Raw genomic sequence first — 57,671 nt, forward strand, 5'->3', positions numbered from 1 at the left:
AAAATTTAAACTAAGAAGGTGCAGAAAATAACACTGCCAGGCCCGTCCTTTTATGTGAAAGAATTGTCTATTTTTGTGGAATGTCAAAACCACCTATCGTTATCATTGGAACGGGCGCTGCCGGATTAATAGCTGCGCAACGACTTGCTAAAAGCGGTTTTAAAGTACATGTATATGAACAAAATAAAGCGGCTGCACGCAAATTTCTAGTCGCTGGCCATGGTGGATTTAACCTTACACACAGTGAAGACATCGACACTTTTGTACAACGGTATGACAAGATTGAAATACAAAAAATTGTCAAATATTTTGATAACCAGTCGACTATAGCCTGGCTAAATAATCTAGGAATCCCTACCTTCATCGGAAGTTCCGGAAAAATATTCCCGGCTAAAGGAATAAAACCTATACAGGTACTACAAGTTATACTCAGGAAATTAGCAGATTCCGGCGTAAAAATTCACTACGGATATCGTATGATCGATTTTGATGAAGAGTCGGTTACCCTCTCCTACAAAGGGGAACGATTACAAACCCCGTATCAAAAACTAATTTTGGGTCTCGGTGGCGGGTCTTGGTCAAAAACAGGTTCGGATGCTAAATGGGTAGATCTATTTCGGGCAAAAGGTATTAAAATTAGTACACTTCAACCAGCTAACTCGGGCTTTAATACGAAAACTGATTTTTCAATACTAGCCGGTCAGGTATTAAAAAACATCCATTTAAAGTTTGCAGAACACACAAAAACAGGTGAAATCGTATTTACATCCTATGGCATAGAAGGCGCTCCTGTATATTATCTGAATCGCTTCATTCGTCAGAATCCTTTTCCGATCACCCTGTTCCTAGATTTAAAACCTAGTTACGCGTTAGAATCCGTTGAAAAGGAATTAGAAAATAAAGCACATATAGCATCCATTCTTAAAGACAAACTAAAATTATCGCAGACAGCCATCTTGTTGACAAAATTTATGGATAAGGCAACGTACACCAATCCCATCAAGTTAGCCCAGGCCATAAAAAACTTCCCCATTGAGGTCACTTCATTAAGGCCTATTGACGAAGTTATTTCTACCGCAGGGGGAGTTTCTTTTGAGGAACTATCGGATTCATTGGAACTAAAAAAATATCCTGCTGTTTTTTGTGTAGGCGAAATGTTGGATTGGGAGGCACCAACCGGAGGCTATTTGCTACAAGCATGCTTTAGTTCGGGCGCTTGGGTTGCGGATTATATTAAGCAACACAATACAGCTTCCTGAAAGTAAAAATAAAAAAAGCAGTGCATTCATACTCTATTACTTTTTATAGTATTTCATGGCTTCAGGAATGTAGCTTTGGAGCTGAGAAATCCGTCTTGCATCACTTGGGTGCGTACTCAAAAACTCGGCAGGTGCTTGTCCGGATTTGGCAGAAGACATTCTTTCCCAAAATTTTACCGCTTCATTTGGATCATATCCCGCCATTGCCATAATGATTAAACCTGCTCTATCCGCGGCCAACTCATCGTTTCTGGAAAATTTCAACATACTAAGAGGAGCACCTATACCATACAACTGATTGATAGCAGATACCGCACGGTTATTTGTTGTCGAAGAGGCAACACCTATTACCTGTGCTCCCACTTGTAAAGCAATTTGATTCGAAGCTTGGGCTACAGAATGTTTTTCAATAGCGTGAGCGATTTCATGTCCCATTACCGTAGCTAAACCGGCCTCGTTACCCGTAATAGGGATAATTCCGCTATATACGGCTACTTTCCCACCAGGCATACACCAGGCATTAACCTCATCACTCTGCACTAAATTAAACTCCCAGTTAAAATCATACTGGTCAGCAACACCTCTTTCCTGTAAAAAACGGTTGGTAGCAGAGGCAATGTTATTTCCTACTCTTTTCACCATCGTGGCATTGGATGTCCCCGTGATAACTTTTGTGTCAGACGATGATAGAAACTCCTTATAAGCCAAGGCTGCTTGATCATTCAGCTGGGATTCATTCACCAAGCTTAAATATCTTCTTCCGGTTACAGCAGAAGTAGCACAGCTCACCAATATTCCTCCTATCAGAAACATGGCAGTATAATTCAATATTCTTTTCATAATACACATTATTATATTAATCGTTCTTAGGTTACAAGTATGCAATTCTGATGCCCAAACACATTAATTAGGATTCTTTTTTTTAAATAAATATATTTTAGACTCATGCCCCTTCAATAACCGTTCAATATTCTTCTGATGCGTAATAAGAATTAACGCACAAATGGCTATACCATATAATAATACGGAAGGTACCGTGGTCTTAAAGATAAATGCGACACTTATTGGAAAAGTAAATCCCGCCAGTATAGAACTTAACGAGACATAATGCGTGACCAGCAAACAAATAATAAAAACAGAAACACAGCACAAAGCTGCCGGAGCATGAATAGCGAGCACCATCCCGAACAATGTTGCAACTCCTTTTCCTCCCCTAAAACCTGCAAATACAGGAAATAAATGCCCTAACACCGCGATAACTCCAAGAGCCAATTGAAAATTCACAAAATGAAGTGAATTGTGACTTCCTACGATCGAACTGTCCAAAAGATAGGGTAAATTAGTCGCTGTCCAACCTTTAAAAATATCTACAAACATAACAATAGCTCCGGCTTTCGGTCCCAATACCCTAAACGTATTAGTTGCCCCTGCATTGCCACTACCATACTCCCGCACATCGACGCTATAAAATGCTTGACCAAACCACACTGCAGTAGGTATTGACCCAAACAAATAAGCTAATATGACAATACCTACTAAATAAATAGAAATCATTAACGTCCTCTTATGTTATATTAGTTTGGCCTTCAGACTTAAGTCAAGGCTTTTTACTGAATGTGTTAATGCACCCACAGATACATAATCTACTCCTGCTAAGGCATAATCTTTGATCGTATCTAATGTAATACCACCAGATGCCTCTGTTGTTAACTGTCCATCAACCAATTTCACCGCTTTTTTTACATCCTCGGGTGTAAAATTATCAAACATCACCCTATCCACCCCTTTACATGCTAAAACTTGATTCAATTCTTCAAAATTCCGAACCTCTACCTCTATTGGTATATCAATTCCAAAATCCTTTTTATAAATAGTTGCATTCTGAACCGCATTGGGAATACCACCTGCATAATCTACATGATTATCTTTTATAAGTATCATATCATACAAACCAAAACGATGATTTTCGCCGCCTCCGATCTTCACAGCTTGTTTTTCCAAAAAACGCAAAAGTGGTGTGGTCTTTCGGGTATCCAAAACTTTGGTATTGGTTTCCTTCAGTAGGTCGACATAAGTAGCAGTTCGTGTTGCAATACCAGACATCCGTTGCATCACATTTAAAACTAATCTTTCGGCCTTTAAAATACTATGTATATTTCCTCGTACAATTAATATAATATCGCCATATACCACCCGAGAACCGTCTTTAATAAATACCTCTACTTGCAGAGAAGAATCTATATGATTAAATATTTCCAAAGCCACATCTACCCCTGCAATTAACCCATATTCCTTCACCAAAAGTTTTGCTTCTCCACCTTTACTCTTACCAATAGTAGATAGGGAAGTATGATCTCCCTCGCCAACATCCTCTATTAGAGCAAGTTTTACAAACTCAAGCAATTTCACTCTAAAATCTTGATCCATTTCAAACTATAAAATATTAGGCTAAGATGAAGAAAATATATTTTATTCTAAAAATTATTGCTTAAAATTATCAACAAATCACTCTATTCGCAATTCCGAAATATTGAAATTTCCATTATTATCAATCAACTTCACAAAGATGCGGTAAGATTTTTTAGCAGTTTTCAAATTATAAATTAGATATTTATTATTGGGATTTCCGGTTACCTTTTGCACATGTTTGAGTTCCGTTGTTTTATTTGTTCTAAAAAAATCAGTTAGTACCAATTCGGCCTGAAATTTAGAATAGACACTTTCTTCTTTATCTATAGATAAACTTAATGTAGAGGCAAAATGTTTAGACAAAGATTTGCTATTGCTGTTTTTTAAACCGTTATAAATATCGGCGTGAATATCTCCCACCACAAATGATTGTAGTGTCATGACCATGGTTAATATAAACATCTTCAACAAACTCATTATTATATCTAATTATCTAATAGTCGCACGAAAACTACCTTGCTATAATTAAAGTTAAAAATCATGCCATATACGTTACATGTCTGATAAAAATATAACCGCATATAGACTTATATTACAAATTTGTGTCTTTTTCTATTCGGTGTTTCGAATACAAAGCATTTTATCTAAGTTTGTATGTGGACAATTTAAATCAAAAAAAAGTTGCATTACTTATCCTGGATGGGTTAGGTTATGGAAAAAACGATAATTCAAATGCAGTAATAGCTGCAGACACTCCTTATCTAGATTATTTATTATCAACGTATCCAAATTCAACACTTGAAGCTTCAGGCGAAGCCGTAGGGTTGCCTGAAGGTCAAATGGGGAATTCTGAAGTAGGACACATGAATTTGGGCGCTGGTCGTGTTGTTTACCAAGAGTTGGGCCGCATCAACAAGGCTGCACGCGAAGGACTATTCTCCACACATCAAGCGATACAGGATGCTTTTCAATACGCAAAGGAAAATAATAAAAAAGTTCACTTTCTTGGGCTTTTATCAGATGGCGGTGTCCATGCACATATCGAACATTTAAAAGCATTATGTGATGCTGCTCAACAAGCCGGCCTGACAAATGATGAAGTATTCATCCACTCTTTTTTGGATGGAAGAGATACGGATCCTAATGGAGGCATTGACTATATAAGGAGTCTACAGGATCACTTGACTCATTCTACCGGAACAATTGCTTCTGCAATCGGCCGCTATTATGCAATGGATCGCGACAATCGATGGGAACGTGTAAAACAAGCCTATGATCTGTTGACGAAGGGGATTGGAACACCCTCTACAAATTTGGTTACCTCTATCCAAAACTCGTATGATGCAAATGTTACCGATGAGTTTATCCAACCCATAGTTATGGTAGATGCTAATGGATCTCCTCTAGCTACAATTGAAAATGGAGATGTTGTATTCTGCTATAATTTCAGGACAGATAGAGGACGCGAGATCACGATAGCGTTAACGCAGGAAGCATTTCCAACCTATGATATGCAGCCATTGGACCTATATTATGTAACGATGACTTCTTACGACGACACGTTCAAAAACGTGAAAGTCGTATTTCAAAAAGATAATCTGACAAATACATTAGGAGAAGCGCTCACGAGTCAAGGGAAAACACAGGTTCGTATTGCCGAAACTGAAAAATATCCACACGTGACTTTCTTTTTCTCAGGAGGCCGTGAAGGTGAATTCGATGGTGAACGACGTTTATTAATTCCTTCTCCAAAGGTAGCAACATACGATTTGCAACCAGAAATGAGTGCATACGGTATTGCGGAAGCCATTTGTAATGATATGGAAACCAATAAGCCTGATTTTATTTGTCTTAACTTCGCTAATCCGGATATGGTAGGACATACCGGTGTATTTGATGCTGTCGTAAAAGCGGTCGAAACTATTGACAAATGCACTCAAAAAGTTGTCAATATGGGCTTAGCTAATGGCTATTCATTTATCATACTGGCTGATCACGGTAATTCTGAATTCATGGTCAATAGCGATGGATCAGTAAATACTGCACACACGACGAATTTGGTTCCCTGTATTTTAATAGACAAAGATTACCATACTATTGCAGATGGTAAATTGGGCGATATCGCACCCACAGTTTTGCGGTTATTAGACCTACAAATACCAATCGAAATGAACGGAAATGTTTTGGTATAATCGACATACATATAGTATCTTCAAGGCAATGGGAATATTTTCTCTTTCCTGTGCTTTGTTTTCTTGTGTCTCTACAGATTCGGCAACGAAGGAACAGGTTAAATTACTTGACCTTCCCTCCTTCTTTCAGTCCGAAATTAAAAGACTAAAAGAAACAAATCCTACAATTACCAAAACGGTTAGAAAAGATAGCCTTTCCGAGGTCAAGCAGATTAAAATTGAAAACTGGGATACAGAGCTTGCTAGTTTCGTGGCAATAGATATCAATAAACCAGCTTATGACGGCTATGTGCATATCGACAGTGTAGACAATTTGGTTACTTATACCGTTACTAATCCTGATCTTGACCTTTCATGTATTCAAATACAATATAAAAATGGAAAAGTAAATGATATCATTATCGAAAGAAAGGTAAAAAACTCACTTTATAACACTACTGAATTTTTAGAATACCGAAAAAACGATAGTTACACGGTCGAAAAGAATCAGTCTGTCATAGCCGTGGGAGATAATTACTACAAAATAGAAGGTAAATTTTAGTTAAAAAGATCGATTCCATAAAAAGAATCGATCTTTTTTAATTATACCACCTCTATCCATTACTGGGATCGATCTTGTTCTTCAAGCTGCTTCAAGGCTTTTTTCTCCGATCTGATGTTCAGGTATTCTACCAATACCGAAAATGCCATTGCAAAATAAATGTATCCTTTAGGAATATGCTGATCGAACGCTTCTGCAGTTAATGATACCCCGATTAACAATAGGAAAGCCAGCGCTAACATTTTCACCGACGGATAATCATTTACAAATCTGCTGATCGATTCTGCAGAGATCAACATAATCACTACGGCAACGATAACGGCCGCGATCATTACGCCTATCTGATCAACCATACCCACCGCCGTAATAACAGAATCTAATGAAAATACGATGTCCAGAATCAGAATTTGGATGATGACACTCGTGAATGTTATTGGTTTACTTTTCCTGTTTGCTATTTCGACATGACCTTCCACTTTGTGATGAATTTCCGTTGTAGATTTATAAATCAAAAACAAACCACCGATAAATAAAATCAAATCTCTGCCCGACAATACCAAATATGGAACAATCTTTTCGTTGGTAATGTTAAAAATTTCGGCAAAATTAACCAATGGAGCAGTAAGCCCCATCACCCACTTGATAGAGAACAACAAACCGACACGCATCACTAGCGCTAATATTAAACCTAATTGACGTGCCTTCTTCTGCTGCTCTAAGGGCAGTTTAGCACTTTGAATTGATATAAATACAATATTATCTATACCTAATACGATTTCTAAAACTGTAAGTGTCAAAAAAGAAATCCATACTTGAGGATCTAGCAACCATTCCATATACTTTGTCTTGTGTTTTTATTATTGTTAAACTTAGATAAAATGCTTTATTGATAACAGAAAAATAATATTTAATCTGTTATTAAGAATAATGAACGAGAGATACGACCTGGTCACTAAACCGTGTCAACCGACCGTGACTTTGTAAAAAATCCAAACTGATCACAAAAGAATATCCTGCAATATTTCCGCCTAATTTTTCAATAAGTTTCGATGCAGCTACAACTGTGCCCCCGGTAGCTAATAGGTCATCGTGAATCAGAATATGTTGTCCTTCTTGAAATGCATCTTCATGAATTTCGATAGTAGCCTGACCGTATTCTAATTTATACGATTCAGCAATCGTTTTATGAGGTAGTTTCCCTTGTTTACGTATAGGTACAAATGGAACGTTTAAATGATTAGCCAACATCATACCAAATAAAAAGCCTCTGCTTTCGATTCCTGCTATTACATCTATTTTAACACCTTTCAGACGTCTTGCAAATTCCAACACGATGTCCTTGCATAACGTTTGATCTTTCAAAATAGGTGTGATATCTTTGAAAACTATACCTGATTGAGGGAAATCCGGAATATCGCGGATCACCTCTTTAAGCTTTTCTTCTAGCATACTATATTTTAGAATTGTAAATATGGCTCAATTTTACGGAAAAAATCTTCATTTAAAACAGGTATTTCTCTTAAATTATCCATCCCTTTATAATTTCCATGTTGTACCCGATAGTTAATAATCAAATCCGCTTCTTTGTTTGAAATGTACGGATGTTTTGCTAAATCATGTTTAGTAAGTTCATTTATAGTTAGTTTTTGAGGTACAGGAGAGTCTAAAAATATGTTCTCCTCTATCTGTCCATAGATCTCCGGTGTGATACCATATACTTCTCCGATCTGCGTGATCCGACAAAAGCCACCTAAGGCATTTCGATATTTTATGATACGGGCGGATAAAACAGACCCTATCCCTTTCAATCTTTTAAAGTCACTGGTATCTGCTTGATTTATTTCGACACTTAGGGGAGTTTCCGATTTTGAACGGTCCGATTTTGAACCAACTGCAGCAACATATTCAATTCTAGTTCTTTCCTTGTTCTGAATTTTAATATAGGGCTCTATACGCTTATAATCCTGATCCGATATCGAGTATATTTTTGCCACATCCTCCTTTACGTAAAATTTCCCTCCTTTGGATTCGTAATTTTTGATAACCGAAATTTGCTTTTCAGAAAAACCTAACCTTTCCCAGTCTTCTACCGGAAGTGCATTCGGATCGAAATCAAAATACGTAACACGCTTTTGGGGAGTTCGGGTAGACGACGGAGCAGAATAAAGCTCTTCAACAGGCGCATATTTCACTTTCTGATTTTCTTTTTTTTCATCATTAAAATATACAATTGAAGATTCAGGTATATCATTCTCACGAACAAAACTATACAGAATTGGAAACAGTACAACAAGAATAATTAATACAACGAGAACAAAAAAACCGCGTTGTTCGGCTTGGGTAAGACCAAAATACTTAAAGAATTCCTTCATAAATTAGGTTGTATATAACTAATTAGCATATAAACTATAGATTAAATTTCAAATCTTTAACTAAATTTGCAAATATATTTCTAATATCACAACATGTATTTTGTCAATGCTCCTATTTTTCTAAGATGGTACTACCCTAACGTAACATGGAATAAATCAAGACGCGAGAAAAAATTGTATTTGACATTTGATGACGGCCCAATCCCGGAAATCACCCCATGGATATTAGACACCTTACATAACTTTAACATTAAGGCTACTTTTTTCTGTGTAGGCGAAAATATTGAAAAGAACCCTGAAATATTCAATAGAATAATTGAAAGTGGACATCAGGTAGGGAATCACACGTACAACCATTTGAAAGGTTGGGATCATAGTGATAAGGCATATATCGAGAATATAATGAAATGTCAACATTTGACCAAATCTCGTTTATTTCGTCCACCTTATGCTCGCGCAAAAAAAACTCAGATATCCTTACTTCGTGAACAATTTGACCTGATCTATTGGGATGTACTTAGTGGAGATTTTGATTTGAACCTTTCTCCCCGGAACTGTCTAAAGAACGTATTGAAGTACACAAAAAATGGCTCCATAATAGTTTTTCACGACAATATTAAGGCAATTCCACGTGTGCAGTATGCACTCCCTAAAGCAATTGAGCACTTTTTAAAACAGGGGTACGCTTTTCAGACTTTATAACAATTGAATACGCACACCATACTCTTTGGTAGCAGTAGTACTAAAATAACCAAAGGCACCATTTGAAATATTTGATTTCGGATTTGAAGGTGACGCATTGCCCGGATTGGCAAATTGAATCTCATTCCAATAATCGTACACTTCCTTGCTTATACATTGTCTTCTTACCACTACCGAATCCCCTATCGCCAGCGAATTATCACTATTCGCTATTTGATGTGTAACTAACAAGCCGTCATTAAATTTGTCGCTAAATGCCGAGGAGAATCTAAATGGGCCTCCGTTTACAGAGATAGAATACCTATAGTAATTGGGATGATCCATCGGATCGTTAAATTTAAACAACACAAAATAATAAGGTTCATTAAAAATAGTTTCTTGAATCACCCCCAACGAATCGATTGCTACTAAATCCTCCAATTTAGACGTAGCTTCAAACAGCTCGTTATCAATATTGACAGATAGATTATAGGTAATATTCTTTCGAAGCGCCAGATTTTGAACAGTGTAATACCCTTGTCCCTGATAGGCGAAATTAAAAACACGACCCCTCGAATCTGAAACGGTAACCAGTGCATTTTCAATAGGTTTACTTGGAATATCAGCATTAAAAGGAACCGTTTGTGTAACTCGAATAACCTGTTCCGAAGATAACGATGTCAAATCAGCATCTATTACATACTTAGGATCGCCCACTTTTAAGTTCACATCTATGATTTCTTCACAAGCAACCATTATTACAGCAATAAATACGCTTATCAACAAATAAATACATCTTCTCATTTTCCTAAAATTTAAAATTCCATGTTACCGAAGGGATGATACCAAAAAGCGCGATTTTGTAAGCTTCTGTAACATTCGTATTTTGTTTGTTTTCTCTAAAATCTATGATATAGGCATTTTTTCGATTGTACACATTGTAAAACCCAAAAGACCAACTTGAATGAAAGCGTTTGTTTTCTTTTCGCGGCTCATAGGTGGCAGACAGATCCAATCGATGATAATCGGGCATCCGGTAGCCATTACGCTCGGTATAATAAAACAATGTACGTCCGTCCATTTGATATTTCCCGCTGGGAAAAGTGATTGCATTACCGGTATAGTACACGAATGTAGCCCCAAAAGACCATTTCTTAGAAAGTTCGTACATACTCACTACAGAAATGTCATGTGTACGATCTTGTCGTGCATTATACCAATCTCCACCATTAATCTGTTCAAATTGTCTTTCGCTTCTTGCCAAAGTATAACTTATCCAACCATGTAGTTTACCTTTTGATTTACGTAAATACCATTCCAAGCCGTATGACCGACCAATACCGTACAGTAATTCTCCTTCCAAATATTTATTAGCCTGTAAATCTGCCCCATTTCTAAAATCAATCTGATTGCCCATATATTTATAATAAGCTTCTACAGAAAACTCATAAGCGTTATTATTGAAATTCCGAAAGTAACCCAATGCGGCCTGGTCAGCATATTGCGGTTTAATGTTGATACTGCTAACTACATATTGATCCGTAGGCAAAGAAGACGTTGTATTAGTCAATTGATGTAGGTTCTGTACAATCCTATTATAAGATGCTTTAATACTATGCTCTTGACTAAGAATAACAGATAACGATAATCGAGGTTCAAGATTAAAATAATGTTTTACTATGCCTCCATCGAATGACTGTTCTCCGATGAGATCACCGTCATCATCATAATCATAAAATGTGCCCGGCCCCTGTACCATAAAGTCAGTTACACGCAATCCGTATATCATGGAAAGCCAGCTTGATGGTTTCCATTCGTGAGAAACATAAGTTGCAGCTTCTATTCCACTTCTACTTTCAATATCTATCGAATTGACAGCAGACTCCCCTCCGGCATTCAGACTAGCAGGTGAAATTTTCTGACGCAATATATTTAAACCAAAACGAAGTATATTTTTATTATCTGCATAATACGATAGATCTTCCTTGAGGTTAAAGTTCTCAATTTTAGAAGCTATGGTAAAATCACTTTCATCATTCGACACATTTACATTATACGTAAAATCACTGTAGATCAACGAGATATTACTGAATAATTTTTCATTAAAAATATGATTCCAACGTACTGTAGCAGTGGCATTTCCCCAATCAAAACTAAATAGATCTCCATATCCTAAATCATCTTTTCCAAAATATCCCGAAGCATATAAGGTATTCTTATCATTAAATCTGTAGTTTATTTTTGCATTTAAATCATAAAAGTAGAGCTTACTTTGATTTACCGTTTCATCGTTAGAAAGTTTCAAAAAAAGATCAGCATAGGTACGTCTTCCGCTAACCATGAACGAGCCTTTGTCTTTCACAATAGGACCTTCCAGTTTCAACCGGGATGCGATGAGTCCCAATCCTCCTTCTGCAGCAATTTTTTTATTGTTACCATCGACCATATTTATATCCATTACAGATGATATACGTCCGCCGTACTGTGCCGGAATTCCCCCTTTATATAATTCTACATCTTTGATAGCATCCGAATTAAAGGTCGAAAAGAAACCCAATAGATGTGCAGCATTATACACAGTGGCCTCATCCAATAAGATTAAATTTTGATCGGCTCCTCCCCCTCTCACATAAAAATTAGAGGAACCTTCCCCTCCTTTTCCAATCCCCGGAAGCAACTGAATGGTTTTTAAAATATCCCGTTCACCAAATACGACGGGAATATTTTTCACTTCTTCCATCGAAAAATTAAAAGCTCCCATCTGCGCATTTGTGACGTTATCATTTTGCCTTTTCGCAGACACGACAACCTCTTCCAGCTGATTATCCAACACAATGAGCTCAAAATTATAACGTTTATTCTCCGATACACGAATGGTTTGCTCCAGCAATTGATATCCCATAAAAGAAACTATTAATTCGGTATTAGGCCCTGAAATCTGCAGGGCATAATAACCATAGCTATTCGTACTGGTAGCATTTTGTGTTCCCTTTATTTGAACAACAGCACCTATTAATGCCTCACCTGAAGCAGCATTCCTAACATAACCACTGATGGTAGTTTTGTCTTGTGCGATTAATGAAACTGAAAAAAATAAACTAATAAGTATTACAAGAAAGTAAGGCATGAATATTAAAATTATCAACTATTTTTTTTTTAAAAAAAAGGTGACAAAGCAATCGTGATTTTACAAATCATAATGGTTTCATTTTCATCTTTTTTCGTACCTATAAAGGTAAGAATCCAATCCTAAAGGACGTTCACTTATTGTATAAAAATCAACATTATTCGGGTCAAAAGCAATCGCCTCACCTTGAGGTTCTACTTGATAAGGAATCACGACAGGATAAACTTGCAATGTTTCCATCATGCTATCCGTTGATTTCCTATTCCATTGATAAATGTGTGTTAACGTCTTGATTAATATTTGGCGACCATCGCGAGATACATCAGCAGCAGTAACAAATGTAAATGGTAGCGTTAACTTCGGGTACAGTGTTAAAACATGATCTGCTAACGGAGGAATTTTAAAATCAAATACACTCGCCCTTAGATCGCGCTTAGAAATTATATAAACCTGATTATCAACCGGGTCAACAAATACAGCTTCAGCATCTCTTTTTTTATCAGCGTACCTAACTTTTATCTCCCTAATAGAAGATTTCGCAACCATAACAACGGTCTGATCTGTTGAAAAATTTGGCTCCTCGAATAAATAAAACGACAGGATCTCTCTATCTCTTTTATTATTACCAATATCGGCCAGCAATATATAAGGCTTATCGTCAATTTTCAACCATGCGATATCTTCAATGTCTACAGCTTTAAGATTTTCAAGGTTAAATTGACACGTTACATTGCACAATGTATCTATTAAATAAATAGTAGCATCATCTCCACTATCGTTATGTATCCAAAAATGATGAGGATAGTTAGTAGAAGGGATAATCCCCGAAATCTCCCCCAATTTAGAATGCGAAATTTTCCCCAGCGCTTTTCTCTCATAGATAGAATGCTGTGCTATAGCATAATAATGTATAACAAAGCAGAGCAAAGACAAGAAAAGTTTTGTGTTAAATGTTATCATCATCTAACTTATTGTCCTTCAAATGCCGAAATAATATGTGCTCTAAATGTAGAATCTTTTTCCGACATCTCGAATGACTTGCGGTAGGTATCCACTACAGCAAATAACTCTGCTTCCGTACCAATTGAATTATCTAAAAACAGTTTAAAACTATATGTACTTTGCTTTGCTAAATTCACAGTCACCTTATTGGACGAAAAGACCAGCGGATCAATAGTTTGACTAGTCATTTTTCCCGTAGAAGGCAACTTGAAAATGGCACCTAACGCTTTAACCAGATTATCAGAGTGAGCTCCTATTGACGATAATTTAATAGCCCCTCTTACAAATCCTTTACTTCCATCAATTTTACCATCAGAAGTTACACCGGCTTCGATATCCTTCAAAATTTCAACCTGTAAACCTACTGTATCATCTTCAAAAACTGATTTTGCATTATATACCACAGAAGAATCTGTTTGCTGCTCGTCCACCAATCTTAAAAAAAATTGCTGTTTGGCTGCGTCAGCATTAATTGTAAACACTTCCAATCTGCGTTCAGACTTCTTTTGTTTGTCAGGAGATGAATTATTACAGCTTGTCAGCATTAGTGCCACTACACCTAACCCGACAATAGAGCATATACCTTTCATAATTATTTCATTTTATTGTGAAACAGTTAAATGTAAAGATTGTTTTTATTTTAACAAAGCATTATATAATATTTCGACCGGATGGTAAGACTGTTTACTCACCCCATCTTTGATCTGATGTCGACAAGATGTCCCTGCGGCAGCTATTAATACCTCTTCGCCTGATTCCCGCACCGCGGGCAATAATACCAGTTCGGCTACTTTCATCGATACATCGTAATGTTCCTTTTCATAACCGAATGACCCGGCCATTCCACAACAACCCGAAGGAATAACTTCTACCTTATAGTTGATCGGCAACGAAAGAAGCTTTTCCGTATAGCCTACCAAGTGAAAAGCCTTCTGATAACAATGTCCATGAAGTTTTATCGCACGAGACTCCGAAGTAAACTGTTCGGGATGGATATATCCCTTTTGCATTTCAGACACCAAAAATTCATCAATCATCATTGCGTTTTTAGCAAGCAATTCTGCTGCATGACGTTGATCTGGGTCTACCAATGTTAAATATTCGTCACGGAAAGTTAGTATTGCTGACGGTTCGATACCCAAGAGGGGGATATCGTCGGTAACAAGATCTTTCAATAATTCCACGTTCTTTTCAGCCAATTTTTTTGCTTCTTTAACAAATCCTTTAGAAAGAAAAGTTCTTCCACTTTCTTTATGTGGCGGAATCAACACCTGATACCCCAAAGCTGTCAACAGTTTATAAGCGATTTTGCCTATTTCCGTATCGTTGTAATCCGTAAATTCATCACAGAACAAATATACCTGACGTGGTTTCAGCATCGATGTCTGTTTTTTCACCCAATCCTTCAATGTCGTAAAATGAACTTTAGGTAATGATCGCTGTGGCGCAAATCCGACGATTCGCTTAATAACACCTGAAAAAAAGTGGCTTTGTGAAAAAAAATTATATAGTGGTGCTACATATGATCCAAGCTGCTGACTCTTTGTAAAGTTAGCAATCAACTTGGATCGAAATGGCGCACCATTCGCATCATAATAATGCTGAAGAAACTCAGCCTTCATTTTTGCTACATCCACGCTCGAAGGACACTCCGTCTTACAGCCTTTGCAACTCAGACATAAATCCATTACCTCCTTTATTTCTTCATGATCGAATCGATTCGCCTTTGTTGAATTGGTTAAAAACTGACGCAGCATATTTGCCCTGGCCCGCGTCGTATCTTTTTCATCGCGTGTAGCCATAAAAGACGGGCACATGGTTCCCCCTGAAATTTCCGATTTACGACAATCTCCTGAACCCGAACATTTTTCTGCTAGACGCAAAATGCTTTCGTCTTTCGTAAAGTCAAAATATGTTTTTATAGCACTATTGTCCGTGACAGTATCGTAACGCAACGACGTGTCCATGGGAGGCGTATTCACAATTTTATTGGCGTTGAAAACGCCTTTCGGATCAAAAATACTTTTTACATCTTTCAGTAAATCATATACTTTATCTCCTAGCACCTTACTGATAAATTCACCCCTAAGACGGCCATCTCCATGTTCACCACTTAACGATCCGTTGTATTTTAGCACCAAATCTGTTGTCTGTTCTAAAATAGAGCGAAACTTCCGCTTTCCTTCAGATGTCTTTAAATTGATAAAAGGTTCAATATGCAATTCCCCTGCTCCCGCATGCGCATAATAAGACGCATGCACGCCTTCCCTTTCCAAAAGAAGCTGCACATCGGCCACGTAATCAGGCAGATCTTCCGGTGACACCGCGCAATCTTCTATTAAGTTGACGGGTTGGTTATCACCGGGAAGATTACGGATTAACCCTAATCCGGCTTTTCTTACGTCCCACACCAAATTTGTATCACGTGCCCCCGTAACCCAAGGATAAGCATAGCCTAATCCTCGCTTCATCAGATCATCCTTAAGCGACATTGCCTTCTGCTCGATTTCATCTAAAGTATCTCCTCTAAATTCGACAATTAACAGCGCCTGCGGATCCCCTTTTATAAAAAAACGATTATATTGATAAGTCGGGTGTCCTACCGTAAAATCCAATATATACTTATCCACCAATTCAGAAGCTTCAGGCCGGTGCTGTAATGCGATTACATTCCCGTGCATACACTCCACCATGTCAGCAAAATGTACGCAAAGAAGCCCTATTTGGGTTGGTGGCAGCAGTCTAAGACTTAATTTCGCCTCGGTAACAATGCCGATAGTTCCTTCGGATCCCGCCAATATATGGCACAGATTAAAGGGTTTAGATGTATCAACCAGAAAATCCAAAGCATACCCGGTATTACGACGTGTTAATGTTTTTTTTGGATAGCCTGAATTGATTATTTCTATATTTTCTTTAGCTGTTAATAGTTCATTCAAATTACGATAAATATCTCCCTCTCTTGATTTTAATGTTAATTTATTAAAGTAATTCATTTCATCAAGCTCTTCAAATACAACTTCAGAGCCATCATTAAGAAGCACATTGGCCGATACAAGATTTTGACGCGTATCCCCCCAGACGATGGAATGTAAACCAGATGAATTGTTTCCTATCATGCCTCCTATCATTGCTCTACTAGCTGTCGAAGTTTCAGGACCAAACATCAATCCGTGAACTTTCAAAAAGGCATTCAAATCATCCCTTATCACACCCGGTTCGACCCGTACCCATTTTTCTTCCACATTGACCTCCAATATTCTATTAAAACACTTAGAAACGTCCACGATGATACCCGAACCAACTACCTGCCCAGCCAGGGAGGTTCCGGCGGTCCGTGGAATTAACGTGAGGTGATGTATTTCGGCAAATGCAATTAACCTCTGTAAATCCGTTTTATGATGCGGAATAGAAACCGCCAAAGGTAATTCCTGATATACGGAAGCATCTGTTGCGTATGCCAAGCGTATCATTTGATGTTTAGGATCGGTGGAATCAAAAAACAAATCACCCGACAAGGTTTTAGCTAAGTTTTCTAAAGATAGTTGTATTGACACGTCTTATGGTTTTAATAAACAAATCTAATTAAAGTAAGTTATTTTATGTGTATATTCGTGATAATTAAACACCAAATTAAGTCGGATTTAAAGTTAATATTGCAATAAAACGCATCCTTTCCTGCAATTTGCTCATACAAGCACGCACTATTTTATTACAACAACAACTTCCCTTAAGCAGTTAACCTAAAGAATAACATTTATTACCAATAAAAAACAATTGAATATTATTCTAATAATTACTAGTTTTGCAGAATTATGGCGAAATTAGAGTACAATCTGGATCACATCGACTTTCAAATTTTACGCATTATGCAAAATAATGCACGTACAAATAATGCAGATATTGCAAGAGAATTAGGTATGGCTCCGTCTGCTATCCTAGAACGTGTAAAAAAACTGGAGCAAAAAGAAATTATCCTTCAGTATAATGCTAAAATAAACCCCCTTGCGCTTGATCAAAATTTGCTTTCCTTTATTTTTATCAAGACATCCGATATCATTGGAGAACAAGGTGTAGCCTACCTGTTAGCAGAGATCCCCGAAGTACAAGAAGTACATGATATCGCTGGAGATGACGGATATTTAATAAAAGTCCGAACAAATGACTCTTCAGGTTTAGTAGATCTTATGCGCAATACGCTAGGAAAGATTGAAGGTATATTATCTACACGTACAACCATCGTATTAGAAACAATCAAAGAAGAACAAAAATTAGTCATTCCAACTAAAGAATAAAATGGAGGAAAAAAATCCATCTACCGGCAATATTGTTTTTGCCTATCTAGTCGTTTATATTGTTTGGGGATCTACGTTCTTTTTTATAGAAAAGGCACTCCATTCTTTCCCTACTTTCGTATTAGGCTCTATACGTTTTATTATAGCCGGCGCATTGTTAATGGGTTATTGCGGACTGAAAGGATATAGGATCATCAATCGGGCAGATATAAAACAAGCTGTGTTGGTGGGCTTTCTATTATTATTCGTAGACATGGCAGCTATCATTTGGTCCGAACAGTACATTTCCTCCGGTATTGTCGCCATACTCTCGGCCGCTACCGCAATTTGGTTTATCATATTTGACAAACCAAAATGGAAAGAAAATTTTTCCAGCCTACCTATTATGTTAGGTCTATTATTCGGTTTTGGAGGTGTCATAATGCTATTTGCAGAACAGATATTCACCCAAGGTGATGATACAGAGAAATCTCAAAATTTGATCGCTATGACCGTTCTTACCTTTGGCACAATGGCTTGGACAATCGGATCATTATTCTCGAAATACAATCAAAATAGCAAATCTGCTACTAAAAAGAAACAACCCTCGCTCAATGTGATGGTAAAGACGGCATGGCAGATGGTGACAGCGGGTGTTGCGTTTACATTAGTTGCGCTTATTGGCGGCCAATACAGCTCATTTAATGCCAGCGAAGTTCCATTGGAAAGTTGGGGATATATCGCATATCTTGTGTTGATGGGATCTATATTAGCGTTCAGCTCATATATATGGCTCTTGCAAGTAAGACCGGCTACCGAAGTGAGTACATACGCTTATGTAAACCCCATTGTAGCCCTGATATTGGTTCACTTCTTCACAAATCATAATGTAACAGCATTACAGATTGCAGGATTGGTAATCGTATTATTTTCGGTGCTGTTAATGAATTGGAATCTGTATAAAAACAATAGGGCATTCAGAGTAATCAAACACCGCAAGAAACTTAAACGCCTTAAATATATGGCCCCTAAGAGTAGTATACCACGAATTATAGAATTAGCGGATTTCAATGAAAAGGAAAAGGAAAAGAATAAAAACTAAATCTATCTTCCTAGAAGAGCTAACTCTTCCTCTTTGTACATCTTTGCTCCTTTCAGATAATTATATATGATATCTTTGGTGTTTTCGTCCGACATTTTATATAAATTGTGCATAACAAATATCTTGTCTTCTTCTATATTTGAATTATACCCCAAATAACCCGGAACATAGTATTGAATACATAATCGAATAAAGCGCAGTTCTATATTATTAGGATTATTAGCGATCTGTTTTTCCAACAACTTTTTACCGCCATTAAAATAGCTCATCTTCTTGATAGGATTGGAAGTATGTTTCGCCATAAACATATGAAACGCCGCTCCGTAGCCCTTTTCAATCGGAGTATCAGCCTCTTTTTCTAGTATTTTATGATATTTTTCGCACAAATCCTCATTTTTTACCCCCTTATTAAAGTCCCTTCTCACATCATTTAAATTCAAATCCTGCGCTTGAACATATACTGATATCAACATCATGACGACACAAACAATGGCTCTTTTTATATGTACCCATGTATATTTCATACAGATGATATTTTAGTTAGTTTAACTTTATTTTACATAAAAATAAGCCAATATTTTTAAACATCCGCATTCAACCATTATTTTCATCCGGATATTTTTTCATTCTAATGCTGATTAAGCTTGTATGAACTGATTATTCACCTCCTTTTTTTAGCGTAGCTCATGCTGGTTTTCAATTCAGGAATTTACCTGCATATTTACCATAATTCACATGCATAGTCATGTATGTTACTTCGTAAGCGCCCTTGTGTAAGGTACGCTCGGCTATTTATTAATATTTTTTATAACATTTAAACAAACTGTAAGCTAAATCTTAAACCATAACCGATGGCTATTGCCATCACAAAACTTGCAAGTGTCCCCACCAATATATACTCTGTGAATTTAGTATCCTTCGCATTGGTCAAATCTCCGAAACGGAAGATAGATTTCGCGGCCAGCAAAAAACCAATTCCGGAAAGAAAACCGACCTGAATAAACAATACGATAATTAATCTTTCCATGATACCGATCAGCATCCCTGCGTCCATTAGAGTATCTTTTCGTTTCGTATAAAAATCGTTTTCCTTATTCCATTTACTAAAAAAGACACGCAGGAAAATAGGACTTACTGTTGTCACTAAGAGAAAAACGATTAGATAAAGAAGCGATTTATCTGTAAAAAATAATTGTCCCCATTGATCCGGAACACCATACACCTGTATAATAACCGCAACTAATAACACGATATGCAAAATTTGATCTGCAATAAACAAGAACACAGGCTTATAAGGCCACATTCGCTCCCACCAAATCTTCAAACTATCTATTGCCAGATGTCCGAAGGTAATAAACAGTATACTAGGCCACCAACTTACTAAATCAGTACTGAAAAACGCAATGAGTAAAGACATGTGTGCGACCACATGTAAAAACAAATAACCCATTTTATCTTTACGCTTAGCCACCCACGACTTTGGTTGCAAAACAAAGTCTCCCAATATATGGCAAAGTAATAATTTTAAAAATACGGTTAACATTGCTTTAATAATTCATGCGTACAATATTCTATTACTTTCTTGATTTTCATAAAGCTGGCTTTATTCAGTTCAGTGCTAACCTGACTTTGATATTTTCGATGTAATATATTAGCTAATTCCTGTTGATTTGCCAATGGATTTTCGAATGTCGCAGCCACGCTTTCAGCCATATTTTCAGTCCATTTATTAGCCAATTCGGTTGATAGTTGCAACATCAGATTGATCGGCACATCCCATTCATACCAAGGAGACCGCATATTCATTAATTCCTTTTTCAATTCATCAAATGCTTCTCCTGAATTTATAAATGCTTCTCCAGTAGAATTTTTAATATGTTTATCTAAATTTTCGATGCTACCAAAACCTAGCCCAAGTCTCACATCAAGCTGGCCTAAGCTCTTAATTTTAGCTTTAATATAAAATAATATTTCGAAACTTTTCTCTAATTCGACTTCCGCCTGAAAACTATCTCCTCTAAATATATCAAAATTACAGGAATATTCCTTGAGTGAATTTTCCAGTACAGGTAGCCAGATTTTGGCATTATAATTTCTCGAATTGACGAGATCCCCGGTTACTATAGCGTAAATTCTTTTCATCTCTTATTTAATATTATTATCAAATATAACGATAACCAATAATATCATCAAAATTAATAATAATTAAGATTATCACTGATTTTAATAATATAAAACAGCAGATAAAAAAACAATTAGAATCCGAAAAATAGAAGCAGTTTCTCCATTAACAACAAAGGCACCGATGCTGCGGTGCCTTTGTTGTTAATTATTCTCATTTATCAATTTCTCACAAATATCTCCGATCAATCCCGGCCCTTCGTAAATAAAACCAGTATATAATTGAATCAAAGAAGCACCTGCATTCAATTTTTCGATAGCATCCGCTGCAGAATGGATTCCGCCAACGCCAACAATAGGAAAGGCTTTATTGGATTTTACAGAAAGATAACGGATCACTTCTGTAGCACGTTTTGTTAGCGGCCTACCACTTACCCCGCCCATTTCTGCGACCAACGTTGGGTCACTTTTCAATCCATCACGAGATATGGTTGTATTTGTCGCTATTACCCCCGCAATCTTTGTTTCCAATACGATCTCCACGATATCATCCAGCTGGCTTTCTGTCAAATCGGGAGCGATTTTCAATAAAATAGGCTTTGCTTTTTCTTTTTTATTGTTTAAATCCTGTAACGTATTCAAAATATGTTTTAGTGGTTCTTTCTCCTGCAAATCGCGCAATCCCGGTGTATTCGGTGAACTTACATTCACTACAAAATAATCTACATAGTCGTACAATGCGTGAAAACAATAGATATAATCATTTATTGCTTCTTCATTAGGTGTAATCTTATTCTTACCAATATTACCTCCTATAATTACACCATCCTTATTTTTCAAATATTTCAATCTACCAGCTGCCACATCAGCACCTTGATTGTTAAATCCCATCCTATTAATCAAGGCTTCATCCTTTACCAGACGAAACATTCGAGGCTTATCATTCCCCGGCTGCGGCTTAGGTGTTACAGTTCCTATTTCAATAAAACCAAAACCAAACTTGGCCATATCTTCAATGTACTCTGCATTTTTATCAAAACCTGCAGCCAGGCCCACCGGATTTTTAAACTTCAACCCAAAAACCTCCCTTTCCAGCCCCGGATCTTCTACCGCATATATGGCCTTCAATAAAGCTTTTGAGCCCCAAATTTTTGAAAACATTTTTAATCCTCCAGTAACGGTGTGATGCGCCTTTTCAGGGTTCATCGTGAAGAACAAAGGTTTAACTAATTTATACATATATACAAAGGTAGCCAAAGAAGAAGAAATTTCATTACTTTTGCATCCGAAATGATATCAATAAATAACTTAACATTTGAAATTGGGTCTCGGGCATTATACGATGAGGCGAACTGGCATATTAAACCGGGCGACAAAGTAGGGCTAATAGGCGCTAACGGCACCGGTAAATCAACCTTATTAAGGCTGATAGTCGGTCAATATACACCTACATCAGGCACTATATCTATGGCCAAAGACCTAAAGATCGGGTACCTCAACCAAGATTTATTGTCTTATCATTCTGACAAGAACATTTTACATGTAGCGATGGAAGCATTTGAGCGCCAAAATCAGTTACATTCCGAAATAGAAAATCTTCTTAAAAAATTAGAAACAGATTATTCGGATGATATTCTAAACAAACTAAGTGATAAGCAAATGGAATTTGAGGCCCTCGATGGATACAGTATCGAATTCCGTGCACACGAAATTTTAGCAGGTTTAGGTTTTTCGGACGAAGATCAAAAAAGACCTTTAGCTACATTTTCCGGAGGTTGGCGTATGCGTGTCATGTTGGCTAGAATACTCCTTCAAACCCCTGATATCCTTTTACTGGATGAGCCCACCAATCACATGGATTTACCCTCCATCAAATGGTTAGAAAACTACTTACAAGCTTTTGAAGGTGCTATTGTTATTGTTTCGCATGATCGGTATTTTTTAGACCGGATCATTAAGAAAACCGTAGAGTCCCGTAAAGGAAAATTAACTCTTTATGCCGGAAACTACAGCTATTACCTAGAAGAAAAGGCATTAAGAAGCGAAATTCAATCTAATCAATTCAAAAATCAACAAGCTAAGATCAAACAAGAAGAACGCTTAATCGAGCGCTTCCGTGCAAAAGCTTCCAAAGCAAAAATGGCACAGTCGCGTATCAAAGCTTTAGATAAGATGGAGCGAGTAGAAGATGTAGACGATGATAATCCTACCGTCAATTTCAGTTTCAAGTTTTCAAAGCCTTCCGGAAGACATGTGGTTACACTGGAAAATGTTTCTAAGTCATACCCTAATCTAGAAATCTTAAGAAATACTGGAGGAATAATTGAAAAGGGCGATAAAATCGCTTTAATCGGTGCCAATGGCAAAGGTAAATCCACCCTATTGCGGATAGTTGCAGGTGCTGATTCAGAATATGAAGGAAAATCAGAACATGGTCACAATGTATCTCAAACCTTCTTTGCACAGCATCAATTAGAAGCACTACACCTCGAAAACACCATTATCAGCGAATTGCAAGCCTTCGCTCCCAAACATACGGAGACAGAACTGCGTTCGATTTTAGGTTGTTTTCTATTCTCCGGTGATGATGCGTTCAAAAAGATAAAAGTACTGTCAGGAGGAGAAAAATCGAGAGTAGCATTAGCGAAAGCCTTAACAGCAGATGCGAACTTCCTCGCACTTGATGAGCCCACCAATCACTTGGATATGCAGTCCGTAAATATCCTGATTCAGGCGTTACAACAATATGAAGGCACTTTGATTGTCGTATCTCACGATCGCTATTTCCTGGATAATGTAGCCAATAAAATTTGGTTTATTGAAGATAAAGAAATCAAAGAATATCCAGGCACATACCAGGAATATGAAGAATGGAACGCGAAACGTGATATCAAACCTTCCAACAATAAGACAGAGAAAAAGGTAGTTAAAGAAGAACCCAAGAAAGAAAAAATTGCCCCCTCTGAGGATAACACAAAGCTTCTGCAAAAGAAAAACAGAGAACTTGCTACACTAGAAAGCCAAATCACCTTGAAGGATCACGAGGTAAAGGATTTGGAAATATTATTAGCAAAAGAAGAAATCTATTCAGATGCTATAAAATTGCAGGAAAACACACGGAAATACAACTCTACTAAAGCCGAATACGATCAACTTCAAGAAAAGTGGGAACAACTTGCTGAAGAAATAATGGACTTGGAAACTTAAATCGGCAAAACAAATAAGCGGCTTAAAAAAGCATCAAGCCGCTTATTTGTTAAACTATTGGTTTATCCTCTATTTTCCTTACAAATAAATTGTAGTTTTCATGTTTTTCGACATAAATTGGCTCTCCAGCCTCGATAAAACCATCTAATGCAACAGCGTCATACCATATACCATCAATATCAATTTTACCTGATGGGCGCAACACAGTTTTAGCCACACCACTCTTATTAATCAAATTGATCTTAGGTACAGAAGAGGTGTACCCCGACTCGGCAGTTTGCTCATCCTCCAACACCAAACGTTTGAACACGGACGACCGCAGGATATTTTTACCAAAAATAACCAATAATGCTATAGAAAATAGCATAGCACTTACAACAATAAAAAATGAATTCACTAATAGTCCGGGTTTAGAAAGTTTAAAATCCAAGAAATCATTGGCCAACATCGAAAAGGCCAATCCACATAACACAAACACAGCACCAAGTACACCAGCTATTCCAAATCCGGGAATAACAAATATTTCCAGCACCAGCAGCAATACACCTATTACAAATAATACTATCTCCCAATTGTCCGCCAATCCCTGTAAATACAGCGGTGCAAAAAACAGGGATGCACAAAGAAGCGACAGTACTAATGCAAAACCAATTCCCGGTGTTTGCAATTCGAAATAAATCCCTCCTATTATCCCCATAATAAGCAATCCACTAATCATCGGATTAATTAAAAATCCAATAATCCGATCTATAAATGTCAATTCGTGGGTGGTTACCTGCGGTAATGAAATGGATAAATCCGTAAAAATTTCGTTCATATCTTTTACCTGTGCTTTGGCTAGATTAGCTTTTACAGCCTCTGACGCTGTAAACGTTAAAACCTGCCCATCCTCCTTCCATTGCGGTAAAGAAATATTCGGGTCAACGAAAGCTTCTGCCATTTTAGGATCCCTCCCCTTAGCCTCAGCTGTAGCCCGCATCAGTCCCCTCATATAGGATTGATATTTTTCCGGCATAATTTCCCCTTGCTGATTGACCACGCTGGCCGCACCCAAAGAAGCGCCCCTGTGCATATAAATATAATCAGCAGCCAATGATATCAAAGTACCCGCAGACGCCGCATTATTATTTACAAATACGATCGTTTTCATATCTGCATTTAACAACAGCGTGCGGATAGAATCGGCGAAATTAACCGCTCCGCCGAAAGTATTCATCTCAACCAAAAAATAGTCCGCTTTTTCCTGCTTCGCCTGTTCATACGAATTTTTAATAATGCGCCATGAATTCGGCCCCACATCTTCTTTTAAATCTGTTTTGTAGATCTTCTGCGCAAAAGAAACATTTACACTTAAACCAACAAAAAGAAGAATCAACAAAAAGGTTTTCGTAAATTTGTTTAGCATAGTTTGTCTTTACAATAATGACTAAATATACGATTAATAAAGCATTCGAAAAATCTTTTCCGTATCCAATATGGAAAATAGAGGTAGACTGCACCAAAAAATGTATCGCCATAGAATATCGGAACCCAGATAATACCCTACCTACATTTGCTGTTTTTGATTTCACGGGCCAAGATTTACTCCATTCATTTATAGAACAAGAAAAAGAATGGACGCTGGAAGCCGTACAGGGTGATTATCTGATATTAAAACAATTTGGTAATACCACCCCTATTAAAGAAGGTATCAAAATCGTCCATATCCCCTCAAAAGACATCATTTATACAGGTATGGAATATATATTACAGGACGTATTTGAGGGCTATATAAAAGCTGTACATCGTACCATCCCATCCGGCTTAGACTTTTACATCAATATACAGACCGGAGAAATCCAGAATCGGATCATTACACCACTTGACTATCCCTTAATCCACGTACACTATCCGCTTCCTTATACTGGAAAATTACCACAATTTATGCAAAGCCTTCCCGTTGAAGACGCAATTTGGCTACAACCCATAAAAGACAATTTTATTTGGGCATATCATACCAGAGTGCATAATTCTTATAGTCTACATTTATGTCTTTCGTCTCGAACCGAAATTTTTGACACAAAAATTATTTTAAAGAATCTAGCAAGATTAATCCCTCAACCTTACTTTCAAGTCGAAGACTATATTTTCTTTTTATCAAATACTAAACAAGAAATTGCAGCGTATTTAGTATAATTGCATGATATGAAACCTTCATGAGCTACCACTCAAAAAAAGGAGCTGAGCGAGTCCATTGATGCTATAAAAAAAACAAACGATAGATCAATAACCGAGCTTGAAAACTCACGAAGTAACTACAAAGCACTCATGAACTTAGCGTAGCGATCTCATAAATGCTTTCAAAGGTAGACACGAATAAACAATGCAACAAAAACAAACACTAATGAATAACCGAGCTTACGAGCTCACGAAGTAATTTATTTGAATGAAAAAAGACAAAACACTTAAAACGTTTCATAAAATAACATTTTTACTCTTATTTAGTACGGTTAGTTCCACTCAAATTCAAGCAGAAGAGTATTCTTATAGCTATTCTTTACCTCCTGATTCCATTGGCACAGAAATCATTAATGGACAGCGCTATATCATTCATAAACTTAACCCCAAAGATACCTACTACCAGTTAGGACGGCAGTATAACGTAGTTGTAAAGGATATCATGGATGCTAATAACAAAAAGAATCTCCGTATAGGAGATACCGTAAAAATACCTCGTGGCCAAGCTGCTTCTCCAAACCCGCCCTCAGCGGCTGTTATACCTTCATCCGACCAGAAAGAAAACAATAACGATCTTAAGCAGGTATTGGTCAGTCCACAAGATATCTTGACAGAATACAAAGTAGGAAAGAGCGAAACACTATACACTATTGCAAGAAGATTTGGCACAAATGTCGATGATATTAAAAGAATAAACGGCCTTAGGTCCGATAGTCTGCGTGAAGGACAACTGTTAAAAATACCTGATGGAGATTTACCTGAGCCTATTGTCGAAAAACCAATAGAGGTTCCTATTATTATAGAACAACACCAACCCATCGACGACTCCGATTTCAAGCCAAACAAATACGGTATCCGCGAGAAAAAGGAAAAAGGCATCGGCGTATGGATGGAAAATTTAGAATCAGATGGCCAGAGTAATCTTGCATTGCACAAAACCGCACCAATCGGTACCGTTCTAAAAATCACGAATCCCATGACGCGAAGCGTTACCTTTGCAAAGGTGGTCGGTAAATTTGCAGACAATGCAGATACTCAGGATGCCATTGTCGTATTATCCAAATCAGCCGCGTCTTTTATTGGCGCATTAGATAGAAAATTTCAAATAGAAATTACATACGGCCTCCCACTAGAGTAAAATTCAGATAATTCATGTACAAACCTTATGTAATTGGTATTGCCGGTAGTAGTGGATCCGGCAAAACTTTCTTCTTAAAGAGCTTTTTGAATCATTTTGCAACGGATGAGATCACCTTGATCTCCCAAGATGACTATTACATTCCAGCCAATACAAAAACAAAGGAAGAAAACCGCTTATACAATTTTGACTTACCCACATCCATAGATCGGGAAGCATTCTTTCAAAACATAAAAGATCTTTTTGATGGAAAAACTGTCTTTAAGGAAGAGTACACCTTTAATAATTCCAATATCAAACCCAAGATGTTGGAAATAAAACCAGCACCTATTTTAATTGTTGAAGGACTGTTTATCTTCCACTATACCGAAATTAACGAATTATTGGATTATCGGATTTTTATAGATGCGGAAGAATCCGTAGCCTTAGCACGTCGCCTAAAAAGAGATCTCATTGAAAGAGGCTATGACAAAGATGATGTCATGTACAAATGGACCGAACATGTTGTTCCCTCCTACAATCAATATTTACTCCCTTACAGGGAAATATGCGACAAAGTATTAGTAAATAATACAGAAGATCCTATATTAATTCATCAGGCTACAAATATAATTTCTGACGATCTGAAAGAAAAGTTACAATTATTATAATTTAAATTAATTCTAAATAACTAACTTTGCAGCATGAGTTTGCTACACGAGATAGAATCTACTATTTGTCAGGTCGATATTACTGAATCATCGAAAGGTCTTAATCCCTTCGGTGATTTTTCATGTTGCATTTTGAAAAAATGCTGTAAAAAATACAAGAAAGGAAAACGTTGCAAAAAATGTCCTAACCGCTAGTACAGGATTTTATTCTTCTACATAATTCAAATCCTTATCAAAACTCTCTTTGAGCCGTGTTAATGCAAATATTGCTATAGCCGAAAGCAGTAAAATCATGACGACCGCTGCGACCACAATTCCCCATAAGCTCACCAAATACCCATATAATATAGTTGAAGGAATCAATGCCCCCCGCACAAAATTAGGTGCAGTAGTCGCAACTGTAGCGCGCAGATTGGTTCCAAACTGTTCCGCAGAAATCGTTACAAAAGTTGCCCAATACCCTACCCCCAGCCCCATAAAGAAAGCTAACCACATAAATTTTTCCTCCGTAATACCCGTGCTATTCAGGTACCACAAAGAAGAAAGAATAATAAGCATCTGACAAATAAATACAACCTTCTTTCTCGATTTAAGCCACTGTGCTAATAAGCCTGCAAAAAAATCACCGAGTGAAATCCCTAAATAGGTAAACATGACTCCTTTTCCTGCGCTGAGCACAGTCTCTGCTCCCAAAGCTTTCCCAATTTCAGGTGCCTGAGTTACCAATACCCCCACGACAAACCATATCGGCAATCCAATACACAAACAGTAAATGTAACGTAAGAAACGTTCCCTATTCGAAAATAACATTCCTAAACTTCCCTTCACCACCTCGTGATTACTCACCTGTTTAAAAAGACTAGATTCGAAAGTCCCCACCCTTAGCAAAAGCAGAACCAACCCCATGCCTCCACCCACAAAGTAAGCGGTTCGCCAATTGTACCATTCCGAAACATAATACGCCAATATAGCGCCTAATACTCCTACCCCTGCCACGATCATCGTGCCGTATCCCCTCTTCCGCCTGTCCATACTTTCACTAACTAAGGTGATACCAGCCCCCAGCTCTCCCGCCAAACCGATTCCCGCTACAAACCGAATAATGCCATACGAAGTTACATCCTGTACAAATCCATTGTAAATATTAGCTAAGGAGTACAGCAGAATAGATCCGAATAACACCCGAAGTCTGCCAAATTTATCCCCGATGATGCCCCAGACTACGCCACCGATCAGCAGACCGCCCATTTGCATATTCAGCACAAACTCCCCTTTAGAGCGCATCAACTCATCTGGCACACCAATATCCTGAAAGGATTTGATCCGTACAATAGAGAAAATAATTAAGTCATAGATATCCACAAAATATCCCAGCGCGGCTACAAATACCAGAAGCCCTACATTTTTAGGTTGTTTATTATTCATCATGAGATTAAAGGCATGAATTTAGGATAGAATTTTAATTAATGCAAAGCTTCTCCTCAAAAAACTTTTGAAAGTTGTACTTTTGTAGCATGAAATTTTCGCCCAAATCACTTAAATGGATATTAAGAACCTATCCCCCTTTCCTGTTCCAAAGAATATGGATCAAGAAAGTGGAAGAAGGCTTTCGCGGCATAGATGTCAAGATTTACAAAAGTTTTTTAAATATCAACTCCAATCGCACCGTCTTTGGCGGTACCATATTTTCTGCCTTAGATCCACTGTATCCCATTCTATTGGATCAGATTTTTCAGGCAAACGGTCTCAAAAAGACCGTAGCATGGTTAAAATCTGCGAAAATAGAATATCGAAAACCCGGAAAAATGAACCTTGGATTTTCGATCCGCCTGTTAGATAGTGATATAAAAGAAGCATTTACCACGATCCGAAATTGTGGCAAAGTGGTCAAAACATTTAAAACAAATGTTTACGATACCGATGGTACGTTAATCGCAATATCATATAATGAGATATACATCAGGGATTTAACATTTCAAATTCCAAAACGAAATGTGTATCAACCTCAGCTGGAAGACAATTAATATTGAGGTGCACGTAATTCCATGAAAAAAAAACGTAGTATCCACACACAAATTAGAATCAAATAGAATATATATATGAAAAAGTTATTTTATATTACTCTCGGAGCAAGTTTAGCACTAGCATCATGTCAGCAAAAATCTACAAAAAATGAAATAGCTGATAATAAATTAACCGAAGAAGCAATCGCTATTCATGATGAAATCATGCCTCAGATTGCCGAATTTGACCGAAATACCGTAAAGATTGATTCCCTGTTGGCTAATCTGTCCGATATCAAAAGGACACATTCAGGAATCGATACCACTACATTGAAGAATGAATTAACCATATTAAAGCGCAATCTTGAAGATGCAACAGATAATATGATGACCTGGATGAAAGATTATAAGCCAGACAGCGCAGACATAGACTATCAGAAAGCAGAAATTGTGAAGATCCGTGAAATGAAACAGCAATTTGAAGATGTATCAGCCGAAAGTACTAAAAAACTATCTGTAATCAAATAGAAAGCCATGCGTAAATTATTCTTTGCCGGAATGATAGCTTGCATCGCGTTCACCGCATGCCAGTCAACTTCCACGACCCTTCCTATTATCGGACAGCGAGATGCTGTACAAAAGGAAATTGATGGCAAGATCGTGACAGACACCATCTACCACAGGATCCCGGCATTCTCTTTTCTTAATCAGGACAGTGTACTGATCAGTGATAAAAATTTTGATCAAAAAATATATGTCGCTAATTTCTTTTTTACACATTGTCCGAGCATTTGTCCTACTATGCAACGCAATTTGCTAAAAGCATACGAGAAATATAAAAACGATGAGCGAATTTCATTTTTGTCGCACAGCATCGATTTTAAATATGACCAACCCCATGTATTGAAAGAATACGCGACAAATCTGGGTGTGAATAATGAGCAATGGCAGTTTGTAACAGGTAGCAAAGCAGCTATCTACAGCTTAGCCGATCAATATTTCGTATATACAAAAGAAGATTCTACCGTAGCAGGTGGATACGACCACTCCGGATACCTGGTACTTGTAGATCATGATAAGCATATACGTGGTGCATACGACGGGACTAATAAAGAACAAGTGTCGCAATTACTAAAAGACATTGATATCCTTTTAAAGGAGTATGAATAATCGGTACACCATCATTTTGACATCCATTGGCGTGTTGATAATGCTTCTTCTGCATATATCCTCATGCCAATCGAATGTCAGTATCCAAACTGCCCAATATGCCGTCAATGGACAAAAGCTTTACCTGAGCCATTGTCAAAATTGCCATGGTTCCAAAGGTGAAGGACTTGCACAGCTCTACCCTCCTCTCACCGACAACGAATATTTCAAACAGAACCGGGCAAAACTAAGTTGTATTATACGGTATGGAATGAAGGAAAGTATTATCATCCACGGAAAAACATACAAAAATCAAATGCCTGCAAATCCACAATTAACCGAACTGGATATTGCTTACATTCTTACTTACATCACGACTAACTTTGGCACGAGTGATAGTATATATCGCCACGAAGAAGTAAAAGAAGCTTTAAAAGCCTGCGGTATATAAAATAAATTTTCCGTAAAAATACATCAAAGATTAATAGCAGGCAAAACGGTTGTAAATAAAGACTTTACAGCCGTTTTATGATTTTTTGGTAATGAGGTAAAAAGCAAGGTTTGGCAAAAGTAAGGTTACTAAAACGTTACTTTTATAAATTGGAAACAATCTTTTTAAAATACTGTATTTCAGTTTTTTGCATAGTTTTTCATATTGTTCCGTAGCTCACATAGGTTTAATTTTATCATTAAGAATTGTGAGTATGGAAACGACAAAAAATCAACATTTAAGGTACTATTCTATCTTAAAAAGAACGCCCAAAAGAAAAACGGAAAAGTTACGGTTATGTGCAGGATTACCATAAACGGCAAACAGTCTGCATTCAGTACCAAACTGGATATTTCCGCATCGAATTGGGATTTGAAGTACGGCAGGGTTTTAGGTAAAAGCCGAGAAGCCCAAGACACAAACAGCAAACTTGACAAAATTCGTTCGGGTATTGAGGGAATGCTATTCCAAAATTCTGAAGAACGAGGGGGCTGTAAACAGTGCTAAACTTAAAAATGCCGTTCTTGGGATGGAAAGCGAAGAACTGGAACGCTTCACAATTAGATAGAAGCCTGTCGGCAAATATGTTTAACCAATGGTGGAACAACGGAAATAAACCCGAATTAAAAACACAGGACAGCCCAGTGTCCAATACGAACGTAATAGACAGCCAACCGACAAAAGACTTTTTTGAGTTTATCTCGCAACAAGATTCGCAAAGTTCTGATTTAGGATTGTTCAGCCTGTTGCCCGATGCACAAAGCGAGGACTATGAAGAAGAACAGTTTGCTAAGAAGATGAAGAAAAAGAAAAAAGGGAGAAAACTGTGAAAAACCATAATTGACTTAGATTAAATTTCATATATGCTTATATGAATTAGAAAAAGTATATTCTTCCACCTAGAAATCTGAGCATATTATTTTCTTATCTTTACCCAATACGATTAAAATGGTTATACATCAAGGAAATGGATAAACTTATACATACTTTCTCAATAAAAACATTAGCAGATTTTTTCAAAAAAGCTATTTCTTCTTTTAAAATTGAAACAGAAGATATTAACCATTATATAGAAGGTAAAGATTTTAGTCAATTCTCAGAACTGACTAGAATTGGAAATGTAGAGTTCAAAAATTCTGACGAATTAATTGTTTTTGCCTGTAAGTATAATGGAATATTGTCAGAGCGTTCTTCTAAGAAAAAGCAATTTGAGATCGCAAAATTAGTTTTAAAGGAAGATTTTAAAGATGGAGCTATTTTCGTTTTTTATGATGATACCGGAAAATTCAGGTTTTCATTTATCAGAAGAAATTGGGACGGAAAAGCAGATAAAAAATATTCTCCTTGGAAACGTTTTACTTACTTTATAACTCCAGAAGACACCAATAAAACTTTTAGGCAAAGAATTGGAAATTGTACATTTAAAGATCTTGATAGTATTCAGGAAGCATTTTCGGTTGAAAAACTTACCAAGGAATTCTACAATGATTTGTTTAAATGGTATCAATGGACACTTACAACCGAAGTAGGTATTACATTTCCGAATGATACTGCTACTTCAGACGATGACCGTGTAAAGTTGGAAGAGCAAATGATTCGTTTGATTACCCGATTGTTATTTGTTTGGTTTATCAAACAGAAACATTTGGTACCAGATGAATTATTTAAAACGGACAAGTTATCAGAAATCCTAAAAGACTTTGATCCTAATAACACTTCTGATGGAAGTTATTACAACGCTATTTTACAAAACCTGTTCTTTGCTACTTTAAACAAGGCGATAATTGAAAGAGAGTTTGCAAAAACAAAAAATAGGGATATTAAAACTAGGTATCGTTATGCAGAAATGTTTACAATTTCCGAAGAAGAAGTTTTAAATTTATTTCGTCCTATCCCGTTTTTGAACGGCGGTCTTTTTGAATGTCTGGATAAAGAAGTAGGAACAGATGGCATAAAATATCATTTAGATGGCTTTAGCAGAAAAGCTGATAAGAGAAATGGTAATTTTACGGATCGGGCATTTATTCCGAATGCTGTTTTCTTTGACCAAGAGAAAGGCTTAATTCCAATTTTGGAAAAATATAATTTCACAGTCGAGGAAAATGTCCCGAATGAGGTTCAGGTAGCTTTAGACCCTGAATTATTAGGAAACGTTTTTGAAAACCTGTTAGGAGCCTTTAATCCTGAGACACAGGAATCTGCTCGTAAACAATCCGGTAGTTTTTATACACCAAAAGAGATTGTAGCGTATATGGTGGATGAATCATTAATAGCCTATTTGAATAATGCATTACCTGATTTGGATGAAGAATTAATCCATCAACTATTTGAACAAGATACATTACCCGAATTTTTAGAAAATAATCACCCTTTATGTGATAAAATAGCCAAAGAACTACGAGCTGTGAAAATCCTTGACCCAGCTTGTGGTTCCGGAGCATTTCCTATGGGAATACTGAATCGAATGGTAGAGATCTTAGAAAAGTTGGATGCTAAGAATAAAGCTTCACACCACGACTTGAAATTACATTTGATTGAAGAGTGTATTTACGGTGTGGATATACAAACGATTGCTGCACAAATCAGCAAATTACGCTTCTTCATTTCCTTAATTGTAGAACAAGAAACAATGGATCTATCTAAGCCTGAAGAAAATTATGGTGTATTAACCTTGCCAAACTTAGAAACTAAATTTGTGGCAGCTAATACATTGATTGGATTGGAAAGTGAAAACAATGGGTTATTGGATTTGACAGATGCTCAACTTAAGGCTTTACAGAAAAAGCTATTGGATACTAGACAAAAGCACTTTTATGCAAAATCAGCTTCCGAAAAAATTAAGTTGAGAAAACAAGATGATGAGTTGAGAAATGAAATTGTCCAATATCTCTATGAAAATTCTACAAAGCCTGATGAAACGAAAATAAATAACAGTCTTCAACAGATTGAGAAGCTGCAAACTCAACGTAAAGCTTATGAAAGCGAAAATTGGGTTGAAGATTTCCAAAAAGTGATACAAACCTCAATGTTTGATAATCAATCTGCACAACAGACTTCTATTTTTAAGGTTGATTTGAATGAAAAACCGAGAGTCGAAATTGATAGACTAATTAAAGCTTTACAATCAGAGATATCTAAAGAAAAAAATAAGGCTAAAAAAATAGGATTCGAGGACACAATAGAAAAAATTGCCAAATGGAATCCATACGATCAAAATGCAAGTTCGCCTTTCTTTGATCCGGAATGGATGTTTGGATTGGAAGAGGGTTTCGATTTAGTAATTGGAAATCCACCATATGTACAATTACAAAAAGAAAGTGGCAGGTTGGCTAAATTGTATCAACATTGCGAATATAAAACCTTCGCTAAAACGGGAGATATCTATTCACTGTTTTATGAACGTGGTTGGCAATTATTAAAAAACAATGGATTCCTATGCTATATCACATCTAATAAATGGATGCGTGCAGGATACGGAGAAAGCACTCGTGAATTCTTTGCAACCCATACAAATCCTATTTTATTAATTGACTTTGCAGGACAAAAGATATTTGAGTCCGCTACGGTCGATACTAATATTCTCTTGTTTTCTAAGGATAAAAATAGACAACAGACAAGAGCCTGTGTGATTAAAGAAAAGGTGTTAAATAATTTGAGCGTTTATTTTAGACAAAATGCTACAGTTTGTAATTTTTCAAAGAGGGAAAGTTGGGTAGTTCTAAGTGAAATTGAACAAAGAATAAAAGCTAAAATTGAAGCCGTTGGGGTGCCACTAAAAGACTGGGATATTAATATTTATCGTGGGATATTGACTGGCTATAATGAGGCTTTCATTATTGACGGAAAGAAGAAAGATGAGTTAATCGCAGAAGATCCAAAATCTGCCGAAATCATACGACCTATTTTACGCGGCAGGGACATAAAAAGATATGGTTATGATTTTGCTGATCTGTGGTTAATTAATACTCACAATGGTGTCAAAGAAAAGGATATAAAACGCATAGAAATAGATAATTACCCATCTATTAAAAAACACTTGAATCAATATTATCCGCAATTAGAAAAACGGGCGGATAAAGGAGATACTTTATACAATTTACGCAACTGTGCTTATATGGAGGATTTCTTTATACAAAAAATTATGTATCCAAATATGACTAAGTTCTTGCCGTTTTATTTAGATGACAAAGGTTTTGTACAGAATGACAAGTCGTTTATGATAACAGGAGAAAATATAGCTTATCTGACAGCTTTTTTGAACTCATCACTTTTTAAATATTGTTTCATCGATAATTTTCCTGAATTACAGGGAGGCACAAGGGAATTAAGAAAAATATTTTTGGATAAGATTCCAGTCCTTCAAGTTTCGCAAAACATCAATTTAGAATATGAAAAATTAGTTTTGAAATTACAAGAATTAAAAAACAAACAATTATCTACGAGAGAAATTGAGATTGAGATTGATAAACGAATTTTTGAATTATATTCTTTGACTGAAGAAGAAAAAAATACTATTGGGTTTGTTGAGATTCAATAAAATAACATTCTTCATCATTAAGGTCATATAAATTATAAACTTTTCGGTCAATTTCTGAAACTAATTTATAAGAAACATCATTGCCATTATCCAATATAGTATCTATAATTTCATTAATTAATTTCTCAGTGTTTGAGTTCGGAATAGGTATTTTTAGAGGTTCAATCGCCTGAACGCTTATCAGAAGATCTCCTGTTCCTGTTTGAGGAGAATCTTTCATCAAGTATTTACCCATTTTGGAGTTTAATACAGCAACTAAATATTTGATATATTTTCCTGTAGCAAAACACGTACTATCTAAAGCCATTATTCCCGTATCGTCGTAGGAAAAACGTAAAATAGAACCAACACGTTTCCATACTATTTTCTGTTTAGAAAAATCCTCCCAATAACTTATCGAATCTTGTGTTTCAAACCATTGATTATTAGTTTTTTTTCTTGCTCCTATATCTCCTGTTTGTCTTAATCTATCATATCCAAAACTCATAAGGTGTTGCTTTACAGCAGGGTACTTTTCAATATCTATTTTTAAGCTTGGGAACGTTGTAATAAGGTGTAAATCCGCAAATTCGTGAGAATATCGCTTAATATCGCGTCCTCTTAATAACGGTCGTATAATTTCTTCACTTTTAGGATCTTCAGCTATCAATTGTTTTCTTTTAGAATCATCTATTATAAAGGCTTCATTGAAACCTGTTTTTATACCATAATTTATACGAATATCCCAATCCTTTAATGGAGTACCAAATTGCTCTATTTTCTCTTTAATCTGTTTTTCAATAGGAGACAGCACAACCCAACTTTTAGAGTTTTTAAACTCTGAAAGATTAGCATTTTGTCTAAAATAAACGCTGATCTTACTGCTACATTTATTGGATAGGTTTAATTTAGACAGCTTACGTATAATTTAAACCAAAACTGAATAATAATTTAAACAATTTAAAATGATTTACGGATACATTAGAGTAAGTACAGACAAGCAAACGGTAGAAAACCAACGTTATGAGATTAATAATTTTTGTGAAAGACAAGAAATCTTGGTGAATAAATGGATAGAGGAAACGATTTCAGGTGCCAAGAACGTGGATGATCGGAAATTGGGTAAACTCCTCAAGAAAATGAAAAAAGGCGATATTCTTATTTGCTCAGAGCTTTCCCGCTTGGGGAGAAACTTACTCATGATTATGGGCGTACTAAATGAATGTATGAATCGAGATATCCAGGTATGGACAATAAAAGATAATTATCGTCTGGGAAGTGACATCAATTCTAAAGTATTGGCTTTTGCTTTTGGTTTATCAGCTGAGATAGAACGAAACTTAATTTCACAGCGTACGAAAGAGGCGTTGGCAAGAAAACGAGCGGAAGGAGTTGTTCTCGGTCGGCCGGTTGGAAGTAAATCATCCAAAACAAAGTTAACTGGTCAAGAAAAGAAAATACAAGAGTTACTCGACAAAAAAGTGTCTTATTCTGCTATCGGCAGAATTCTGGGGGTACATCGTCTAACCGTATCGTCATTTGCTCTGAATCAAAAATTAAAATCATAATCTTATTTTTGTCGCAAATTTTTACTATTTTTACGACAAAATAATCAATATAAAGTTTGGAAAGTGTTGATAATAAAATAATTGCAAAGATTAAAAAAGCCAAGAGGGGTTCGCTATTCTTTATCGAAGATTTTCTTAATTTGGGTACTTCTAAAGCCGTATCCAAAGCATTGGAACGATTGGTAGAAAAAGAAGATTTGTCGCGGGTGTCTCGTGGTATCTACTCCCGATTAAGAATAGATCCTATATTAGGGGCTATTTCTCCGACTACAGAAGAAATAGCCGAAGCAGTTCGTCGAAGAGATAAAGCAAGGATTATTCCTACCGGTATATTAGCACTAAATGCATTGGGTCTATCTCCACAGGTTCCGATGAATTTGGTCTACCTTACAGATGGAGCTGCACGTACTATACAAATAGGAAAGCGTAAAATTGTATTCAAGAAAACAAGTCCTCGAAATCTCGCAGCAATTGGGTCGATAAGTAGTTTAGCAATTCAGGCACTTCGTGAAATAGGTAAAGACAATGTAACAGAAGATGAAATAAATAGTATCCTTCGACAATTAGAAAAAGAAGACCCTTACCGCTTACAACACGATATAAAATTAGCCCCGGAATGGATTAGAATTATTATGCGTCAGGCTTTAAAAACAAACAGAAATGATTAATTGGCTCACCATACCAACAGAAACTCAAATCAACGCCTATAATCAAGTCGCTGAACATATTGGGATTCCTCCTTCTGTGGCAGAAAAAGACTGGTGGGTAGTACGTACCTTGGAAATTGTTTTTAAAACAAGTGCTGCTGAACATCTTGTGTTCAAAGGAGGAACATCATTGAGTAAATCTTGGAATCTTATTCATCGGTTTTCAGAAGATATTGACTTAGCCATTGACCGAAAGTTTTTAGGGTTTGGTGGTGTATTGTCAAAGAATAAACGAACTCAGTTAAGAAAGGCTGCGAATAAATATACCTCTGAACATTTTTACGCAGAAATACAGGATAAATTTGCAACATACGGATTTAAGAATCTGGAATTTAACCTTGTAGAAGCTAAAGACAGTGATCAGGATCCTCGGATTATTGAAATTTATTATCCTAATGTTATACAGAGCTTGGGCTACGTTCAGCCTCGAATACAGATAGAAATTGGTTGTCGTTCATTAATAGAACCTTATACCTTGCGACCTGTAACTTCTTTTTTAGATAATTTGTATGCTGACAGGGATTTCTCAGCATCGCCTGTGGTAATCCCAACAGTCAATCCTGAACGAACCTTCTTAGAAAAGCTTTTTCTTTTACATGAGGAGTTTCATAAACCTTTAGAAAAGATAAGGGTCGATCGGTTGAGTCGTCATCTGTATGATATAGATCAATTATCAAAAAGCAAATACTTAATGGCTGTTGAAGACGATGAGTTGTATAAAACAATTGTAGAACACCGATTTAACTTTACAAAAGTAGCAGGTATAGATTACAATCTGTTATCGCCAAAAACACTTGACTTTATTCCAGTCAGTGAGGTGCTAGAGGCTTGGGAGCGTGATTACAAAAAGATGAGAGAAGAAATGATCTATCAACCGGATGCTCCAACATTTGACGAAATTGTAGAACAACTAAAAGTTATCAAGAATAAAATCAACCAACAGGATTGGAATTTGGGAAAAACATATCCTAATCCTTAGTAATCGCAGAATAAAAAACATTTAAAATGCCAAATAATTTTATCACCAATAATAAACAGCAAAAGACACTAAAAGGAAGGTTAAACACTTTAATCTCTATTAGCGACGAACTGAAATTCTTAGTAGGATTTTTTTACTTCAACGGTTGGGCGGAGATTTATCAAAGTTTACAGAAAAAGCCTGAACAAAAATTAAAAATACTGGTCGGATTACAAGTATTTCAACACGCGGGAAGCATTATCGAATATGCTGAAAACTTGGAAGAAGGGTTCTCAAATGATGAGGTATTTCAAAATTATCTTGTTTCATTAGGATTTGCATTGAATAATGAAGAAATGGATACAGAAGAATTTTACAATCAGGTAGGCTTCTTTGTTCAGATGATCGAAGAAGGCAGGCTGGAAATACGTAAAACGGAAAATCCAAATCACGCAAAATTATATCTCTTCCATTTAAACGAAGATCAGGCAGAAAAACAAGGTATGCCCGGACAATTTATAACCGGAAGTAGTAACCTGACCCGTTCCGGCTTACATAATCAGGAAGAGTTTAATGTGGAAATTAAAGATTATGGTTACGCTGATGCCATTCAATATTTTGACGAATTGTGGGAACGGGCAACCCCCATCACTGATCATTTGGAAAACCGTAAGATACTGATTGACTTTATCAAAAATAAAACACAAGTTGCTACGATAACACCTTTTGAAGCTTATTGTCTGGTTATAAAAACGTATCTCGATCTGCAAAATCAGGAAAATGAAGAAGTGGATTTAGATGCGCTATTGGATAAGATGGAGTTTAAAAAATTCAGTTACCAGTCAGATGCGGTGAATCAAGCCATCCAAATGATCAAAGAACATAATGGTTGTATTATCGCTGATGTGGTAGGTTTAGGAAAATCGGTTATTGCGTCAATGATTGCCCGACAGATGAACAAACGGGGTATTATCATTTGTCCTCCCGGATTAATGGGGGATGCCGAAAAGAAAGACAGCGGTTGGTGGGAATATTTAGAAAAGTTCGGATTGCATAACTGGCAGGTTTACAGTCGGGGAAAAATAGATCAAATTGCTGATAATATTGAAGGAAGAGACTTTGAAGTGATTATCGTAGATGAAGCACACTATTTTCGCAATCAGGATACGGCTGACTACGAAGCATTATCAATGATTTGCCGTGGCAAAAAAGTGATTCTTTTGTCGGCTACGCCATTCAATAATTCTCCAGCAGATATTTTTTCTTTACTAAAGCTATTTATTGTTCCTGGGAAATCAACCATTTCTTTGGAGGACAATCTGGCAGGGAAGTTCAGTCGTCTGAACTACGAGTATAAGCAGTTGTCTTTTATATTTAAACATTGGAACTCTGCTGACGATAAGAAAAGAAAGATGGCAGAGAATTATTACACAACAATGGTTGATGAAAATTTACCAATAGATATTAAAAAAGTAAAAGCCCAAACACAACGTCTTTCAAACGATATCAAACGTATTATAAGCCCTGTAGTAATTCGCAGAAACCGTCTGGATCTGAAGCAGGATTATGTATATGCCAAAGAAGTGGGGGAGCTCTCTGAGGTTAAACTGTTAAAAGAAGGATTTTATTATCTGGATGCGCAACAAGATGAATTTTATGACAATATCATCAGTAAGTACTTTGCAGAAAACGGGTTATTTACTGGTGCGATTTATCAGCCATTTAGTTACGAAAAAATATTGAGTGATAAGCTGGATGAATTTGGGAACCGACAATACAACCAACAGAAAAACTTATATGATTTTATGCGTCGTATTTTGGTGAAACGGTTCGAGTCTTCGTTTGGTTCTTTTGAAAAATCCATAGAACGGTTTTTACAGGTACATTTATTAGTAAAAGATTTTATTGATAAGACAGGAAAATTTATTTTAGATCGTTCTTTTATTGATCGAATCAAGGATTTTGAAATTGAATATATTGAAGCCAATTTAGAGAAATATGCTGCTGGCGATCTCAAACGAAAAACTCCTAAAAATAATGAAGTTTATGACATTGACATCTTCCAAAGAAGACAGGAATTTTTAGATGATATAGATTCGGATATTCAATTGTTTGAGGCTATTCAAAAACGATTAAAAGACTTAAAGTTAGTCGAGAAAGATCCTAAACAGGAAGAAATTATTAAAAAAATAAAAAATCTTTTAGTAAACGAACCGGACAGAAAGATTATCCTATTCTCAGAATATGTAGATACCATTCATCATCTCGAAAAACGGTTTAGAAAAGAATTTGGAAATGATGTTTTGATATGTGATGGTAAAGTATCAAAAGAATTAGCCAAAAATCTAAACAGCGATTTCAATGCACAGTATAAAGGTTCAAAAACTAATCATTTTAAAATATTGCTAACCTCAGATAAGCTGTCCGAAGGATTCAATTTGAACAGGGCTGGAGCTATTATCAATTATGATATTCCCTGGAATCCCACACGTGTTATTCAGCGTGTAGGTCGTATTAATCGTATTGGGTCTAAAGTGTATGATGAATTATTTATTTTGAATTTCTTCCCTTCATTAAAGGGGGCTGATATTGTAAAATCAAGAGAAATCGCGCAGCAAAAAATGTTTTTAATTCATAATGCTCTGGGAGAAGATGCTAAAATATTTGATGAAGATGAAGAGCCTACAGCTGCTGCTTTGGGATCAAAAATCAACATTAATCCGCAAGAAGAAGGAGAAGTAAATACAATTACCAAAATCAGAAATCTATATGCAGATCTACAAAAGAAGCACCCTGAGATCATCGATAAAATTAGTCAGCTTCCACCTCGCGTGAAAACTGCTAAAAAACATTCCGAATACGAATTAAATGTATTACGACGTAAAGGATTGAGTTTGTTTGCTCAGACTGTAGGAAAAGAAGAAAACAGAACAATCAGAGAGATTGATTTTGAAGATCTTCTACAAAAAATAGCTTGTGTGATTGACGAACCGACTTTAAAGCTTTCATCTGTTTTCTGGAGCTTGTATGAAGAGGTAAAAGAATTCAAACCAAAATATAAAATGGGTAGAAGCGAGATATCTCTGGAACAAAAAGCAGAGGCAAACCTCAAGAAATCACTTAGAATTTTAAAAGATTTGAATTTCGAAAATCTGAACTTTATACAAATGTTGATAAAGGATTTGCGTCATTATCACACGCTTTCCACTAAAAGTATTAGACGTATAGGTGCTCAGGAATTATCCGATGATAAAAAATCTATTCGGTACTTCTTAGAAGAAATCACATATCTAAAACAGCATCTTGGCGAAAGCTATTTGGATGATATTGAATCCAGAACAAAAGGCAGAAATAAAGAAGTAATCATAGCCATTGAGAATAATGATTTGAGAGAATTAATGTAAAAAGCGAGGAATAGTACTAATCTGTCCTAAAAGAACATGTTATAAATGAGTTTGGAAATATTAAACAACAGAACAAATAACACTCACGAAAACGAACAGTTCCGTAGAGTTGTTGAAATAATTGAAATAGCTTTTAATAAGTTGGGATATAATGGTGTACTAATTGATAATCCTTTTAATGAATCTTATTCTCGTTTTCGTGCCGATGCTATATTATACTATAACAATGGTCTAATACTTATTGATTTTAAAGATTACAAAGGAATAATCAAATTACCACCAAATGAAAATGAATTTCATTCAGCAAAGTGGCATAACGAAAGTCTAAAAGACAGAAGTAGATTGGAAATAAAAGCAGGTGCAAATTTTATCAATCCATTTAGACAATTAGTTTCTTATCGCAATGCTTTTAGAGAACTGGTAGAGAAAATAAATATTTGGACGGAATAAATCCAGCAAGAATTTGTATTGCAAATATTTTTTCGGGACCAATTGAAGTTCATAATGAGGTTCCAAGAAACTTACCCTATTACAAACTTATTCAAGAATCAGAATTAGGTAATTTCATTTATGATTTTGCGAGTGAGAATACATATAAGGAAGACATTGCAAAAGTTTTGAAAAGCATTTTCCCCGCTGAAAGATGGGTTAAAAACATAGAAATTTCCATACCTGAAACAACGATTAAAAAAGAAATAATTGAAATTGATAACGATGTAGAGAAAAATATAGTTGATTTTCTTAAGGAAGAGGAAGGTGGAATTCTTGTTTTAGAATCTATGAATTCTGATGATAGAGATGTGTGGTTACGATTTATAGCTAACGAATCTGTAAATCACAATATTCCTCAAATTGAAACATGGTCGCACTCTGCACGAATTAGTAAAAAAATTCAAACACGGAGTAATATGGTTTGGTACGGTACAAGTGAACAAAATCACACAAAAGGATTTTTCTCAAAAATTGAAATTCTGGAAAAAACATCTGAAGATATGGCTAATGAGATTAGTAAACTTTAAAATAAAAATTTCATTGTTCCATCGGATCACAGTATCCGGCCTACCAAGTGCATATTTAAATAGATTCCTATAGGATTTATCTTTGCTTACATGAATTTATTAGAAAGTAAGCGCGAGAAAATGCTCTCGTTAGTCGCCCAATGGGGAGAGAGTGGTCAAAGCCAAAAGGATTTTTGTTCTTTCCACGGAATCAAGGTCTGTACGCTGGGTTATTGGATCAAAAAGAGTTCAGAACAGGGTGAACAAGGTGGATTTACGGAAATCCGCTCCACCATGGTTGAATCAGGAAAGATCGAAGTCATTTATCCCAATGGGGTCCGCATCAGTACAGATGGTGATCTATCATTGGTCGCCAAACTTATTCATATTTATTAGTGTTTGCGCTCGGATCATCGCATCGGTTCTATCTTTTTAACGGCCATTGCGATATGAGAAAATCATTTGACGGGCTTTGTGGTTTAATCAGTTCGAACATGCAGCGCCAAGCTACCAGTGGCGAGGTGTTTGTATTTCTGAACCGTAGCCGTACGCATATGAAGCTGCTGCATTGGGAAAAAGGAGGCTTCGTGCTGTATTATAAACGACTGGAAAGTGGAACTTTTTTACCGCCCAATGTAAAAGATGGAGAGTTTTCTTGGAGTGACCTGGTGCTCATGGTCGAAGGCATACAGGTGGTAAAAAGCATTCGCAAAAAGCGTTTTTTATTACCATAAAACAGGCTTTTCAGTTGCTGTAAACCTGATTTATTCGTACTTTTAGGGTATGGGAACAGCACTGGAAAATCTATCAAAAGAAGACCTTTTAAAGGTTATTTCCAGTCGTGACCAGAAGATAGATTACTTAGAATCGCAACTTGCGATGTACAAACGTATGCAGTTTGGACAGAAGCGCGAACGTTTCGAAGGCGATTCCAACCAGATAGCTCTTCCCTTTGAAGCAGAGCCTGCTGAAGTGGAACAGCAACAGGAAGAAACCAAAGAAAAGATTGAGTACGTACGTAAACGTCCCAACCATAAAGGACGGGCTAAACTTCCGGCACATCTTCCCGTAGAGGAAATCGAAATCCACCCAGAAGGCGATTTGTCGGAAATGGTATGCATCGGTAAAGAAATTACCGAAGAACTAGAATGTGAACCGGCTAAGTTCTATATCAAACGCTACATCCGTTATAAATATGCGGCTAAAAATGGAGACGGAGTATCCATCGCCGAGCTTCCTGAACGGGTAATCGATAAAGGAATCCCGGGAGCAGGTCTACTGGCCATGATCCTGACCGGTAAGTACATGGATCACCTCCCTCTGTACCGTCAGAAGCAGATCTTCGCCAGGGAAAACATACAGATCCCATCCTCAACAATCGAAGGATGGACCAAGCAGGCATTGGAAAAATTGGAACCATTGTATGAACAACTCATTTTCGATACCAAAGCCAAGGGGTATCTTCAGGTTGATGAAACGCCAATAAAAGTATTGGATAGCGATAAAAAGGGCGCCGCCCATCAAGGTTATTATTGGGCCTATCATGCTCCGCTGGACGGAACCGTACTGTTTGATTATAGTCCCACACGTGGTGGCATCGCCGCTGTACCTATGCTTGGAGATTTCAAAGGATATCTCCAGACGGATGGGTACGCCGTGTACGAGAAGTACGGAAAGAAGAAAGAGGTGACACACCTGGCCTGTTGGGCGCATGCTCGCCGTGAGTTTGAAAAAGCATTGGATAACGACAAACGAAGAGCTGAAAAAGCATTGCTATTGATCCAACAATTGTATGCAACCGAAAGGAAAGCCAAAGAAGAAAACCTTTCTCCCCAGCAAATCAAAGAACTTAGACTAGCTGAATCACTGCCCGCAATCAACGAGTTGGGGAAATGGATCTTCGAAGAAATAAAGAATACTCTGCCCAAAAGCCAGATTGGGAAAGCGATGGCCTATGCGTATGCACGTTGGGACGCTTTATCAGCTTATTTATACGATGGAAACCTTTTTATTGATAATAATCTTGTCGAGAATGCGATAAGACCCATAGCCCTGGGAAGGAAAAACTATCTCTTTGCGGGGAGCCACGAAGCGGCGCAACGGTCGGCTATGGTCTATTCTTTCTTCGCCATTTGTAAGAAGCATGAAATCAATCCTTTTCAATGGCTGAAATATACATTGCAAAATATCATGTCAATAAACCATAAAAACTTAAAGGAGCTATATCCTCAGAACTATAAACAAATCATCGGGCAATCAAACATGTAGTTCGTAGGGCGGATACGGATCACAAACAGACATGAAAGTTCTTGATGGCCTTTGAAAACATACACTTTAAAATAAAAAAAAAGGTTTTCAAACGGGGAGAATGAAAACCTTTACTAACCAATTATAAACCTAAATTATGATGCCACAAAGGTAAGTGTAAAAAATACACCTGTCAAGCTTTTTTAAAAACTTAACAATTTCTTAACATAAAACGTTTTATCTGTCATCTCGTTCTAGCCGCTTAACACGCGAATACTGAAGTTACCTCCATTGTTCATTTCTTTTTTTTAACCGCTCTTGTAGCTTTCCGAATAGCTCTTTCGTTTTTGATTATAGAAGTAAAACAAAATTGACAACAGATGAAACTATTAAATTTTAAATTCCTTGTTACAATTGTATTCGGCACAGTACTAATGAGCAGCTGTCTAAAGGACAAAGATTATGAACCGGTACCACATGCTGTATTGACCATGGTAAACGGATATACAGAAAACATCGGCTTAGCATATTATGCAGATAACAACCGTATTCCGATACCGTTTGGATTTTTACAATATAAGGGAATAGAAAGGTATAGAAATTTGTTCGTAGGCAATCGACGTATTCGCATTATAGATGAAATGCAGAAAACAATTATCGACACGAATTATACCTTTAAAGACGGTACGTCTTATACTTCCTTTGTATTTGGGGATGCTGCGGCAACCAAACACATCATTACAGAAGATCAGTCGGTCGATGATTTGGGAAATAATACGGCTGTACGTTTTTTACACCTTTCGAATATTGCAGATGAGGTATCCGTATATATAGGATCTGACAGCGAACCGGTTTTTATTGATCGAGTAACCGAAAGCGCAACATCGCCAGTGGAAAATCATTTATTTATCGCCAACGCTAGCGGTAAACAGAACATTGTCGTAAAAAATGCAGCCGGAACGCCCCTGATTGAGCGGGAGTACGACTTCAAACCCGGACGATACGTATCCATTACCTTGATAGGTGAACCAAGCAACACCGACACGCCATTATATCTTGGTATTGCAGAGCAATATTAGCCCCACTTACAGGGAGACATAACGGCACTGCAACCGTTGACGAAAAAATTGGAATACGCCATGAAACAACGTATCAAAAGCCTTATAGAATCACTATAAGGCTTTTGATTTGTTACTTATCTAATGTCTAGCATCTATACGCTAATATCCAAAAATTATGTACTTTCGTAACTTAAATTTAACAATAAGTGAATGGAGCTAACTAAACTTGAAATCAAGGGATTTAAAAGCTTTGGCGATAAGATTACGATAAATTTTAATGAAGGTGTCACGGCAATTGTAGGGCCTAACGGGTGTGGCAAGTCAAACGTAGTAGATGCAATACGCTGGGTACTGGGTGAGCAAAGTACCAAAATGCTACGTTCAGAGAAAATGGAGAACATCATTTTTAACGGAACTAAAAATCGTAAACCGGCTAACCTTGCCGAAGTATCGCTTACATTCAATAACAACAAAAACATTCTTCCTACAGAATTTACAACCGTAACCATTACCCGAAAACTCTACCGCAATGGAGATAGCGAATATCGGCTCAATGATGTAAAATGCCGTTTAAAGGATATTACCGATTTGTTTTTAGACACCGGTATTGGCGCAGATACCTATTCGATTATTGAATTAAAAATGATCGATGAAATCATTGCCAATAAAGACAATTCACGACGTAATCTTTTTGAAGAAGCCTCAGGTATCTCTAAATATAAAGTACGTAAAAAACAGACGCTAAATAAGTTAAAAGACACAGAAGCTGACTTGTCACGTGTAGATGACTTGCTGTATGAAATAACAAAAAATCTCAAATCACTGGAGAACCAGGCAAAAAAGGCGGATAAATACTTTAAGTTAAAAGACGAATATAAAGAAGCCAGCATTGGGCTTGCCTATTACCGCTTGGATAGTTTTAGTTCTGATCTACAATCCCTATCCGAAAAAGAAAAGAACCTGCAGCAGTCGCTTCAGGATACGTTGGAAAAAATAGATGCGAAAGAGAATACACTAAGAAAAGATAGGGAAGATATTCTTGCAAAAGAGAAAGCCTTATCTGCTCAACAAAAAGCGACGAACGAATACATCAACAAAATCCGTTCGTACGAATCGGAAAAGAAGGTAAAAAACGAGAGACTACACCATCTGCAGGAGAAAGATGCACGTATCAGCACAGAGCTTAATTTGGACAAACAACAATTAAGTCATGTGGAATATACCTTAAAAAGACTCCATGAAGAGCTTTACGAAGAACAGGCTAAATTAGATGTTTATCAAGGCGATATCGCCAAAAACAAAACAGAGGTCGAAGAATTAAGAGGACAACAGCATTCTTCAAAAGCCCAACTCGACAAATTTGTACAGGATAATTTAGAAATCCAAAACAGGATTTATAGCCTGGAAAAAGATATCGCGGTTTTAAATATTCAAAAAGAAGCCTTAGAGCAAGAATCTTTACGCAATATCACCGATACCTCTTCCAAAGAAGCTGAATTAAATCAGTTTAATCAAGCTGTTGAAGAACTTCAATCCAAAGTGGAAGCACAACAGGAACAATTTGAAACTGTAGTACAAGCTGAAAATGAGTTAAACCTTAAAATCCAACAGGCGGAACATCAGCTCGGCCTTGCCAAATTAGAACTAAATAAAGAATCGCGCCTAGTCGATGCAAAACAAAATGAGTACAATCTCACCAAGTCGCTAGTAGATAATTTAGAAGGTTTTCCGGAATCCATTAAATTTTTACGCAAGAATGCCGGTTGGCATAAGCCTTATCCGTTATTTTCAGATATTCTATTCTGTAAAGAGGAATACCGCGTTGCCATTGAAAATTACCTGGAATCGGTGATGAACCATTATGTGGTCGACACCCAGACGGACGCTATACAAGCGATTAATTTATTAAGTGATTCTTCACGTGGACGAGCTAATTTCTTCGTGTTGGAATCTGTACTGTCCGAGCAGGAAATCCACCCCGTTCTTTATCAAGAAAATCTTATCCCTGCCATGCAGGTCATCAAAGTAGATGAAAAATACAAACCACTTTGCTTGGCTTTGCTCAAAAATGTCTATTTATTAGAATCTGATGAAGCTAAATCCATAGAACTTGAACTACCAGACAGCAATGTTATTATTTTGCACCACGAAGGTAAGTTCAGTAAGAACAAATTAGGGATCAGTGGCGGTTCTGTCGGTTTGTTCGAAGGTAAACGTATTGGTAGGGCTAAAAACCTGGAAAATCTAGCTAAAGAAATCAAAACCTTAAACCTACGCATCGCAGAGCTTCAAAAAATTGAAACAGAACATACTGAACAATTGGCTTCATGGCGTTTGGAATCTCAAAAAGATCTCATCGATGAATTGCGGTTGCAATTAAACAGACTACAAAATGAGTGGACATCGGTAAAAACAAAACAGGAACAATACCAAGCCTTTATTTCCAATAGCCAGACCCGCAAACAGGATATCGAACATAAAACACGTGTCATTATAGAGGAACTCGCACAAGCAGAACCAGAACTAAAAACGCTACGAGCAGAAAGTGATGAAAGACGAAAAAAATTGAATGATCTCCAGTCCACTTTTCATGAACTGAACGAATTGCTCACTGAGAAATCCAATATATACAATCAAGAAAATATACGTTTACATCAACAGCAAAATAAAGTTTCAGGCATCCAAAAAGATCTGGAATACCGGGAAAGTCAACAAGAGGCACTGGAAACCCGGGTAGCCAAGAATACAGCTGAACTAGAGCAGGTGAAAATCGGCATGCAGGACGCATTGAAATTTACGGACACCAATGACGATGATCTTCGGGATTTATATGAGCAAAAAGAACTGTTGGAAAAGGCCCTCCATGAAATGGAAGAAGAGTTCTATTCGTCACGTAAAGTGATTCATGACCTGGAAGAGGATCTAACCCAACTCCGCAAATCCAAAGATCAATACGACCTTTTGATAACAGAATTTAAAGACAAAAAAACGAATTTACAGATTGATCTCAATTCTTTAAAAGAGCGATTATCCGTAGAATTTAACATTGATATCAAAACCCTTATGGAGGGAGAAATGCCAGAGATAACCGCTTCGCAAGAAGAGTTAACTGAGGTATGTTCCCGTTTAAAAAAACAGCTTAATGAGTATGGGTCTATTAATCCAATGGCAAAAGAAGCTTACGATGAAATAACTGAGCGCTATAATTTCATTAATAAGGAGAAAAATGATCTTTTGGAAGCTAAATCGACACTGATGGCAACCATACAGGAAATAGATGGCAATGCTAACGATAAGTTTATGAGTGCATTTACAACTGTTCGCGAAAATTTTATTCATGTATTCCGCTCCCTATTTAACGAAGAAGACAGTTGCGACTTAATTTTAAGCGACCCTAAAAACCCTCTGGAATCAGATATTGATATTATCGCCAGACCAAAAGGAAAACGTCCGTTATCTATCAACCAGTTATCAGGTGGTGAAAAGACACTTACTTCCACAGCCCTGTTGTTTTCGCTTTACTTATTGAAGCCCGCACCATTCTGTATATTTGATGAAGTAGACGCACCTTTAGACGATACCAATATTGACAAATTCAACAATATCATTCGTGAATTTGCCAATCAATCGCAATTTATCGTCGTATCGCACAATAAACGCACGATAGCTAGTACAGATATCATTTACGGAGTTACCATGGTAGAACAAGGTATTTCCAGGGTAGTGCCTGTGGATCTACGCGATGTTGCTTAATGCAAAAATACAATAGGCTGCACGGGTACAGCCTATTGTATTTTACAAAAGACCTTCATCCCGAAAACTGTAATACCCACTATCGGTAAAGATGACATGATCATTTACCCTGATATCCATAATTTTAGATGCCTCATTAATTTTTGTCGTGAGCTGCTTATCTGCCTGACTGGGTTCCAATGTTCCTGAAGGATGGTTATGGATGAGAATAATGGAGTTTGCCTTATATTGCAGCGCATACCGTAAGACTATCCGTACATCAACTGGCGTAAAATCATTTCCTCCCCGACCAATCAATTGCCGTTCTAACACCTTACAGGCTGTATTGAGGTACAATACCCAAAATTCTTCATGAGGCAGATCCTGTACTTGATATTTAAAATAATCATAGACTCGCTTACTACTGTTTAACGTAGGTTTATCCTCCTGCCCTTCTTCCCTTCTCCGTCTGCCTAACTCCAATGCGGCAACAATGGAAATGGCTTTTGCATCACCAATCCCCTTATAGTGGCAAAAATCGGCAACCTCCATGTGCGAAAGATGATTGAGACTATTTTTAGCATCATTGAGAATACGTCTGCATAGCTCGACAGCGGTCTCTTGCCGTGACCCCGAACCAATAAGAATCGCCAATAGTTCGGCATTCGTCAATGCCCTTCTTCCTTGTTCTATTAACTTCTCACGTGGACGATCCGATTGATCCCACTCTCGGATAACAAGTTTATTCATAAAATACAGTTTAAAATTAAATAACTGGTTTCCTTAAATTTAGGAATATAATCTGGCATTAACAAACTTTAATAGGTAAAGAACGTACATCACATCCTTATTTTTAAAGGAAAAGCTTATCTTTGTAAATTAAATCAACAATTTATTTAGAAATGAGTAAAGCAATTATCAAGACCGAAAAAGGCGATATGACTGTGCAATTTTACACAGAAGATGCTCCAAATACAGTAGCAAACTTTATTAAATTAGCTAAATCAGGTTATTATGATGGGTTGACTTTTCACCGTGTCATTCCCGATTTCGTTATCCAAGGTGGCTGTCCGAACTCTCGTGAAGGTGCCGCAGGCATGCCTGGTACAGGTGGTCCCGGTTACAAAATTGACTGTGAATTGACAGGAGAAAATCAATACCATGATAGAGGAGTATTATCAATGGCACACGCTGGTCGCAATACAGGTGGTTCTCAATTTTTTGTATGCCATAGCCGTAATAATACTGCTCACTTAGACAGAAATCATACCTGCTTTGGTAAAGTTATCGAAAATGTAGATGTAGTAGACGATATCCGTCAAGGTGATCGTATTTTATCCATTGAAGTGATTGAAGACTAATCAATAAAACCTTCGTGATTTACCTCAACATCAACAGCCATGAAGGTTCTTGATGGCTATTGGGAACAGACACTTTCAGAAAAAAATATGAATTTAAGAGCATTAGTATCCGTAACAGGAAAACCAGGTTTATATAAATTAATGGGCCAAAACAAAGGAGGCTTTATCTTAGAATCTCTCGATAAAGCTAAAATCAAATCTGTTGTGAATTTGAACACAACAAAAATGGCTACATTAGAAGATATCACAATCTATGGAGAGGAAGAAGAAATCCGTCTTTTAGATGTATTTGAAAAAATCAAAGCAAATGACGGAAACACCCCCGATGCGAAAGCTAATGGAAATGCTTTGCGTGAGTTTTTCCGTGAAGTAGCACCGGGACATGATGAATCGAGAGTATATACCTCGGATATCAAAAAAATCATCAATTGGTACAATATCATCAAAGAATTTCCTCTATTTGAAGAAGAGGCACCTGCCCCTTTGCAATAGACCTTGATACAGTATCAATATCAATAAATAAGGGTTTAGACGATATCTAAACCCTTATTTATTTCATGTTAATTTATAAATTCATTCTTAAACACAGGAGGAGTCCAACTTGCCCTCTTCTTACTAAAATATCGCTTCATTTCCTCTTCTTTGGAATACGAAAACATCCACTCATAGATTTTATCTTGATGAAATAGCCGTTCTACGCTCCCGTGCGTCCTACCTTCTGTAATAGCTTGCAATTGCGCATTTGCCTTAACAAAGCAGACAACCAACAACAAGAACATGAATTGGAATTTTACCATATAACGACGAAAGTAAGAAAATTTTCAGAAACAATTTATGGATGTTATGGATGATTTTAGTTAAGTTAGTATATGAACCCGACAATTAAAATAGAATATTGCCCCAAATGCGGATGGATGCTCAGAGCTGCTTATATGGCACAAGAGCTTTTAACCACTTTTACCGACGACGTATATGGAATACTGCTAATCCCAAGTGAAGTAAGCGGTAGATATCAGATTTCAATTGATGATACCTTAATTTTTGATCGTAAAAGGGAAGGTCGATTTCCGGAAATAAAGGAGTTAAAACAATTGATAAGAGACAAGGTAAATCCACAGAAGGATTTAGGACATTCCGATAAGAAAGGCTAAATAAATTCCGTATTTTTAACTTTCCAAAGTTCTATCGAACAATAAGCATGAAGATATTACACACAGCAGACTGGCATTTGGGCAAACGTTTAGATTTTTTTTCACGGATTGAAGAACAAAAAGAGGTTATTCAGGAAATTTGTGAGATAGCTGACATCGAAGATGTGGATATGGTTGTTGTCGCGGGAGATTTATTTGATGCCTTCAATCCTCCCGTAGAAGCCACAGAGTTGCTATATCAGTCTTTAAAAAGGCTGACCAATAATGGCAGACGCCCTGTAATCGCGATAGCCGGCAACCATGATTCGCCCGATCGGATTGATTCACCCGATCCATTGGCCAGAGCTTGTGGTATTATTTTTATCGGCTATCCGAATGCCGTAGTCAAACCTTTTCAACTGGAAAGCGGATTTGAGATTACCAGATCGGATGCCGGATTTATGGAGATAAAACTACCTCACCTACCCTATCCTATTCGTATTCTTAGCACGGCTTATGCCAATGAATTACGTCTTAAACAATACTTAGGATTAGGAGACAAAGCCGAAAGCCTGAATGAGTTATTGCACAAAAGCTGGCAAACACTAGCCGATGAATATTGTGATTCGGCAGGAGTCAATATACTCACAGCGCATTTATATATGTTGAAACGTGGAGGAGAAATTTTAGAAGAACCTGAAGGTGAAAAACCAATAAAAATAGGAAATGCAGATATCGTATATTCCGATCAGATACCACACCAAGTGCAATATACGGCGCTAGGTCATTTACACCGTCATCAAAATATTGGGGGTCATACTGCTCCTGTCGTGTACCCCAGTTCACCGTTACCCTATTCCTTCTCTGAGGCCGGGCAGGAAAAGAAAGTCGTTATCGTACATATCGAACCAGATACCGCCGCGCGATACGAAACTAAATCATTGACGAAAGGCCGAAAACTGTACCGAAAACGGTTTGAGCGCGTGGACGAGGCGGTAGAATGGTTACATGCCAACCCCTATACTTTGATTGAATTGACCTTAGTAAGTGACACTTTTATCTCTTCCCCTGATCTCAAGCGAATTCATGAATCCCACGATGGCATTATTCATATTATTCCTGTCGTCAAACAACAAGAACTAACAAATAATCAAAAAGTATCTGTGAATCTGGACCAGGATATGGACGATCTGTTTAGGGATTATTTTAAAAGTAAATATGGACAGGAGCCAAATACAGAAATCCTGAACTTATTTAAAGAGGTCGTGACAAATACGAAAGAAATAGAAGAATAATTATGTTACCATTATACTTAAGCATCGAAGGGTTATATTCCTACCAGGAAAAACAGGAGGTTGATTTCACCAAGCTTACGGAGGCAGGGCTGTTTGGTATTTTTGGCGCTGTCGGTTCGGGAAAATCTTCTATTTTAGAAGCGATTAGCTTTGCATTGTATGGCGATACCGAACGGTTAAATAAAGCCGACAAAAGAGCCTACAACATGCTCAATCTAAAGTCCAATGGGGCCACGATTGTTTTTGATTTCATCAATTTTGAACAGCGAAAATTCCGCTTTGTAGCACAGTGGAAACGCAGAAAACGCTTTGAAGACATTACGGCAATCGAAAGACTTGCTTACGAATGGAAAGAAAACCAATGGATTCCTATGGAATCTGCTGACGGCACTTTGGTAACTAACCTCTCCTATCCCAACTTTCGACGAACGATCATCATTCCGCAGGGAAAGTTTAAAGAATTTTTAGAACTGGGTGGAAAAGATCGCTCAGAAATGATGAAAGAAATTTTCTATCTCAATAAATATGACCTCGGCCCAAAGGTTTCCTTTCTTCAAGCAGAAAACAATAAAAAATTGGAAAACCTGCGTGGTGCATTAACAGGCTTCGAAGAAGTGACTGCAGCGATCATTGAATCTAAAAAAATAACATTAAACGATGCAAAGTCTTCTCTTTCACACGTAAAGAAAGAACACAAATCCCTTGAAGAACGGTACCAAAAGCTGGTTGATATCCAGCAGGACAAAAAAGATCTGGCGAATAAGGAACTGGAACTAACTACCCTTGAACAACAATCGGATTCGATCAGGAAAATGGAAGAAGAAATTTCGCAATTCGAGAAAACCGTTTCGAATTTCAAGGAAGCCTTAAACCATCTACATCAACTGACAACAGGAAAAGAAACGCTAGTCATCAAAATACAAAACCTCAAAGAACAAAAACTCAGCTTACAACAACAATTAACAGCCAACGAGGAAAAACTTGCTCATCTATTGCCCGATTTTAATCAAATTAACGTATTCAAAAAGCAGATTGAAGACTACAAACTCTTAATTACAAATACGGAATTAGAGAGAAAAAAGGTGGAGGTACAAAATAGGTTAGAAAAGGGACAGCCGATCGTAAAAGAAACAAAAGAGCGGGAAGCCCTATTAATTAATAACCTTGAAGAGGAAGAAAACAAGCTGGAAATCCTAAAAAACAAAAGAATGGATACCAGTGAACTTCTAGCCATAGAGAATTGGTACCAAACCAAGGATTCTGTCGAAAAATTAAAGAAAGAGCTACAGGGAAAGTTTGAACTGAATCAATCTCAGATTCATGAACTGGAAAATCAATTTATAGATGCGAAATTGGACATCATTAATTGGGAACAGCAACTTTATTCAGCTATTCAACGATGTCAGCAAAAGCTATCCGAACTGGCGAAAGAAGAATCTGATTGGCGGCTAAAACAAGAACTTAGTCAATACGTTCAGAATCTGCACGATGGCGAAAATTGCCCTTTGTGCGGGTCACTCGACCATCCCGCGCCCATGCATGCAGAGGACGTAACAGAGCACTTAAATCAGGTATTAAGCTTGAAAGCAGATCTCCAATTAAATGAAACGGCAAATAATAAAAAACTTCAGCAGTTTACAAAAGCCGCAACACTACGTTCTGACAAAATGAAACTACACGATGAACTCAAAAATGAATTAACAATCCAGGCAAACAAATTAGCATCTCACGCCAATGAATTCAAATGGAAAGACTTTGATAGCGATGACAGAGGTACGTTTAATACCAAAAAGCAAACACTTCAAGGACTGGAAAACGATATCAAACAAAAAGAAATACACATAAAAAACCTTCGTGATGAAACCCTGTCAACACACGAGAAGGTATTGAAGTATGAGAAATCCTTAGCCGAACTCAGCAATGACATTAAGATTCTCGAATCCAATATCCAACAAAACACAAATCAGTTGCGTGTTTTAAACGTCTACGAACTTCTCCAGATCCCGGCAGAACAATATCCAGCTATTGCCGCCAAAATTGAGCAGAAGATAGTTCACACTGAGGAAGAGTATCAATTACTCAATAAATCTATAAATGAGCTGCACAGTAAACTTGCTTCCATATCGGGCCAATATGGCGAAAGTTATGAGCAATATACGCTTGTAAATACCCAACTCGGCGAAATACAATCGAAAATAAATCTGCTGTTGACATCATTTGGCTATAATGACATAACAGAAGTTCAATTCGTCATCAACAAAAATCTGCCCGTTGATCAATATCGAATGAAAATCCAGAACCATTACATTCAGATCTCTGCATTGCGGAACCGGATTACAGAACTGAAGAATATAACCGGTAATGAGGGATTTACAGATCAATTGTTTGAAGAGACAGAAACCTTATATCGAATAAAGAAAGAAGAATTAGAACTTCAACTTACCCTTACAGGTGCCTTGGAAACAGAATTTCAGCGTCTCCTGGAAGAATTCGAAAAGAAAACAAAACTGCTTACAGAATTCGAAAAAGTCAATACGCGGAAAGAAAATCTAGAAACATTAGCCAGGATGTTTAAAGGAAATGGCTTTGTAAACTACGTATCCGGCATCCATTTAGAACGGCTTTGCGAAATAGCCAATCAACGTTTCCACCGCCTTACAAAAAACCAATTGAGCCTGAGTATTAATGACAGCAACGAGTTTGAGGTCATTGATTTTCTGAATAACGGTTACCGCCGATCAGTCAAGACACTTTCCGGGG

General features: G+C 36.9%; 55 protein-coding genes (2 of these 55 cut by a window edge). 34 read left to right on the plus strand and 21 right to left on the minus strand.

All coding sequences use genetic code 11. The annotated features are described in order from the left end of the window. Both E4F24_RS09275 and E4F24_RS09280 read left to right on the plus strand, forming a co-directional pair. Nucleotides 1-14 carry the 3' portion of a hypothetical protein gene (locus E4F24_RS09275; protein ID WP_140938411.1) on the plus strand. The gene continues 577 nt to the left of window position 1, outside the view, so only the last 14 of its 591 coding nucleotides appear in the window; its start codon lies off the left edge, out of view; it ends in the stop codon at nucleotides 12-14. A 66-nt stretch (nucleotides 15-80) separates the two neighbouring features. Next, a complete protein-coding gene (locus E4F24_RS09280) occupies nucleotides 81-1,259 on the plus strand; it encodes a BaiN/RdsA family NAD(P)/FAD-dependent oxidoreductase (protein WP_140938412.1) in 1,179 nt (392 codons plus the stop codon). Between the two features lie 36 nt (nucleotides 1,260-1,295). On the opposite strand, the gene E4F24_RS09285 is transcribed toward E4F24_RS09280, so the two are convergent. The 4 genes from E4F24_RS09285 to E4F24_RS09300 form a co-directional block, all read right to left on the minus strand. After that, nucleotides 1,296-2,099 (minus strand): M48 family metallopeptidase, encoded by an 804-nt coding sequence (locus E4F24_RS09285; RefSeq protein WP_140938413.1) that lies wholly within the window; start codon nucleotides 2,097-2,099, stop codon nucleotides 1,296-1,298. A gap of 63 nt (nucleotides 2,100-2,162) precedes the next feature. Then, on the minus strand, nucleotides 2,163-2,813 hold the full coding sequence (plsY, locus tag E4F24_RS09290) for a glycerol-3-phosphate 1-O-acyltransferase PlsY (protein ID WP_140938414.1): 651 nt from the start codon (nucleotides 2,811-2,813) through the stop codon (nucleotides 2,163-2,165). A 15-nt stretch (nucleotides 2,814-2,828) separates the two neighbouring features. Beyond that, complete coding sequence (gene nadC, locus E4F24_RS09295; protein WP_140938415.1) at nucleotides 2,829-3,686, minus strand: carboxylating nicotinate-nucleotide diphosphorylase; 858 nt, start codon at nucleotides 3,684-3,686, stop codon at nucleotides 2,829-2,831. Nucleotides 3,687-3,764: 78 nt separating this feature from the next. Continuing rightward, complete coding sequence (locus E4F24_RS09300; protein ID WP_140938416.1) at nucleotides 3,765-4,145, minus strand: DUF4783 domain-containing protein; 381 nt, start codon at nucleotides 4,143-4,145, stop codon at nucleotides 3,765-3,767. 179 nt (nucleotides 4,146-4,324) lie between these two features. On the opposite strand from E4F24_RS09300, the gene gpmI reads away from it, so the two are divergent. Together gpmI and E4F24_RS09310 are read left to right on the plus strand one after the other, a co-directional pair. Beyond that, nucleotides 4,325-5,860 (plus strand): 2,3-bisphosphoglycerate-independent phosphoglycerate mutase, encoded by a 1,536-nt coding sequence (gpmI, locus tag E4F24_RS09305; RefSeq protein WP_140938417.1) that lies wholly within the window; start codon nucleotides 4,325-4,327, stop codon nucleotides 5,858-5,860. A gap of 28 nt (nucleotides 5,861-5,888) precedes the next feature. Then, nucleotides 5,889-6,401, plus strand: coding sequence for a hypothetical protein (locus E4F24_RS09310; protein ID WP_140938418.1), 513 nt, complete (start codon nucleotides 5,889-5,891; stop codon nucleotides 6,399-6,401). 59 nt (nucleotides 6,402-6,460) lie between these two features. Here E4F24_RS09310 and E4F24_RS09315 read toward each other — a convergent pair whose 3' ends face one another. The 3 genes from E4F24_RS09315 to E4F24_RS09325 all read right to left on the minus strand — a co-directional run bounded on the left by E4F24_RS09315 (nucleotide 6,461) and on the right by E4F24_RS09325 (nucleotide 8,773). Further along, nucleotides 6,461-7,237, minus strand: coding sequence for a TerC family protein (locus E4F24_RS09315; RefSeq protein ID WP_140938419.1), 777 nt, complete (start codon nucleotides 7,235-7,237; stop codon nucleotides 6,461-6,463). Between the two features lie 82 nt (nucleotides 7,238-7,319). Continuing rightward, on the minus strand, nucleotides 7,320-7,850 hold the full coding sequence (locus tag E4F24_RS09320) for an adenine phosphoribosyltransferase (RefSeq protein WP_140938420.1): 531 nt from the start codon (nucleotides 7,848-7,850) through the stop codon (nucleotides 7,320-7,322). Nucleotides 7,851-7,858: 8 nt separating this feature from the next. After that, nucleotides 7,859-8,773 carry a ComEA family DNA-binding protein gene (locus E4F24_RS09325; protein WP_140938421.1) on the minus strand — a complete coding sequence of 305 codons (915 nt, stop codon included), beginning with the start codon at nucleotides 8,771-8,773 and terminating at the stop codon, nucleotides 7,859-7,861. Between the two features lie 93 nt (nucleotides 8,774-8,866). Here E4F24_RS09325 and E4F24_RS09330 point away from each other — a divergent pair, with 93 nt between their 5' ends. After that, a complete protein-coding gene (locus E4F24_RS09330) occupies nucleotides 8,867-9,475 on the plus strand; it encodes a polysaccharide deacetylase family protein (protein ID WP_140938422.1) in 609 nt (202 codons plus the stop codon). Here E4F24_RS09330 and E4F24_RS09335 read toward each other — a convergent pair. From E4F24_RS09335 to E4F24_RS09355, 5 genes are all read right to left on the minus strand, one after another. Beyond that, complete coding sequence (locus E4F24_RS09335; RefSeq protein WP_140938423.1) at nucleotides 9,470-10,258, minus strand: DUF4249 domain-containing protein; 789 nt, start codon at nucleotides 10,256-10,258, stop codon at nucleotides 9,470-9,472. The genes E4F24_RS09330 and E4F24_RS09335 overlap by 6 nt on opposite strands. 4 nt (nucleotides 10,259-10,262) lie before the next feature. Next, nucleotides 10,263-12,581, minus strand: a complete 2,319-nt coding sequence (locus E4F24_RS09340) for a TonB-dependent receptor (protein WP_140938424.1) — start codon at nucleotides 12,579-12,581, stop codon at nucleotides 10,263-10,265. Nucleotides 12,582-12,665: 84 nt separating this feature from the next. Beyond that, on the minus strand, nucleotides 12,666-13,544 hold the full coding sequence (locus tag E4F24_RS09345) for a hypothetical protein (RefSeq protein ID WP_140938425.1): 879 nt from the start codon (nucleotides 13,542-13,544) through the stop codon (nucleotides 12,666-12,668). A gap of 5 nt (nucleotides 13,545-13,549) precedes the next feature. Next, nucleotides 13,550-14,173: a hypothetical protein gene (locus tag E4F24_RS09350; protein WP_140938426.1), complete on the minus strand. Its 624-nt coding sequence runs from the start codon at nucleotides 14,171-14,173 to the stop codon at nucleotides 13,550-13,552. Between the two features lie 45 nt (nucleotides 14,174-14,218). Then, nucleotides 14,219-17,140 (minus strand): FAD-binding and (Fe-S)-binding domain-containing protein, encoded by a 2,922-nt coding sequence (locus tag E4F24_RS09355; RefSeq protein WP_317130742.1) that lies wholly within the window; start codon nucleotides 17,138-17,140, stop codon nucleotides 14,219-14,221. 258 nt (nucleotides 17,141-17,398) lie between these two features. Here E4F24_RS09355 and E4F24_RS09360 point away from each other — a divergent pair, with 258 nt between their 5' ends. Both E4F24_RS09360 and E4F24_RS09365 read left to right on the plus strand, forming a co-directional pair. Further along, nucleotides 17,399-17,878 carry an Lrp/AsnC family transcriptional regulator gene (locus E4F24_RS09360; RefSeq protein WP_140938427.1) on the plus strand — a complete coding sequence of 160 codons (480 nt, stop codon included), beginning with the start codon at nucleotides 17,399-17,401 and terminating at the stop codon, nucleotides 17,876-17,878. Nucleotide 17,879: 1 nt separating this feature from the next. Beyond that, nucleotides 17,880-18,959, plus strand: a complete 1,080-nt coding sequence (locus E4F24_RS09365; protein ID WP_140938428.1) for an EamA family transporter — start codon at nucleotides 17,880-17,882, stop codon at nucleotides 18,957-18,959. Between the two features lie 2 nt (nucleotides 18,960-18,961). Here the strand turns inward: E4F24_RS09365 and E4F24_RS09370 are convergent, their stop codons facing one another. The 4 genes from E4F24_RS09370 to E4F24_RS09385 all read right to left on the minus strand — a co-directional run bounded on the left by E4F24_RS09370 (nucleotide 18,962) and on the right by E4F24_RS09385 (nucleotide 22,319). Beyond that, nucleotides 18,962-19,483 (minus strand): hypothetical protein, encoded by a 522-nt coding sequence (locus E4F24_RS09370; RefSeq protein ID WP_140938429.1) that lies wholly within the window; start codon nucleotides 19,481-19,483, stop codon nucleotides 18,962-18,964. A 290-nt stretch (nucleotides 19,484-19,773) separates the two neighbouring features. After that, nucleotides 19,774-20,502, minus strand: coding sequence for a DUF3307 domain-containing protein (locus tag E4F24_RS09375; RefSeq protein WP_140938430.1), 729 nt, complete (start codon nucleotides 20,500-20,502; stop codon nucleotides 19,774-19,776). Further along, nucleotides 20,496-21,101, minus strand: coding sequence for a hypothetical protein (locus tag E4F24_RS09380; protein ID WP_140938431.1), 606 nt, complete (start codon nucleotides 21,099-21,101; stop codon nucleotides 20,496-20,498). The genes E4F24_RS09375 and E4F24_RS09380 overlap by 7 nt, the downstream gene beginning before the upstream one ends. 183 nt (nucleotides 21,102-21,284) lie before the next feature. Next, the gene (locus tag E4F24_RS09385) at nucleotides 21,285-22,319 is read right to left on the minus strand and encodes a quinone-dependent dihydroorotate dehydrogenase (RefSeq protein WP_140938432.1); all 1,035 of its coding nucleotides are present in this window, start codon (nucleotides 22,317-22,319) and stop codon (nucleotides 21,285-21,287) included. A 51-nt stretch (nucleotides 22,320-22,370) separates the two neighbouring features. On the opposite strand from E4F24_RS09385, the gene E4F24_RS09390 reads away from it, so the two are divergent. Further along, on the plus strand, nucleotides 22,371-24,287 hold the full coding sequence (locus tag E4F24_RS09390; RefSeq protein ID WP_140938433.1) for an ABC-F family ATP-binding cassette domain-containing protein: 1,917 nt from the start codon (nucleotides 22,371-22,373) through the stop codon (nucleotides 24,285-24,287). A gap of 49 nt (nucleotides 24,288-24,336) precedes the next feature. Here E4F24_RS09390 and E4F24_RS09395 read toward each other — a convergent pair whose 3' ends face one another. After that, nucleotides 24,337-25,692 carry an NfeD family protein gene (locus E4F24_RS09395; protein WP_140938434.1) on the minus strand — a complete coding sequence of 452 codons (1,356 nt, stop codon included), beginning with the start codon at nucleotides 25,690-25,692 and terminating at the stop codon, nucleotides 24,337-24,339. Between the two features lie 17 nt (nucleotides 25,693-25,709). Here E4F24_RS09395 and E4F24_RS09400 point away from each other — a divergent pair, with 17 nt between their 5' ends. From E4F24_RS09400 to E4F24_RS09410, 3 genes are all read left to right on the plus strand, one after another. Beyond that, complete coding sequence (locus tag E4F24_RS09400) at nucleotides 25,710-26,462, plus strand: hypothetical protein (protein WP_140938435.1); 753 nt, start codon at nucleotides 25,710-25,712, stop codon at nucleotides 26,460-26,462. Nucleotides 26,463-26,712: 250 nt separating this feature from the next. After that, on the plus strand, nucleotides 26,713-27,642 hold the full coding sequence (locus tag E4F24_RS09405) for a DPBB and LysM peptidoglycan-binding domain-containing protein (RefSeq protein WP_140938436.1): 930 nt from the start codon (nucleotides 26,713-26,715) through the stop codon (nucleotides 27,640-27,642). 14 nt (nucleotides 27,643-27,656) lie between these two features. Continuing rightward, nucleotides 27,657-28,292, plus strand: coding sequence for a uridine kinase family protein (locus E4F24_RS09410; RefSeq protein WP_140938437.1), 636 nt, complete (start codon nucleotides 27,657-27,659; stop codon nucleotides 28,290-28,292). A 204-nt stretch (nucleotides 28,293-28,496) separates the two neighbouring features. On the opposite strand, the gene E4F24_RS09415 is transcribed toward E4F24_RS09410, so the two are convergent. Beyond that, the gene (locus E4F24_RS09415) at nucleotides 28,497-29,720 is read right to left on the minus strand and encodes an MFS transporter (RefSeq protein WP_140938438.1); all 1,224 of its coding nucleotides are present in this window, start codon (nucleotides 29,718-29,720) and stop codon (nucleotides 28,497-28,499) included. Between the two features lie 86 nt (nucleotides 29,721-29,806). Here E4F24_RS09415 and E4F24_RS09420 point away from each other — a divergent pair, with 86 nt between their 5' ends. The 7 genes from E4F24_RS09420 to E4F24_RS13960 all read left to right on the plus strand — a co-directional run bounded on the left by E4F24_RS09420 (nucleotide 29,807) and on the right by E4F24_RS13960 (nucleotide 36,471). Then, entirely contained in the window at nucleotides 29,807-30,316 is a 510-nt protein-coding gene (locus E4F24_RS09420; RefSeq protein WP_140938439.1) for a hotdog fold domain-containing protein, read from the plus strand. Nucleotides 30,317-30,391: 75 nt separating this feature from the next. After that, entirely contained in the window at nucleotides 30,392-30,823 is a 432-nt protein-coding gene (locus tag E4F24_RS09425) for a transposase (RefSeq protein WP_140938440.1), read from the plus strand. Between the two features lie 6 nt (nucleotides 30,824-30,829). Beyond that, nucleotides 30,830-31,465 (plus strand): SCO family protein, encoded by a 636-nt coding sequence (locus tag E4F24_RS09430; protein ID WP_140938441.1) that lies wholly within the window; start codon nucleotides 30,830-30,832, stop codon nucleotides 31,463-31,465. Continuing rightward, nucleotides 31,458-31,895, plus strand: coding sequence for a c-type cytochrome (locus E4F24_RS09435; protein WP_140938442.1), 438 nt, complete (start codon nucleotides 31,458-31,460; stop codon nucleotides 31,893-31,895). Before E4F24_RS09430 ends, E4F24_RS09435 begins: the two co-directional genes overlap by 8 nt. Before the next feature lie 204 nt (nucleotides 31,896-32,099). After that, nucleotides 32,100-32,441: an Arm DNA-binding domain-containing protein gene (locus E4F24_RS14180; protein WP_449448569.1), complete on the plus strand. Its 342-nt coding sequence runs from the start codon at nucleotides 32,100-32,102 to the stop codon at nucleotides 32,439-32,441. Next, nucleotides 32,435-32,764: a hypothetical protein gene (locus E4F24_RS09445; RefSeq protein ID WP_235891191.1), complete on the plus strand. Its 330-nt coding sequence runs from the start codon at nucleotides 32,435-32,437 to the stop codon at nucleotides 32,762-32,764. The genes E4F24_RS14180 and E4F24_RS09445 overlap by 7 nt, the downstream gene beginning before the upstream one ends. A gap of 137 nt (nucleotides 32,765-32,901) precedes the next feature. After that, entirely contained in the window at nucleotides 32,902-36,471 is a 3,570-nt protein-coding gene (locus tag E4F24_RS13960) for an Eco57I restriction-modification methylase domain-containing protein (protein WP_216629155.1), read from the plus strand. Here the strand turns inward: E4F24_RS13960 and E4F24_RS09460 are convergent. Continuing rightward, a complete protein-coding gene (locus E4F24_RS09460) occupies nucleotides 36,446-37,264 on the minus strand; it encodes a TaqI-like C-terminal specificity domain-containing protein (protein WP_216629156.1) in 819 nt (272 codons plus the stop codon). The two genes, E4F24_RS13960 and E4F24_RS09460, sit on opposite strands and share 26 nt — an antisense overlap. Nucleotides 37,265-37,415: 151 nt before the next feature. Here E4F24_RS09460 and E4F24_RS09465 point away from each other — a divergent pair, with 151 nt between their 5' ends. The 11 genes from E4F24_RS09465 (at nucleotide 37,416) to smc (ending at nucleotide 51,146) form a co-directional block, all read left to right on the plus strand. Beyond that, complete coding sequence (locus tag E4F24_RS09465) at nucleotides 37,416-38,018, plus strand: master DNA invertase Mpi family serine-type recombinase (RefSeq protein WP_140938444.1); 603 nt, start codon at nucleotides 37,416-37,418, stop codon at nucleotides 38,016-38,018. Nucleotides 38,019-38,074: 56 nt separating this feature from the next. After that, entirely contained in the window at nucleotides 38,075-38,686 is a 612-nt protein-coding gene (locus E4F24_RS09470; RefSeq protein ID WP_140938445.1) for a DUF6088 family protein, read from the plus strand. Beyond that, the gene (locus E4F24_RS09475) at nucleotides 38,679-39,704 is read left to right on the plus strand and encodes a nucleotidyl transferase AbiEii/AbiGii toxin family protein (RefSeq protein ID WP_140938446.1); all 1,026 of its coding nucleotides are present in this window, start codon (nucleotides 38,679-38,681) and stop codon (nucleotides 39,702-39,704) included. The genes E4F24_RS09470 and E4F24_RS09475 overlap by 8 nt, the downstream gene beginning before the upstream one ends. 26 nt (nucleotides 39,705-39,730) lie before the next feature. Beyond that, entirely contained in the window at nucleotides 39,731-43,087 is a 3,357-nt protein-coding gene (locus E4F24_RS09480) for a helicase-related protein (RefSeq protein ID WP_140938447.1), read from the plus strand. Nucleotides 43,088-43,132: 45 nt separating this feature from the next. Next, nucleotides 43,133-43,537 carry an NERD domain-containing protein gene (locus E4F24_RS09485; RefSeq protein ID WP_140938448.1) on the plus strand — a complete coding sequence of 135 codons (405 nt, stop codon included), beginning with the start codon at nucleotides 43,133-43,135 and terminating at the stop codon, nucleotides 43,535-43,537. After that, nucleotides 43,525-44,106, plus strand: coding sequence for a hypothetical protein (locus E4F24_RS09490; protein ID WP_140938449.1), 582 nt, complete (start codon nucleotides 43,525-43,527; stop codon nucleotides 44,104-44,106). Before E4F24_RS09485 ends, E4F24_RS09490 begins: the two co-directional genes overlap by 13 nt. 120 nt (nucleotides 44,107-44,226) lie before the next feature. Further along, on the plus strand, nucleotides 44,227-44,481 hold the full coding sequence (gene tnpA / locus E4F24_RS09495; RefSeq protein ID WP_140938450.1) for an IS66 family insertion sequence element accessory protein TnpA: 255 nt from the start codon (nucleotides 44,227-44,229) through the stop codon (nucleotides 44,479-44,481). Continuing rightward, the gene (gene tnpB, locus E4F24_RS09500) at nucleotides 44,481-44,819 is read left to right on the plus strand and encodes an IS66 family insertion sequence element accessory protein TnpB (RefSeq protein ID WP_216629157.1); all 339 of its coding nucleotides are present in this window, start codon (nucleotides 44,481-44,483) and stop codon (nucleotides 44,817-44,819) included. Before tnpA ends, tnpB begins: the two co-directional genes overlap by 1 nt. 49 nt (nucleotides 44,820-44,868) lie before the next feature. Next, nucleotides 44,869-46,353 carry an IS66 family transposase gene (gene tnpC, locus E4F24_RS09505; RefSeq protein ID WP_140938452.1) on the plus strand — a complete coding sequence of 495 codons (1,485 nt, stop codon included), beginning with the start codon at nucleotides 44,869-44,871 and terminating at the stop codon, nucleotides 46,351-46,353. Between the two features lie 359 nt (nucleotides 46,354-46,712). Next, the gene (locus E4F24_RS09510; RefSeq protein ID WP_140938453.1) at nucleotides 46,713-47,411 is read left to right on the plus strand and encodes a DUF4397 domain-containing protein; all 699 of its coding nucleotides are present in this window, start codon (nucleotides 46,713-46,715) and stop codon (nucleotides 47,409-47,411) included. A 192-nt stretch (nucleotides 47,412-47,603) separates the two neighbouring features. Beyond that, a complete protein-coding gene (gene smc, locus E4F24_RS09515; protein WP_140938454.1) occupies nucleotides 47,604-51,146 on the plus strand; it encodes a chromosome segregation protein SMC in 3,543 nt (1,180 codons plus the stop codon). A 42-nt stretch (nucleotides 51,147-51,188) separates the two neighbouring features. On the opposite strand, the gene radC is transcribed toward smc, so the two are convergent. Beyond that, the gene (radC, locus tag E4F24_RS09520; RefSeq protein WP_140938455.1) at nucleotides 51,189-51,875 is read right to left on the minus strand and encodes a RadC family protein; all 687 of its coding nucleotides are present in this window, start codon (nucleotides 51,873-51,875) and stop codon (nucleotides 51,189-51,191) included. A 152-nt stretch (nucleotides 51,876-52,027) separates the two neighbouring features. Between radC and E4F24_RS09525 the strand changes: the two genes are divergently transcribed. Then, nucleotides 52,028-52,486, plus strand: coding sequence for a peptidylprolyl isomerase (locus E4F24_RS09525; protein WP_140938456.1), 459 nt, complete (start codon nucleotides 52,028-52,030; stop codon nucleotides 52,484-52,486). A gap of 39 nt (nucleotides 52,487-52,525) precedes the next feature. Continuing rightward, on the plus strand, nucleotides 52,526-52,978 hold the full coding sequence (locus E4F24_RS09530) for a DUF5606 family protein (RefSeq protein WP_235891192.1): 453 nt from the start codon (nucleotides 52,526-52,528) through the stop codon (nucleotides 52,976-52,978). Between the two features lie 68 nt (nucleotides 52,979-53,046). On the opposite strand, the gene E4F24_RS09535 is transcribed toward E4F24_RS09530, so the two are convergent. Beyond that, nucleotides 53,047-53,283 carry a hypothetical protein gene (locus E4F24_RS09535; protein ID WP_140938457.1) on the minus strand — a complete coding sequence of 79 codons (237 nt, stop codon included), beginning with the start codon at nucleotides 53,281-53,283 and terminating at the stop codon, nucleotides 53,047-53,049. Between the two features lie 72 nt (nucleotides 53,284-53,355). Between E4F24_RS09535 and E4F24_RS09540 the strand changes: the two genes are divergently transcribed. The 3 genes in view from E4F24_RS09540 to E4F24_RS09550 are tightly spaced (at most 47 nt apart) and all read left to right on the plus strand, a layout consistent with a single transcriptional unit that may run on beyond the window. Then, nucleotides 53,356-53,637: an Rdx family protein gene (locus tag E4F24_RS09540; protein ID WP_140938458.1), complete on the plus strand. Its 282-nt coding sequence runs from the start codon at nucleotides 53,356-53,358 to the stop codon at nucleotides 53,635-53,637. Nucleotides 53,638-53,684: 47 nt separating this feature from the next. After that, nucleotides 53,685-54,911, plus strand: a complete 1,227-nt coding sequence (locus tag E4F24_RS09545; protein ID WP_140938459.1) for a metallophosphoesterase family protein — start codon at nucleotides 53,685-53,687, stop codon at nucleotides 54,909-54,911. A gap of 2 nt (nucleotides 54,912-54,913) precedes the next feature. After that, on the plus strand, nucleotides 54,914-57,671 hold the 5' portion of the coding sequence (locus E4F24_RS09550; protein ID WP_140938460.1) for an SbcC/MukB-like Walker B domain-containing protein. The gene runs 284 nt beyond the window's last position; 2,758 of the gene's 3,042 nt are visible here — the first part of the coding sequence; its start codon is at nucleotides 54,914-54,916; the stop codon falls past the right edge of the window.

This window comes from Sphingobacterium lumbrici, from assembly GCF_006476045.1.
GTDB classification, from domain to species: Bacteria; Bacteroidota; Bacteroidia; order Sphingobacteriales; family Sphingobacteriaceae; genus Sphingobacterium; species Sphingobacterium lumbrici.

Excerpts from the sequence above, each read along its gene's own strand:
- E4F24_RS09280 (WP_140938412.1), top strand. The coding sequence starts at position 81 with ATGTCAAAACCACCTATCGTTATCATTGGAACGGGCGCTGCCGGATTA.
- E4F24_RS09285 (WP_140938413.1), bottom strand. The coding sequence starts at position 2,099 with ATGAAAAGAATATTGAATTATACTGCCATGTTTCTGATAGGAGGAATA.
- plsY (WP_140938414.1), bottom strand. The coding sequence starts at position 2,813 with ATGATTTCTATTTATTTAGTAGGTATTGTCATATTAGCTTATTTGTTT.
- nadC (WP_140938415.1), bottom strand. The coding sequence starts at position 3,686 with ATGGATCAAGATTTTAGAGTGAAATTGCTTGAGTTTGTAAAACTTGCT.
- E4F24_RS09300 (WP_140938416.1), bottom strand. The coding sequence starts at position 4,145 with ATGAGTTTGTTGAAGATGTTTATATTAACCATGGTCATGACACTACAA.
- E4F24_RS09310 (WP_140938418.1), top strand. The coding sequence starts at position 5,889 with ATGGGAATATTTTCTCTTTCCTGTGCTTTGTTTTCTTGTGTCTCTACA.
- E4F24_RS09315 (WP_140938419.1), bottom strand. The coding sequence starts at position 7,237 with ATGGAATGGTTGCTAGATCCTCAAGTATGGATTTCTTTTTTGACACTT.
- E4F24_RS09320 (WP_140938420.1), bottom strand. The coding sequence starts at position 7,850 with ATGCTAGAAGAAAAGCTTAAAGAGGTGATCCGCGATATTCCGGATTTC.
- E4F24_RS09325 (WP_140938421.1), bottom strand. The coding sequence starts at position 8,773 with ATGAAGGAATTCTTTAAGTATTTTGGTCTTACCCAAGCCGAACAACGC.
- E4F24_RS09330 (WP_140938422.1), top strand. The coding sequence starts at position 8,867 with ATGTATTTTGTCAATGCTCCTATTTTTCTAAGATGGTACTACCCTAAC.
- E4F24_RS09335 (WP_140938423.1), bottom strand. The coding sequence starts at position 10,258 with ATGAGAAGATGTATTTATTTGTTGATAAGCGTATTTATTGCTGTAATA.
- E4F24_RS09340 (WP_140938424.1), bottom strand. The coding sequence starts at position 12,581 with ATGCCTTACTTTCTTGTAATACTTATTAGTTTATTTTTTTCAGTTTCA.
- E4F24_RS09345 (WP_140938425.1), bottom strand. The coding sequence starts at position 13,544 with ATGATGATAACATTTAACACAAAACTTTTCTTGTCTTTGCTCTGCTTT.
- E4F24_RS09350 (WP_140938426.1), bottom strand. The coding sequence starts at position 14,173 with ATGAAAGGTATATGCTCTATTGTCGGGTTAGGTGTAGTGGCACTAATG.
- E4F24_RS09360 (WP_140938427.1), top strand. The coding sequence starts at position 17,399 with ATGGCGAAATTAGAGTACAATCTGGATCACATCGACTTTCAAATTTTA.
- E4F24_RS09365 (WP_140938428.1), top strand. The coding sequence starts at position 17,880 with ATGGAGGAAAAAAATCCATCTACCGGCAATATTGTTTTTGCCTATCTA.
- E4F24_RS09370 (WP_140938429.1), bottom strand. The coding sequence starts at position 19,483 with ATGAAATATACATGGGTACATATAAAAAGAGCCATTGTTTGTGTCGTC.
- E4F24_RS09375 (WP_140938430.1), bottom strand. The coding sequence starts at position 20,502 with ATGTTAACCGTATTTTTAAAATTATTACTTTGCCATATATTGGGAGAC.
- E4F24_RS09380 (WP_140938431.1), bottom strand. The coding sequence starts at position 21,101 with ATGAAAAGAATTTACGCTATAGTAACCGGGGATCTCGTCAATTCGAGA.
- E4F24_RS09385 (WP_140938432.1), bottom strand. The coding sequence starts at position 22,319 with ATGTATAAATTAGTTAAACCTTTGTTCTTCACGATGAACCCTGAAAAG.
- E4F24_RS09390 (WP_140938433.1), top strand. The coding sequence starts at position 22,371 with ATGATATCAATAAATAACTTAACATTTGAAATTGGGTCTCGGGCATTA.
- E4F24_RS09395 (WP_140938434.1), bottom strand. The coding sequence starts at position 25,692 with ATGCTAAACAAATTTACGAAAACCTTTTTGTTGATTCTTCTTTTTGTT.
- E4F24_RS09400 (WP_140938435.1), top strand. The coding sequence starts at position 25,710 with ATGACTAAATATACGATTAATAAAGCATTCGAAAAATCTTTTCCGTAT.
- E4F24_RS09405 (WP_140938436.1), top strand. The coding sequence starts at position 26,713 with ATGAAAAAAGACAAAACACTTAAAACGTTTCATAAAATAACATTTTTA.
- E4F24_RS09410 (WP_140938437.1), top strand. The coding sequence starts at position 27,657 with ATGTACAAACCTTATGTAATTGGTATTGCCGGTAGTAGTGGATCCGGC.
- E4F24_RS09415 (WP_140938438.1), bottom strand. The coding sequence starts at position 29,720 with ATGATGAATAATAAACAACCTAAAAATGTAGGGCTTCTGGTATTTGTA.
- E4F24_RS09420 (WP_140938439.1), top strand. The coding sequence starts at position 29,807 with ATGAAATTTTCGCCCAAATCACTTAAATGGATATTAAGAACCTATCCC.
- E4F24_RS09425 (WP_140938440.1), top strand. The coding sequence starts at position 30,392 with ATGAAAAAGTTATTTTATATTACTCTCGGAGCAAGTTTAGCACTAGCA.
- E4F24_RS09430 (WP_140938441.1), top strand. The coding sequence starts at position 30,830 with ATGCGTAAATTATTCTTTGCCGGAATGATAGCTTGCATCGCGTTCACC.
- E4F24_RS09435 (WP_140938442.1), top strand. The coding sequence starts at position 31,458 with ATGAATAATCGGTACACCATCATTTTGACATCCATTGGCGTGTTGATA.
- E4F24_RS13960 (WP_216629155.1), top strand. The coding sequence starts at position 32,902 with ATGGATAAACTTATACATACTTTCTCAATAAAAACATTAGCAGATTTT.
- E4F24_RS09465 (WP_140938444.1), top strand. The coding sequence starts at position 37,416 with ATGATTTACGGATACATTAGAGTAAGTACAGACAAGCAAACGGTAGAA.
- E4F24_RS09475 (WP_140938446.1), top strand. The coding sequence starts at position 38,679 with ATGATTAATTGGCTCACCATACCAACAGAAACTCAAATCAACGCCTAT.
- E4F24_RS09480 (WP_140938447.1), top strand. The coding sequence starts at position 39,731 with ATGCCAAATAATTTTATCACCAATAATAAACAGCAAAAGACACTAAAA.
- E4F24_RS09485 (WP_140938448.1), top strand. The coding sequence starts at position 43,133 with ATGAGTTTGGAAATATTAAACAACAGAACAAATAACACTCACGAAAAC.
- tnpA (WP_140938450.1), top strand. The coding sequence starts at position 44,227 with ATGCTCTCGTTAGTCGCCCAATGGGGAGAGAGTGGTCAAAGCCAAAAG.
- tnpC (WP_140938452.1), top strand. The coding sequence starts at position 44,869 with ATGGGAACAGCACTGGAAAATCTATCAAAAGAAGACCTTTTAAAGGTT.
- E4F24_RS09510 (WP_140938453.1), top strand. The coding sequence starts at position 46,713 with ATGAAACTATTAAATTTTAAATTCCTTGTTACAATTGTATTCGGCACA.
- smc (WP_140938454.1), top strand. The coding sequence starts at position 47,604 with ATGGAGCTAACTAAACTTGAAATCAAGGGATTTAAAAGCTTTGGCGAT.
- radC (WP_140938455.1), bottom strand. The coding sequence starts at position 51,875 with ATGAATAAACTTGTTATCCGAGAGTGGGATCAATCGGATCGTCCACGT.
- E4F24_RS09525 (WP_140938456.1), top strand. The coding sequence starts at position 52,028 with ATGAGTAAAGCAATTATCAAGACCGAAAAAGGCGATATGACTGTGCAA.
- E4F24_RS09530 (WP_235891192.1), top strand. The coding sequence starts at position 52,526 with ATGAAGGTTCTTGATGGCTATTGGGAACAGACACTTTCAGAAAAAAAT.
- E4F24_RS09535 (WP_140938457.1), bottom strand. The coding sequence starts at position 53,283 with ATGGTAAAATTCCAATTCATGTTCTTGTTGTTGGTTGTCTGCTTTGTT.
- E4F24_RS09540 (WP_140938458.1), top strand. The coding sequence starts at position 53,356 with ATGAACCCGACAATTAAAATAGAATATTGCCCCAAATGCGGATGGATG.
- E4F24_RS09545 (WP_140938459.1), top strand. The coding sequence starts at position 53,685 with ATGAAGATATTACACACAGCAGACTGGCATTTGGGCAAACGTTTAGAT.